Source organism: Pseudomonas sp. SWRI154 (assembly GCF_014268645.1).
Classification (GTDB): domain Bacteria; phylum Pseudomonadota; class Gammaproteobacteria; order Pseudomonadales; family Pseudomonadaceae; genus Aquipseudomonas; species Aquipseudomonas marvdashtae.
Genome location: NZ_JABWQW010000031.1, coordinates 1 through 56,024, shown reverse-complemented (window position 1 = coordinate 56,024; position 56,024 = coordinate 1). Strand labels below are relative to the sequence as shown.

At 59.1% G+C, this 56,024-nt stretch carries 56 protein-coding genes and 1 riboswitch (1 of these 57 running past the window's edge); of the genes, 28 read left to right on the top strand and 28 right to left on the bottom strand.

The features are described from left to right. The 10 genes in view from HU806_RS22405 to cobO are tightly spaced (at most 12 nt apart) and all read right to left on the bottom strand, a layout consistent with a single transcriptional unit that may run on beyond the window. A protein-coding gene (locus tag HU806_RS22405; RefSeq protein WP_186614507.1) for an adenosylcobinamide-GDP ribazoletransferase crosses the window boundary here: on the bottom strand, positions 1 to 330 show its start. 402 nt of this gene lie to the left of the window's left edge; only the first 330 of its 732 coding nucleotides appear in the window; it begins with the start codon at positions 328 to 330; the stop codon falls past the left edge of the window. Between the two features lie 2 nt (positions 331 to 332). Next, entirely contained in the window at positions 333 to 908 is a 576-nt protein-coding gene (gene cobC, locus HU806_RS22400; protein ID WP_186614481.1) for an alpha-ribazole phosphatase family protein, read from the bottom strand. Next, positions 905 to 1,960, bottom strand: coding sequence for a nicotinate-nucleotide--dimethylbenzimidazole phosphoribosyltransferase (gene cobT / locus HU806_RS22395; RefSeq protein WP_186614479.1), 1,056 nt, complete (start codon positions 1,958 to 1,960; stop codon positions 905 to 907). The genes cobC and cobT overlap by 4 nt, the downstream gene beginning before the upstream one ends. Beyond that, a complete protein-coding gene (cobU, locus tag HU806_RS22390; protein WP_186614477.1) occupies positions 1,957 to 2,478 on the bottom strand; it encodes a bifunctional adenosylcobinamide kinase/adenosylcobinamide-phosphate guanylyltransferase in 522 nt (173 codons plus the stop codon). Before cobU ends, cobT begins: the two co-directional genes overlap by 4 nt. Positions 2,479 to 2,490: 12 nt before the next feature. Further along, positions 2,491 to 3,972 carry a cobyric acid synthase gene (locus HU806_RS22385; RefSeq protein ID WP_186614475.1) on the bottom strand — a complete coding sequence of 494 codons (1,482 nt, stop codon included), beginning with the start codon at positions 3,970 to 3,972 and terminating at the stop codon, positions 2,491 to 2,493. Continuing rightward, on the bottom strand, positions 3,969 to 4,961 hold the full coding sequence (cobD, locus tag HU806_RS22380) for a threonine-phosphate decarboxylase CobD (protein WP_186614473.1): 993 nt from the start codon (positions 4,959 to 4,961) through the stop codon (positions 3,969 to 3,971). The genes HU806_RS22385 and cobD overlap by 4 nt, the downstream gene beginning before the upstream one ends. Continuing rightward, on the bottom strand, positions 4,954 to 5,862 hold the full coding sequence (gene cbiB / locus HU806_RS22375) for an adenosylcobinamide-phosphate synthase CbiB (protein WP_186614471.1): 909 nt from the start codon (positions 5,860 to 5,862) through the stop codon (positions 4,954 to 4,956). Before cbiB ends, cobD begins: the two co-directional genes overlap by 8 nt. After that, positions 5,859 to 6,509 (bottom strand): 5,6-dimethylbenzimidazole synthase, encoded by a 651-nt coding sequence (gene bluB / locus HU806_RS22370; protein WP_186614469.1) that lies wholly within the window; start codon positions 6,507 to 6,509, stop codon positions 5,859 to 5,861. Before bluB ends, cbiB begins: the two co-directional genes overlap by 4 nt. Continuing rightward, positions 6,506 to 7,828 (bottom strand): cobyrinic acid a,c-diamide synthase CobB, encoded by a 1,323-nt coding sequence (locus tag HU806_RS22365; protein WP_186614505.1) that lies wholly within the window; start codon positions 7,826 to 7,828, stop codon positions 6,506 to 6,508. The genes bluB and HU806_RS22365 overlap by 4 nt, the downstream gene beginning before the upstream one ends. A gap of 11 nt (positions 7,829 to 7,839) precedes the next feature. Continuing rightward, a complete protein-coding gene (gene cobO, locus HU806_RS22360; RefSeq protein ID WP_186614467.1) occupies positions 7,840 to 8,451 on the bottom strand; it encodes a cob(I)yrinic acid a,c-diamide adenosyltransferase in 612 nt (203 codons plus the stop codon). 80 nt (positions 8,452 to 8,531) lie between these two features. Then, positions 8,532 to 8,742: riboswitch (cobalamin riboswitch) on the bottom strand. A gap of 159 nt (positions 8,743 to 8,901) precedes the next feature. Here cobO and HU806_RS22355 point away from each other — a divergent pair. Both HU806_RS22355 and HU806_RS22350 read left to right on the top strand, forming a co-directional pair. Then, entirely contained in the window at positions 8,902 to 9,486 is a 585-nt protein-coding gene (locus tag HU806_RS22355) for a hypothetical protein (RefSeq protein WP_186614465.1), read from the top strand. Between the two features lie 65 nt (positions 9,487 to 9,551). Beyond that, entirely contained in the window at positions 9,552 to 10,862 is a 1,311-nt protein-coding gene (locus HU806_RS22350) for a PQQ-dependent sugar dehydrogenase (RefSeq protein ID WP_186614462.1), read from the top strand. Between the two features lie 153 nt (positions 10,863 to 11,015). On the opposite strand, the gene HU806_RS22345 is transcribed toward HU806_RS22350, so the two are convergent. The 5 genes from HU806_RS22345 to HU806_RS22325 form a co-directional block, all read right to left on the bottom strand. Next, positions 11,016 to 11,537 (bottom strand): C40 family peptidase, encoded by a 522-nt coding sequence (locus HU806_RS22345; protein ID WP_186614461.1) that lies wholly within the window; start codon positions 11,535 to 11,537, stop codon positions 11,016 to 11,018. Positions 11,538 to 11,702: 165 nt separating this feature from the next. Beyond that, a complete protein-coding gene (locus HU806_RS22340; protein ID WP_186614459.1) occupies positions 11,703 to 12,329 on the bottom strand; it encodes a C40 family peptidase in 627 nt (208 codons plus the stop codon). Between the two features lie 214 nt (positions 12,330 to 12,543). Beyond that, positions 12,544 to 13,248, bottom strand: a complete 705-nt coding sequence (hda, locus tag HU806_RS22335; protein ID WP_003178999.1) for a DnaA regulatory inactivator Hda — start codon at positions 13,246 to 13,248, stop codon at positions 12,544 to 12,546. A gap of 169 nt (positions 13,249 to 13,417) precedes the next feature. Continuing rightward, entirely contained in the window at positions 13,418 to 14,491 is a 1,074-nt protein-coding gene (locus HU806_RS22330) for an AI-2E family transporter (RefSeq protein ID WP_186614457.1), read from the bottom strand. A gap of 33 nt (positions 14,492 to 14,524) precedes the next feature. Next, positions 14,525 to 15,583: a DUF2066 domain-containing protein gene (locus tag HU806_RS22325; RefSeq protein WP_186614455.1), complete on the bottom strand. Its 1,059-nt coding sequence runs from the start codon at positions 15,581 to 15,583 to the stop codon at positions 14,525 to 14,527. A gap of 366 nt (positions 15,584 to 15,949) precedes the next feature. Here HU806_RS22325 and purM point away from each other — a divergent pair, with 366 nt between their 5' ends. The 4 genes from purM (at position 15,950) to HU806_RS22305 (ending at position 18,871) form a co-directional block, all read left to right on the top strand. Further along, positions 15,950 to 17,008 (top strand): phosphoribosylformylglycinamidine cyclo-ligase, encoded by a 1,059-nt coding sequence (purM, locus tag HU806_RS22320; protein ID WP_186614453.1) that lies wholly within the window; start codon positions 15,950 to 15,952, stop codon positions 17,006 to 17,008. Continuing rightward, the gene (purN, locus tag HU806_RS22315; RefSeq protein ID WP_186614451.1) at positions 17,008 to 17,670 is read left to right on the top strand and encodes a phosphoribosylglycinamide formyltransferase; all 663 of its coding nucleotides are present in this window, start codon (positions 17,008 to 17,010) and stop codon (positions 17,668 to 17,670) included. Before purM ends, purN begins: the two co-directional genes overlap by 1 nt. A gap of 8 nt (positions 17,671 to 17,678) precedes the next feature. After that, positions 17,679 to 18,392: a DUF3108 domain-containing protein gene (locus tag HU806_RS22310; RefSeq protein ID WP_186614449.1), complete on the top strand. Its 714-nt coding sequence runs from the start codon at positions 17,679 to 17,681 to the stop codon at positions 18,390 to 18,392. Between the two features lie 284 nt (positions 18,393 to 18,676). After that, complete coding sequence (locus HU806_RS22305; protein WP_186614447.1) at positions 18,677 to 18,871, top strand: hypothetical protein; 195 nt, start codon at positions 18,677 to 18,679, stop codon at positions 18,869 to 18,871. Between the two features lie 69 nt (positions 18,872 to 18,940). Here HU806_RS22305 and HU806_RS22300 read toward each other — a convergent pair whose 3' ends face one another. From HU806_RS22300 to cysM, 5 genes are all read right to left on the bottom strand, one after another. Beyond that, the gene (locus HU806_RS22300) at positions 18,941 to 19,480 is read right to left on the bottom strand and encodes a DUF2058 domain-containing protein (RefSeq protein WP_186614445.1); all 540 of its coding nucleotides are present in this window, start codon (positions 19,478 to 19,480) and stop codon (positions 18,941 to 18,943) included. A gap of 26 nt (positions 19,481 to 19,506) precedes the next feature. Then, positions 19,507 to 20,340 carry a nucleoside triphosphate pyrophosphohydrolase gene (gene mazG, locus HU806_RS22295; RefSeq protein WP_186614443.1) on the bottom strand — a complete coding sequence of 278 codons (834 nt, stop codon included), beginning with the start codon at positions 20,338 to 20,340 and terminating at the stop codon, positions 19,507 to 19,509. Positions 20,341 to 20,406: 66 nt separating this feature from the next. Then, entirely contained in the window at positions 20,407 to 22,653 is a 2,247-nt protein-coding gene (relA, locus tag HU806_RS22290; RefSeq protein ID WP_186614441.1) for a GTP diphosphokinase, read from the bottom strand. 101 nt (positions 22,654 to 22,754) lie between these two features. Further along, positions 22,755 to 24,125, bottom strand: a complete 1,371-nt coding sequence (gene rlmD, locus HU806_RS22285) for a 23S rRNA (uracil(1939)-C(5))-methyltransferase RlmD (RefSeq protein WP_186614439.1) — start codon at positions 24,123 to 24,125, stop codon at positions 22,755 to 22,757. Next, complete coding sequence (cysM, locus tag HU806_RS22280; RefSeq protein ID WP_186614437.1) at positions 24,125 to 25,027, bottom strand: cysteine synthase CysM; 903 nt, start codon at positions 25,025 to 25,027, stop codon at positions 24,125 to 24,127. Before cysM ends, rlmD begins: the two co-directional genes overlap by 1 nt. Positions 25,028 to 26,247: 1,220 nt before the next feature. Here cysM and leuS point away from each other — a divergent pair. The 15 genes from leuS (at position 26,248) to HU806_RS22205 (ending at position 42,549) form a co-directional block, all read left to right on the top strand. Next, the gene (leuS, locus tag HU806_RS22275; RefSeq protein WP_186614435.1) at positions 26,248 to 28,698 is read left to right on the top strand and encodes a leucine--tRNA ligase; all 2,451 of its coding nucleotides are present in this window, start codon (positions 26,248 to 26,250) and stop codon (positions 28,696 to 28,698) included. Positions 28,699 to 28,797: 99 nt separating this feature from the next. Next, positions 28,798 to 29,922, top strand: a complete 1,125-nt coding sequence (locus HU806_RS22270) for a hypothetical protein (RefSeq protein WP_186614433.1) — start codon at positions 28,798 to 28,800, stop codon at positions 29,920 to 29,922. A gap of 121 nt (positions 29,923 to 30,043) precedes the next feature. Then, positions 30,044 to 30,856 (top strand): class I SAM-dependent methyltransferase, encoded by an 813-nt coding sequence (locus HU806_RS22265; protein WP_186614431.1) that lies wholly within the window; start codon positions 30,044 to 30,046, stop codon positions 30,854 to 30,856. A gap of 141 nt (positions 30,857 to 30,997) precedes the next feature. After that, on the top strand, positions 30,998 to 31,510 hold the full coding sequence (locus tag HU806_RS22260; protein ID WP_202884438.1) for a dCTP deaminase: 513 nt from the start codon (positions 30,998 to 31,000) through the stop codon (positions 31,508 to 31,510). Then, entirely contained in the window at positions 31,507 to 32,025 is a 519-nt protein-coding gene (gene dcd, locus HU806_RS22255; RefSeq protein ID WP_186614429.1) for a dCTP deaminase, read from the top strand. The genes HU806_RS22260 and dcd overlap by 4 nt, the downstream gene beginning before the upstream one ends. Then, positions 32,025 to 32,795, top strand: coding sequence for a DUF1826 domain-containing protein (locus HU806_RS22250; RefSeq protein WP_186614427.1), 771 nt, complete (start codon positions 32,025 to 32,027; stop codon positions 32,793 to 32,795). The genes dcd and HU806_RS22250 overlap by 1 nt, the downstream gene beginning before the upstream one ends. Continuing rightward, entirely contained in the window at positions 32,795 to 33,709 is a 915-nt protein-coding gene (locus tag HU806_RS22245) for an aldo/keto reductase (RefSeq protein WP_186614425.1), read from the top strand. Before HU806_RS22250 ends, HU806_RS22245 begins: the two co-directional genes overlap by 1 nt. Beyond that, positions 33,706 to 34,068 carry a VOC family protein gene (locus tag HU806_RS22240; protein ID WP_186614423.1) on the top strand — a complete coding sequence of 121 codons (363 nt, stop codon included), beginning with the start codon at positions 33,706 to 33,708 and terminating at the stop codon, positions 34,066 to 34,068. The genes HU806_RS22245 and HU806_RS22240 overlap by 4 nt, the downstream gene beginning before the upstream one ends. Positions 34,069 to 34,111: 43 nt before the next feature. Further along, entirely contained in the window at positions 34,112 to 34,900 is a 789-nt protein-coding gene (locus HU806_RS22235) for an alpha/beta fold hydrolase (protein ID WP_186614421.1), read from the top strand. Positions 34,901 to 35,015: 115 nt separating this feature from the next. Then, a complete protein-coding gene (locus tag HU806_RS22230) occupies positions 35,016 to 36,269 on the top strand; it encodes an ATP-grasp domain-containing protein (RefSeq protein ID WP_186614419.1) in 1,254 nt (417 codons plus the stop codon). Beyond that, the gene (locus HU806_RS26920; protein ID WP_186614418.1) at positions 36,266 to 37,429 is read left to right on the top strand and encodes a hypothetical protein; all 1,164 of its coding nucleotides are present in this window, start codon (positions 36,266 to 36,268) and stop codon (positions 37,427 to 37,429) included. The genes HU806_RS22230 and HU806_RS26920 overlap by 4 nt, the downstream gene beginning before the upstream one ends. A gap of 380 nt (positions 37,430 to 37,809) precedes the next feature. Further along, positions 37,810 to 40,560, top strand: a complete 2,751-nt coding sequence (locus tag HU806_RS22220) for a response regulator (protein WP_186614416.1) — start codon at positions 37,810 to 37,812, stop codon at positions 40,558 to 40,560. A gap of 66 nt (positions 40,561 to 40,626) precedes the next feature. Beyond that, on the top strand, positions 40,627 to 41,616 hold the full coding sequence (locus HU806_RS22215; protein ID WP_186614414.1) for a 2-hydroxyacid dehydrogenase: 990 nt from the start codon (positions 40,627 to 40,629) through the stop codon (positions 41,614 to 41,616). A gap of 94 nt (positions 41,617 to 41,710) precedes the next feature. Further along, complete coding sequence (locus HU806_RS22210; protein ID WP_186614412.1) at positions 41,711 to 42,145, top strand: hypothetical protein; 435 nt, start codon at positions 41,711 to 41,713, stop codon at positions 42,143 to 42,145. Next, positions 42,145 to 42,549, top strand: a complete 405-nt coding sequence (locus HU806_RS22205; protein ID WP_186614409.1) for an META domain-containing protein — start codon at positions 42,145 to 42,147, stop codon at positions 42,547 to 42,549. Before HU806_RS22210 ends, HU806_RS22205 begins: the two co-directional genes overlap by 1 nt. A 201-nt stretch (positions 42,550 to 42,750) precedes the next feature. Here the strand turns inward: HU806_RS22205 and HU806_RS22200 are convergent, their stop codons facing one another. Further along, positions 42,751 to 43,218 (bottom strand): TlpA disulfide reductase family protein, encoded by a 468-nt coding sequence (locus HU806_RS22200; protein ID WP_186614408.1) that lies wholly within the window; start codon positions 43,216 to 43,218, stop codon positions 42,751 to 42,753. A gap of 80 nt (positions 43,219 to 43,298) precedes the next feature. Between HU806_RS22200 and arsC the strand changes: the two genes are divergently transcribed. From arsC to HU806_RS22185, 3 genes are read left to right on the top strand one after another with little or no spacing between them, the layout of a single operon-like run. Further along, on the top strand, positions 43,299 to 43,652 hold the full coding sequence (arsC, locus tag HU806_RS22195; RefSeq protein WP_186614406.1) for an arsenate reductase (glutaredoxin): 354 nt from the start codon (positions 43,299 to 43,301) through the stop codon (positions 43,650 to 43,652). Next, entirely contained in the window at positions 43,649 to 44,254 is a 606-nt protein-coding gene (gene wrbA / locus HU806_RS22190) for an NAD(P)H:quinone oxidoreductase (protein ID WP_186614404.1), read from the top strand. The genes arsC and wrbA overlap by 4 nt, the downstream gene beginning before the upstream one ends. Then, positions 44,247 to 44,672, top strand: a complete 426-nt coding sequence (locus HU806_RS22185) for a DUF2069 domain-containing protein (RefSeq protein WP_186614402.1) — start codon at positions 44,247 to 44,249, stop codon at positions 44,670 to 44,672. Before wrbA ends, HU806_RS22185 begins: the two co-directional genes overlap by 8 nt. Before the next feature lie 23 nt (positions 44,673 to 44,695). On the opposite strand, the gene HU806_RS22180 is transcribed toward HU806_RS22185, so the two are convergent. Together HU806_RS22180 and ttcA are read right to left on the bottom strand one after the other, a co-directional pair. Continuing rightward, entirely contained in the window at positions 44,696 to 45,370 is a 675-nt protein-coding gene (locus HU806_RS22180) for a DNA-3-methyladenine glycosylase I (RefSeq protein ID WP_186614400.1), read from the bottom strand. A 66-nt stretch (positions 45,371 to 45,436) separates the two neighbouring features. Continuing rightward, positions 45,437 to 46,261, bottom strand: a complete 825-nt coding sequence (gene ttcA, locus HU806_RS22175; RefSeq protein ID WP_186614398.1) for a tRNA 2-thiocytidine(32) synthetase TtcA — start codon at positions 46,259 to 46,261, stop codon at positions 45,437 to 45,439. A 395-nt stretch (positions 46,262 to 46,656) separates the two neighbouring features. Between ttcA and HU806_RS22170 the strand changes: the two genes are divergently transcribed. Next, complete coding sequence (locus tag HU806_RS22170) at positions 46,657 to 47,259, top strand: Yip1 family protein (protein ID WP_186614396.1); 603 nt, start codon at positions 46,657 to 46,659, stop codon at positions 47,257 to 47,259. A gap of 157 nt (positions 47,260 to 47,416) precedes the next feature. Beyond that, positions 47,417 to 47,911, top strand: coding sequence for a SprT family zinc-dependent metalloprotease (locus HU806_RS22165; RefSeq protein WP_186614394.1), 495 nt, complete (start codon positions 47,417 to 47,419; stop codon positions 47,909 to 47,911). Between the two features lie 45 nt (positions 47,912 to 47,956). Here the strand turns inward: HU806_RS22165 and HU806_RS22160 are convergent, their stop codons facing one another. Both HU806_RS22160 and HU806_RS22155 read right to left on the bottom strand, forming a co-directional pair. Beyond that, positions 47,957 to 49,138 carry a CaiB/BaiF CoA transferase family protein gene (locus HU806_RS22160; RefSeq protein WP_186614392.1) on the bottom strand — a complete coding sequence of 394 codons (1,182 nt, stop codon included), beginning with the start codon at positions 49,136 to 49,138 and terminating at the stop codon, positions 47,957 to 47,959. 306 nt (positions 49,139 to 49,444) lie between these two features. Then, complete coding sequence (locus HU806_RS22155) at positions 49,445 to 50,797, bottom strand: dicarboxylate/amino acid:cation symporter (protein WP_186614390.1); 1,353 nt, start codon at positions 50,795 to 50,797, stop codon at positions 49,445 to 49,447. 335 nt (positions 50,798 to 51,132) lie between these two features. On the opposite strand from HU806_RS22155, the gene HU806_RS22150 reads away from it, so the two are divergent. Continuing rightward, on the top strand, positions 51,133 to 52,131 hold the full coding sequence (locus tag HU806_RS22150) for an AraC family transcriptional regulator (RefSeq protein WP_186614388.1): 999 nt from the start codon (positions 51,133 to 51,135) through the stop codon (positions 52,129 to 52,131). 10 nt (positions 52,132 to 52,141) lie between these two features. On the opposite strand, the gene HU806_RS22145 is transcribed toward HU806_RS22150, so the two are convergent. The 3 genes from HU806_RS22145 to HU806_RS22135 all read right to left on the bottom strand — a co-directional run bounded on the left by HU806_RS22145 (position 52,142) and on the right by HU806_RS22135 (position 54,859). Beyond that, on the bottom strand, positions 52,142 to 53,488 hold the full coding sequence (locus HU806_RS22145; RefSeq protein ID WP_186614386.1) for an ATP-binding protein: 1,347 nt from the start codon (positions 53,486 to 53,488) through the stop codon (positions 52,142 to 52,144). Beyond that, positions 53,485 to 54,162: a response regulator gene (locus HU806_RS22140; RefSeq protein WP_025215075.1), complete on the bottom strand. Its 678-nt coding sequence runs from the start codon at positions 54,160 to 54,162 to the stop codon at positions 53,485 to 53,487. Before HU806_RS22140 ends, HU806_RS22145 begins: the two co-directional genes overlap by 4 nt. A gap of 97 nt (positions 54,163 to 54,259) precedes the next feature. Further along, the gene (locus HU806_RS22135) at positions 54,260 to 54,859 is read right to left on the bottom strand and encodes a hypothetical protein (RefSeq protein ID WP_186614384.1); all 600 of its coding nucleotides are present in this window, start codon (positions 54,857 to 54,859) and stop codon (positions 54,260 to 54,262) included. Between the two features lie 142 nt (positions 54,860 to 55,001). On the opposite strand from HU806_RS22135, the gene HU806_RS22130 reads away from it, so the two are divergent. Then, positions 55,002 to 55,793, top strand: a complete 792-nt coding sequence (locus HU806_RS22130) for a dienelactone hydrolase family protein (RefSeq protein ID WP_186614383.1) — start codon at positions 55,002 to 55,004, stop codon at positions 55,791 to 55,793. Positions 55,794 to 56,024: the final 231 nt, after the last annotated feature.

The following is a 56,024-nucleotide window of genomic DNA, read 5'->3' as shown; positions in this document are numbered from 1 at the left end:
AGCAATCGGCCCGCTGCGAGGATCCTTCATGATCAGCAACGTGCGCTCGCGATCGCCGAAACCACCAACCCAGGCATCGGCACTGTCAGCCAGGCCATCCAAATGCAGCCCGCCGCTGAGCAACACCCATGCCGCCAGCAACAGTGCGGCATGAAGCAGCAAGGGCGCGCCGAGCAACAGCGCATCGAGCAACCACAGCACACCACCGAACAACAGCCCCACCAAGGGGTAAAACAGCAGTGAACGGCCCAGTTCTTCAGGCTCGGGCATGCCGGGCAGGCGAACCGGCACGCTGCTCAGAAATTGCAAGGCAATCCAGAAGGGCAGCATCATCAATCCGCCTCTTCAAGCACGGAGCCGGCCGACACGGAAAGGGAAAACAGCGCGCCGTGGCCGACTTCGACATTAAGCAACTGCTCGCGCGGCAGGCCACGTGCCCGAGCCAGCAGCAGGCGCATCACGCCGCCGTGGCTGACCAGCAAGACACGCTGCCCAGCGTAGGCCAGGTGCAAGCGTTCGATCGCCATCAAGACACGCGTCGAAAATTCGAGCACCGGCTCGCCTTCGGGCGGCGTGAAGGCATAAGGATCTGCCCAGAAGCGGCCAAGGGCTTCGGCGTCGGTCTCCATCAAAGCCGCCGCGCTGCGGCCTTCCCAGGCGCCGAAATGCAGCTCTTGCAGATCTTTTTCCACCTGCACCGGCACGCCGAGCCGGCTGCCGAGCTGCTCAGCGAAACGAGCGCAGCGCTGCAACGGCGAACTCACCAAGCGATCCCACGGCCCGCCTCGTGCGACCGCCGCGTGCATCTGCTCCCAGCCCCTGGCCGTCAACGCATCGTCGAGGCTGCCGCGCAGCCCGCCGCCCAGTTCGGTTTCGCCGTGACGCAGCAGGTCCAGGTGCAAGGTCATGCCGGACGATCCGCCACGGCCGCTTCGGCAAACGTCGCCATTTGCCCGTGAAGGTCACAAGCCAGGCGCAACAGCGGCACCGCCAACGCCGCACCACTGCCCTCGCCGAGGCGCAAACCGAGATCCAGCAGCGGTTCGGCGCCGAGGGTTTCCAGCACATGGCGATGACCTGGTTCGCCACCGCGATGAGCGAACAGCAACCACGGCCGGCATGCGGGATTGAGCCGCACCGCCACCAGGGCCGCGACACTGCAGATGAACCCATCCACCAGCACGGCGATGCCCTGCTGGGCGCAGGCCAGATACGCACCGACCAATGCTGCAATCTCAAAACCGCCGAGGTTGAACAAGGTCTGCAACGGATCCTCGTTCTGGGCCTTGTGCAGCGCCAGCGCGCGTTCGATCACCAGAGTCTTGCGGCTGATACCCGCCGCATCCAACCCCGTGCCCGGCCCAACCAGATGGGCTACCGGACATTCGAGCAAGGCACAGGCCAAGGCGCTGGCCGCCGTGGTGTTGCCGATGCCCATCTCGCCGCCGATGAACAATTGCGTCCCGGTCGCCAAGGCGCGCATTGCGCTGTCGCGCCCGGCTTGCAAGGCCTGTTCGCCCTGGGCAAAGGTAATGGCCGGGCCCTGGACGAAATTGGCGGTGCCAGGCCCCACGTTCAAATGGCGCACGCCGGGCAGGTCCAACGAGGGCGTGACAGTGCCCAAGTCGACCACTTCCAGCGAGGCGCCCAATTGCCGAGCCAGGACACTGATGGCCGCGCCGCCGCTGACGAAATTGAGCAGCATCTGCCCGGTCACTTCCTGGGGAAAGGCCGATACGCCCTCAGCCACCACACCGTGGTCACCGGCAAAAATCGCGATCCACAGCTGGTCCAGGCTTGGCTTGACCTGCCCTTGCAGGCCCGCCAGTTGCACCGCCACCGACTCCAGCCGTCCCAGGGAGCCGGCCGGTTTGGTCAGTTGTTGCTGACGGGCCGCGGCCTGCTCCAGCGCTTGGGGATCAACAGGCTTGCACGGTTCCAGCCACCACCGGTGATTCATAACGCAGTACCTTTGAGAGTCAGGGGCAGGCCAGCAACGGTCAGCACGACGCGCTGACAACGTTCGGCCAGGGCTTGATGCAGCCAACCGGCTTCATCGACGTAACGGCGAGTCAATTCGCCCAGCGGCACGACACCCATTCCGGTTTCGTTGCTGACAAAAATGATTTCACCGGGCAGCGAGTCGAGGCAGCTCAACAGTGCTTCGCGCTCGGCGTTCAGTTGCTTGGGATTGTCGAGCATCAATAGATTGGTCAGCCAAAGGGTCAGGCAATCCACCAGCAGGCATCGATCGCTGGCGGCGTTATCGCGCAGCACCCGCGCCAGCGCCAACGGCTCTTCCAGCAACGCCCATTCCACCGGACGTCGAGCGCGGTGCTGGGCGACACGCTCGTTCATCTCGCCGTCCAGCGGTTGGCTGGTGGCGATGTAAGTCACCGGCAATCCTGTGTCCGTGGCGAGTTTTTCAGCCAGGCGACTCTTGCCGGAGCGGGCGCCGCCGAGGATCAGTTGCAGCATGTTTTTTACCCTTCAAATAGGCGAAGTTGCTGCCGGCTCGCCATGGATTCCACAAAGCTCACGCAACAGCCGAGTATCCAGATGCCGCTCCACCAGATCCGCCAACCGCTCGATGTCCCGCTCGCGCAATCCGTGGTAATCCACCGTTTGCACATCTTGCACACCGGCCCAACGCAACAAGGCGCTGCTGGCCGTCGGTGATTCGAACAGTCCGTGCAGATACGTACCAAAAACCTGTCCATCGACGCTCTGGGCGCCATCGCAGCGGCCGTCATCCAGATAGACAGCGGCGTATTCCAGCGCGGCGCCGGTGGTCACGCCGGCATGGATTTCGTACCCGCTGACCTCGGCATCTTCCAAGGCCAGTCGCCCGCGTACGTTGCGCAGTTGCTTCTCGCGTTCCAGCGTTGTTTCGAACGCCAGCAGCCCCAGCCCGGCGCTGGAACCCGGTGCGCCTTCCAGGCCGAGCGGATCGTGGACCTGCTGGCCAAGCATCTGTAGACCGCCACAAATGCCCAGCAATTTTCCGCCGTAGCGCAGGTGCCGATGGATCGCCGTTTCCCAGCCGTTGGCCCGCAGGTAGGCCAAGTCGCTGCGCACGCTTTTCGAACCGGGCAGGATGATCAGATCCGCCGGCGGGATGGCTTGGCCGGGGCCGATAAATTGCAAGTCGACCTGCGGATGCAGGCGCAGCGGATCGAAATCCGTGTGATTGCTGATGCGCGGCAAGACCGGCACCACCACCTTGAGCACCTGTTCGGCTTTGTCGATCTGGCGCTGGTCGAGACCGTCCTCCGCTTCCAGATGCAGGTCCATTACGTAGGGCAATACGCCGATCACCGGTTTGCCGGTGCGCGCTTGCAACCAATCCAGGCCAGGTTGCAGCAAGGCCAGATCACCGCGAAAGCGGTTGATGACAAAGCCCTTGACCCGCGCCTGTTCGCTGGGCGAAAGCAGTTCCAGGGTGCCGACCAGATGAGCGAATACCCCGCCGCGATTGATGTCGGCAATCAGCAACACCGGGCAGTCCACCGCCTCGGCGAAGCCCATGTTGGCGATGTCGCCGGCCCGCAGATTGATCTCGGCCGGCGACCCGGCGCCCTCCACCATGACGACCGGATACGCGGCGCTCAAGCGTTCATGGGAAGCCAGCACCGCTTGCATCGCGATGGCCTTGTAATCGTGATAGGCCACCGCGTTCATGGTGGTCACGGCGCGGCCATGGATGATGACCTGGGCACCGGTGTCGCTGTTGGGCTTGAGCAGGACCGGGTTCATGTCGGTATGCGGTTCGAGGCCGCAGGCCTGGGCCTGGACGGCCTGGGCCCGGCCGATTTCGCCACCATCGGCGGTCACCGCGCTGTTGAGGGCCATGTTTTGCGGCTTGAACGGCACCACACTCACCCCTTGACGCCTGACCCAGCGGCACAGCGCCGTGACCAAGGTACTTTTGCCGGCATCGGAGGTGGTGCCTTGCACCATCAAGGTGGTCATCGCATGTCCTTGGCGTAGGCCTCGAACGCCTGTTCGAGACGCGAGAATTCAGCGTCATCGGCAGGAAGCCCGAAGCGCAGGCTGCTGGTGTGGGTGAACAACCGCAGGAGAATGCCGCGATGGGCCATGAATTCGTGAAGCGCCTGGGCATGCTCGGTGATCAGCCACTGGAACAACCCGCAGCCGCCCTGCGGCTTGAAGCCGTGGCGCTCCAGCGTCAGTGCCAAGCGTTGACTGGTCTGTTCGCAGCGCAGGCGTTGTCGCGCGTGCGCCTCAGTGTCCAGCAGGCACGCCTGGCCCAGCACCCGGGTCGGTCCGCTGATGGCCCACGGCCCGACCTGTTCGGCGAGCAGCTTGAGCAAGCGCCGCTCGGCCAGGACAAACCCCAGGCGCACCCCGGCCAGGCCGAAAAACTTGCCGAACGAGCGCAACACGATCAACCCGACCTGATGCGCATGGGCGGCAAGGCTCAGCTGCGGAGTGACGTCCATGAACGCTTCATCCACCACCAGCCAGCCGCCGCGCTGGGCCAGACGGGCATGCCAGTCCAGCAGGCGTTCGGGGCCCAGGCTCAGGCCCGTGGGGTTGTTGGGGTTGACGACCACCAGCACGTCGAGGCTGTCGAGAAAGAAGTCCACCTCCGCCTCCAGCACTTCACGCACGATGTAGCCACTGCGGCGCCAGGCTTCGGCGTGCTCGGCGTAACAGGGCGACAAGACGCCGACCTTGCCGACCCGGCGCAGGCGCGGCAGCAGTTGGATCGCCATTTGCGAACCCGCCACCGGCAGCACATGCGCTGCCTCGTAGTAATCGCAAGCAGCCTGCTCCAAGCCATCGTCGGTTTCGGGCAGGCGCGCCCAGGCTCGCAGTGGAATAGTCGGAATGTCGAACGGCCAGGGCGCCAGGCCGCTGGACAGGTCGAGCCAGTCGGCCTCGGCAATGCCGTATTGCCGGGCCGCGTTGCGCAGTCGTCCACCGTGTTCAAGCATAAAACTCGGCTCCGAGGCAGAGAATCAGCAGCCATAACCATACGCCGCGCAGGACCAATTGCCAGCCGCGATCGATGGAATCGGCGCTCGCCGGCACGCCTACGCCCAACGGTGGGCGTTGATGCAGTTCGCCGTGATACACCGCCGCGCCGCCCAGCTCGACGCCCAACGCCCCGGCACCGGCGGCCATCACCGGCCCGGCATTGGGACTGTCCCAGGTCGGGCCCTGGGTCCGCCAGCATTTGAGCGCCAAACGAGTCTGGCCGAGCACGGCGTAGGTCAACGCCACCAGGCGCGCGGGAATATAGTTCAGCACGTCATCGATCTTCGCCGCTGCCCAGCCGAAACGCTCGAAGCGCTCGTTGCGATAACCCCACATGGCGTCGAGGGTATTGCTCAACCGGTACAACACCACACCGGGCGCACCGGCCACGGCGAACCAGAACAGCGCGGCGAATACCGCGTCGCTGCCGTTTTCCAGCACCGACTCAGTCGCGGCGCGGGCCACGGCGGTTTCATCCAGCCCAGCAGTTTCGCGACTGACCAGATAGCCGACACGCTGGCGCGCTTCATCCAGATCGCCCTTGCGCAGCGCCCGCGCCACCGGCTCGACGTGCTCGCCGAGGCTGCGCAGGCCGAGGGCGCAGTACAGCGCCAGAATATCCACCAACCAGCCAATCATGGGCGCCCAGGACAGGGCTGTTGCCAACAAGGTCAACGGCAACACCGCAATGATCCACGCCGTAACGCCGTGGCTACGCCAGCCGCGCCCGCCGGAATTGAAACGTTGTTCGATACGGTTGGCGAAACGGCCGAACGCGACCAGCGGATGCCCGCGCCGAGGCTCGCCCAGCAGCGCATCCAGCGCCACCGCGGCGGCACTGAGCAACGCCACGCTCATGGCCGCACGCCCCAACGGTTTTCATACAGCAATTCGTTGAGCGGACGCGGTTGCGCCCAGCCTTCCAGGGCGAGCATCGGCGCCGGGTAAAAACCCTCTACCGGGCCCAGGCAAAGTATGGCCAACGGCTTGGCCCCGGCGGGAAGGCCCAGCAGGTCGGCCAGCGCCTGGGGCTCGAACAGCGACACCCAGCCCATTCCCAGCCCTTCGACGCGGGCCGCCAACCACAGATTCTGGATGGCGCAGGACAGCGAGGCCAAGTCCATTTCCGGCAACGTCCGGCGGCCGAAGATGTGCCGCTCGCGATCGTCCATCAAGGCCGCCACCAGCACCTCGGCACTGTCGTTGATGCCTTCGACCTTGAGTTTCATGAACTCATCGCTGCGCTCGCCCAAGGCCTCGGCAGTGCGGATGCGTTCCTGCTCCACCAGCTCGCGGATCTGCACGCGCACGGCGCGGTCACTGATGCGGATAAACCGCCAAGGTTGCATCAGCCCGACGCTGGGCGCCTGATGCGCCGCTTCCAGCAGTCGGCGCAGTAACGCCGGTTCGACCGTGCCGCCGGTGAAGTGGCGCATGTCACGGCGTTCGGCGATAGCCCGATAGACGGCTTCGCGTTCGGCCTCGGAGAAGGCGTTGTCGGTCATGGCCTGCTCGCGCCAACAAGCTCAAGATCTGGCGCAAACAGCGCGGCAACGGCCCTCGGATTGGACGGGAAATAAAAATGCACGTAGGAAGCCGTCATCCGTCCTTGCCGGAAAACCGCTTCAGCCCCACGCCCACCGTTAGGGCTGTGGCCACGGGCAATCGGCGCCAGCTCAGTGCTGGTCAGGGAGTGATGATAGGTATGCCCGCGCAGGGTGCCTTCCGGCAGTTCAACCGATTGCAACGCCAAGGCCGCCAGGCGCGCCTGCATCTGCGCATCACCGCGCAACAGGCCGAGCAGCTCGGCGCGGGCGCCTTCGACGTCGGTCAATGAATCGAGCAGGTACAGCATGCCACCGCATTCGGCGAGCAGCGGTTTGCCGGCTTCATGGTGCGCACGGATCGCTGCCAGCATCGGCGCGTTGCTGGCCAGGGCGACGTGATGCAGTTCCGGGTAGCCGCCGGGCAGATAAAGACTGTCCGTCTCAGGCAGCGCGGTGTCATGAATCGGCGAAAAGAAGCGCAGCTCGGCGCCCATGGCCCGCAGCAGGTCCAGGCTTGCGCCGTAGGTGAAGGCAAACGCTTCATCCCGGGCCACGGCAATGCGCACGCCGTGGAGCAACGGTTCAATTGCGACCGGTTCGGGCGCTGCGAATTCGACCCTGGGCGGCAGCGCGACTTCACAACTGCTGGCCAACGCCTCGGCGGCGGCGTCGAGGCGAACATCCAGGTCGTTCAACTCGCTGGCCTGGACAAGGCCAAGGTGGCGGCTGGGCAATTCGATGCCGGTTTCCCGCGAGAGTGCGCCGTACCAGCGCAGGCCTTCGGTGAGGCTGCCTTCGAGCAACTGCGCATGACGCAAGGTGCCGACCCGGTTGGCCAACACGCCGGCAAACGGCAAGTCCGGTTGATAACGGGCCAGGCCCAAGGCCAGGGCGCCAAAGGTCTGGGCCATGGCGGTGCCATCGATCACCGCCAGCACCGGCACGCCGAAATGCCGCGCCAGATCGGCGCTGGACGGGGTGCCGTCGAATAATCCCATGACGCCTTCGATCAGGATCAGGTCCGCTTCGGCGGCGGCTTCCCACAGCAGTCGCCGGCTCTCCTGCTCGCCGACCATCCACATATCCAGCTGATAGACCGGCGCGCCACTCGCACGCTCGAGAATCATCGGATCGAGAAAATCCGGGCCGCATTTGAATACCCGCACCTTGCGTCCCTGGTTGCGATGCAAGCGGGCCAGGGCGGCGGTGACGGTGGTCTTGCCCTGGCCTGAAGCCGGGGCGGCGATCAACACCGCCGGGCAGTGGCGGCTGGTCATCGAAGCATTGCTCACAGTTCGACGCCCTTCTGCGCCTTGATGCCTGCTTGGAACGCGTGCTTGATCATGCCCATTTCAGTGACGGTGTCGGCCAGCTCGATCATCTCGGGCTTGGCGCCACGGCCGGTCACGACTACATGCTGCATTGGCGGGCGGGCCTGCAGATCGCCAAGGATTTGATCGAGGTCGAGGTAGCCGTGCTTGAGGGCAATGTTCAGTTCGTCGAGCACCACCAGGCCGATGGACGGATCGCTGAGCAACTGGCGCGAAACAGCCCAGGCAGCTTCAGCGGCGGCGATGTCGCGCTGGCGATCCTGGGTTTCCCAGGTAAAACCCTCGCCCATCACATGGAAGCGCACCTGCTCCGGGAAGCGGCGGAAAAACAGCTCTTCGCCAGTGCTGTTGCGCCCTTTGATGAACTGCACCACGCCGCACTGCATGGCATGTCCCATGGCCCGGGCCAACATACCGAACGCCGAGCTGCTCTTGCCCTTGCCGTTGCCGGTCAGCACCAACAGCAGACCGCACTCGTTCGGTGAATTGGCAATGCGCTCATCGATCACGGCTTTTTTGCGCAGCATGCGCGCCAGGTGGCGTTCGTCGCGATCAGGCATGTCGGTCATGGGGAGCTCTCCGTTGGGACTGGATAACGGCGGGCGGGCACAAAAAAAGACGGCAAGGAGCCTGGCATCGCCCACCGTGATGCCGTTGGATGAATCAGGCCGGTCTCCGGGCTCATGAGCGGCGTAGTGCCGGGCTGCGCGCCTTCCCATGTCTTGCGACACAGTGGCCCTGTACACAGCGTTGACTCATTTACCGTTGCGGGGGCAGCGCCGGGCTCGCATTCGCTCACCGGCTTCCCTGTTTCACCCTATCGGCCACGGCCATAGAGCACCTGAAACAAGCCGCGAAGGTTAGAGGGTTGGGGGTGGAGCGTCAATTAAAGCCGCCAGCTGTTTCGGTTCGTTAATTGGCCCCGATCAATAAGTTGACGCCAATCTTGTGTGAATCTGCGGCAAGTGATATCAAAGAGACACTACGACCCGATATCACAAGAACAAGAGGGCAAATACATGCAAGGCATGATCATCAGCAATCCGAAGCTGGAATTCCTGCGCCCAGTGCTGGAACGCTGGTTCGACTGCATCGACCGTTACAACGCCGTGCGCGGCGATAACGACACACCCTACTGGCACGATGAGAAAGCCAACCTCGGACTGTTGGCAGCAGCAGCCTGGATGGCTGAAATGGTCACGCTGCAAAACGCACCGACCCGCAAACAGAATGAAGAAGGCGAGCGTAACGCCAGCGCCGACCTGCTGATCGCCAGCAGCGAAGAACGCGTTTTCATCCAGGCTACGCAACGCTGGCCCAAGGTCAACAACCTGAACCTGACCCAACCGTTGCAGGAAGCCGCCAGCGACGCCAAACGTATCAGCTATGCCAGCGACTTGAAGGTGGGCTGCCTGTTCGTCGCCCCGCAAAAAGTCCAGCAAAGCGCCACGCCCGAAGAGCTACAGGACATGATTGATGACTTGCAGAAAGAAAACACCTGCGCCGTGGCTTGGTACTTCCCCTACGCCTACCGCAAGTTGCGCAACGAGGCCGGCCATTATCACCCTGGCATCGCCGTGCTGTTGAAACAGGCTCACGGCTGACGGTTGAACCATCCCACGGCTACGCTTCTCTATGAATAACCACATGCATTCATAGGGAAGCCCGCATGCTCAAGCCACCGCATCTTTTAATCATCGCCCTCGCTACTGGGCTTGCTGCTTGTGGCGAGTCTTCCACTTTGCAGGTGTCCGACGGTTTCGGCCCGTCGCCGAAACTGCCCGAACCGAACAAGACCCTGATTCCCACAGTGAACATCGCAGAAGCCGTCGGCTGGCCGGATGGCGCCAAGCCAACCCCGGCCCAGGGCCTGCAAGTGGCCGCGTTCGCCGAGGGACTGGACCATCCGCGCTGGTTGTTCGTCTTGCCTAATGGCGATGTGTTGGTGGCGCAAACCAACGCGCCACCCAAGCCCGACGACGCCAAGGGCATTCGGGGCTGGGTGATGAAAAAAGTCATGGGCCGTGCCGGCGCTGGCGTGCCCAGTCCCAACCGCATCACATTGCTGCGAGACGCCAATCACGACGGCATCGCCGAAACCCGGACGGTCTTCCTGGAAAATCTCAATTCGCCGTTCGGCATGACCTTGGTGGGGAATGACCTGTACGTCGCCGACACCGACCGGTTGATCCGCTTCCCTTACAAAGAGGGTGATACGCAGATCAAGGCGCAGCCCACCAAGGTCGTCGATTTGCCGGGCGGCACCCTCAATCACCACTGGACCAAAAACGTGATCGCCAGCCAGGACGGTAGCAAGCTGTATGTAACTACCGGCTCCAACAGCAACGTCGCGGAAAATGGCATGGAGGTTGAGCAAGGGCGCGCGGCGATCTGGGAAGTGGATCGAGCCACGGGCAAGCACCGCATCTTCGCTTCGGGCCTGCGCAACCCCAACGGCCTGGCGTGGGAACCACACAGCGGGGCGCTGTGGACGGCGGTCAACGAACGGGACGAGATCGGCAGCGACCTGGTACCGGACTACATCACTTCGGTGAAAGACGGCGGCTTTTATGGCTGGCCCTACAGTTATTACGGGCAAAACATCGACGTTCGGGTCGAGCCGCAGAACCCGGACCTGGTGGCCAAGGCTATCGCTCCGGACTATGCCGTCGGTCCTCACACCGCCTCTTTGGGCCTGACTTTCGCCGAGGGCAGCAAGTTGCCCGACCCCTTTACCCAAGGTGCATTCATCGGGCAGCACGGCTCCTGGAACCGCAAACCCCACAGTGGCTACAAAGTGATCTTCGTCCCGTTCAATGGCGGCAAGCCGGTGGGACAGCCGATAGACGTGCTGACTGGTTTCCTCAACGCAGACGAAAAAGCCCAGGGCCGGCCGGTGGGTGTGGTGATCGATAAGCAGGGAGGGCTGTTGGTGGCTGACGATGTGGGGAACAAGATTTGGCGGGTGTCGGCTAAATGACCACCAATAAAGACTTGTTATATCCCCTGTGGCGAGGGAGCTTGCTCCCGCTGGGCTGCGCAGCGGCCCCAAACTTTCGGCGGTTGCTTCGCAACCGAGCGGGAGCAAGCTCCCTCGCCACAAAAGCACTCCAGTGGAGCGAAAATTCAATCGTCAGGGATTACGCGCCAGGTGTTCCGGCTGCAGCACACGCTTGGCGCCCAGATAGGCTTTTTGCCAATACGCCTTGGAAAGACTGTCGAGCTTGACCGTCCCGCCGGTGGCCGGCGCATGGACGAAACGCCCCTCCCCAACGTAAATCCCGGCATGGCTGACCTGGGAGCCGCCATTGGTGGCGAAGAACACCAGATCACCGCTCTGCAACGCGTCCTTGCCAACCTCTGGCGCGCGCATGCTGATCATCTCGCGGGTGGAACGCGGCAAGGAAATGCCGGCGGCGTCACGGTACACGTAGCCGATCAAGCCACTGCAATCGAAACCTGAATCGGGCGTGTTGCCGCCCCAGCGATAGGGTGTGCCAACCAGGCCCAGCGCTCGAAAAAGCACGTCTTCGGCGGCAGGAGAAAAAGTTTGGGAAGGCGCAAAAACCACCGGCGCAGGCGGTGGGGTGCGGCTTGCGCAAGCGCTGAGCAGCGCGGCAACGAAAAGGACAGCGAGGCGGGCCGACGTCGACATAAGCAGAACAATCCTGATCTGGATGCGGCTTTTCTGCCGTGGAGATGGAAACAAAGCCGCCCGCGTAGAACGCAGGCGGATTGCCATCAATCAATGATCATGGATTCTAGCGGCTATGAAGCAAACTTCAAGTAAGACTTTAAGTTTGCCTCACAAACTGTGTGCTTACTTGCGAGCGGTGACCACAGTCGGTGCCATGGCGAGGGCGCGCTTGGCTTCGATGAAGGTCTTGCTCCAGTAGCTGTCGCCCAGGCTGTCGATTCGCACTCCACCGCTGCGGCGGCTGCTGGAGTGGATAAACTGATTGTCGCCCAGGTAGATACCGGCGTGGCTGACGCGACCGCGACGACCATTGGTGCTGAAGAACAACAGGTCACCGGGTTCAAGTTGATTGCGGGCTACCAGCGGGGCTTTTACGTTGATCATTTCGCGAGTGGAGCGCGGCAGGTTCATCCCCGCCTCTTCACGAAACAGATAACCGATGAAACCGCTGCAGTCGAAGCCTGCTTCGGAGGTGCCGCCAAAACGATAACGCGTGCCGATCAAGGACATGCCGCGTTCCAGGATGCTGTCTGCCAGCACCGGAAGCTGATAAGGCTTGCTGCCGGCAAAGTCTGCCAGCTCTTTATCGGAGGCCATTTCTTCCTGGAACGCAACGGAGGAAGACTGGGCGGTAACGGAATTCTTGACCTGTGGTTGAGGCGCTTGCTGGGTCACTGGAGAGTGGGCAGCGCAACCGAACAACAGGGTAACGAGTGCGAGAGGCACGAGGGGTGCGAAGCGACTTAGCATGGGCACGACCGTGGCTGAAGTAGTAAAGATGGCGAGACTATGCCTTCTATCAACCTCATTTGCAAATTCAATCGATGCAAATGTGACTTCTTGATTTCTCGTTTACATCTAAGCGCTCAAGCCCGTATTGAGCGGGTTCCAGGCCTCCAGCCCAGTAAAACCGCGGGTTTCGCCGGGTTAAGAAGAGGCTTTGAGCCATCATCCAACGACAATGTTACCAGCCTAAAGTTTCTTTCAAAAAAGGAATGGTCAGCTTGCGCTGGGCCTGGAGTGAGGCCTGATCGAGACGCTCGAGCAATTCGAACAACGCGCTCATGCTGCGGGTGCCACGGGTGAGGATGAAATGCCCGACTTCGTCGGTCAGGTGCAGGCCACGGCGCGAGGCCCGCAGTTGCAATGCACGCAGCTTGTCTTCATCGGAAAGCGGGCGCATCTGGAAAATCAGCGCCAGGGTGAGACGAGACTTGAGGTCCGCCAGTTTCACTGGCAGCTCTCGCGGCGATGTCGAGGCGGCAATCAGCAAGCGCCGACCACTGTCGCGAAGCCGATTGAACAAGTGAAACAACGCCTCCTCCCAATCGGCCTTGCCGGCCACGGCCTGGAGGTCATCCAGGCAGACCAGTTCGTACTGCTCGAGGTTGTCGAGGATTTCAACGCCGCGATCCAGCAACTCGGCCAACGGTAGATACACCGCCGGCTCGCCCAATTGCTCGAACCGCAAGCAAGCAGCCTGTAATAGATGCGTGCGCCCTACCCCATCCTTGCCCCACAGATAGATCAGGCTCTCGGTCCAGCCAGCGTCGGCTTCGCAAAGCCGCTCGACATAGCCGAGTGCAGCGGCATTGGCGCCTGGGTAGTAGTTGATAAAGGTGGCGTCATCACGCAGACGCACACCTAGGGGCAGCTGAATCGGTTTCATGCTGACTGAACAGTTCCTCGGGAACCGTTAGTGGCCTCTGTGTAAAGTGCGCAAAGTTTATACCCGTGACGCGGACCGCACAATGCGCCGGACCACGAGCAAAATCAAAGGTTTGCAGCGGTAGGGGCGCAGAGCGTCAGTTTCCCTGACACCCCGCCTGTTATTTGCGCTATAGGTCGGGGTCTTCGACGCCGCTGTAGATGTCCGAATCCTTGTACAGATCGTGCATATGCCGCACCAGCACCATGATCACCGCCGCCACCGGCAGCGCCAGCAGGATCCCGGTAAAGCCGAACAACTCCCCGCCCGCCAGGATCGCAAAGATCACCGCCACCGGATGCAGGCCGATACGATCGCCCACCAGCAGCGGCGTCAGCACCATGCCCTCCAGCGCCTGCCCAACCATGAACACCGCCACGATGCCGACCATGGGATACAGATCCCCACCGAACTGGAACAGCCCGGCGACCAACGCCGCGCCAATCCCAATGACAAATCCCATGTAGGGCACGATGGCCGCCAGCCCGGCGATCAGGCCGATCAACAACCCCAGCTCCAGCCCGACCAGCATCAGCCCTGCGGCATAAATGAAACCCAACGCGACCATCACCAGCAATTGGCCCCGGACGAATGCACCGAGTACTTCGTGGCATTCGCCGGTCAACGTCATGATGCGTTCTTCGCGATGACGCGGCAGCAGGCTGCGGATCTTGGCCATCATCAGATCCCAGTCACGCAGCAGATAGAAAGCCACCACCGGGATCAACACCAGGTTCGCCAGCCAGCCGATCAGCGCCAGGCTCGACGCCGTGGCCTGACTCAAGACTACGCCGACGATATCGGTGGTCTGGCCCATATGCTCGCTGATGGCCGCCTTGACCTTGTCGAACTTCCAGAAACCGTCGGACAACCCCAACTTCGACTGCACCCATGGCACCGCGCTGTGCTGCAACCAATCGAGCATCTGCGGCGCCAGTTCGTACAGGCGCACCAGTTGTTTGGCGAGCATCGGTATCAGCACCAGCAACAAGGCGCTCACGATCAGCGTGAACAACGCGAACACCGCTACCACGCCCCAGGTTCTGGACAGCCCGAGTTTTTCCAGGCGATCCACGACCGGATCGAACAGGTAGGCCAGCAACAGCGCAACCAGGAAGGGCGTGAGGATCGGGTGCAACAACCAGATGAACGCAATCAGCAGGGCGACCCCACCCAACCAGAACCAACGCCGCGTGTCGCCCATGAACCACTCCTGACTTTATATAAAGAAGAAAACCTACCAGCGGAACCGCAGATTGGCGACGGGCGCTGGCGCTGGCTGCGCAGGCGCAATCGCGCCCTCGGCGGCGGGCTGGACCGCAGGCGTCGGCGCGATGGCCTCCCCGGCGGGTATTTCCTGCAGCTTCGCCAGGGCCAACTGCGCCTTCAACTGCTCTGCGCTTGCACTGACCTTGTAGACGATCAGGTCGCCTTCGACGCGCTGCACTTGCCCACCGAACGGCTCAAGCAACCGCCCCAACGCCGCGTAACGCTCAAGGTTCATGCCTTGCACTTCCAGCAATTGTTCAGCGGCGACACCCGGCTTGGCCACAAAACGCGGCGCCAGGCGTTGGCTCACCGCCAGCATCACAGCATCAGCCAATGCAGCAGGATCGGCGCCTTGGACGCTGCCCTGCTCGCGCTGGTCGCCCAGCCACAGGCGCCAGCTCGCTTGCCATTGGCCGCCCTCTTCCTTGGCATGGACCGCCAGTAACGCGTCGGAACCATAACGCTCCGACACCTCGCGCAATGGTGCCGGGTCGTTGCCCTGCAGGGTCGGCGCCGTGGCGACAATCTGCTCGCTCAAGTCCGCCAGGGGCAGATGCAGCGGCAAACCCCGGTGCTGGGCAGCCCGGCGCAACGGCGTGGCGCTGGCCTGGCCATCACCAACCAGACTGGAACCCTCCGCCGAATCGTTCAGCCACCAGCCCAGGATCGACGGGCGATTCGCCCCCCAAAGCGACAGCCCCGCCGAACGCAACGCCCGATCGGTGCTGGCTGGATCGAAGTCCACCTGCAGGCTTTCCGGAGGGCCGGCCTCGTAGCCATATTGAAGAATGATCTGTTGCGGGTCCTTGCGGATCGCCGCCAGGCCGGGGCTCTGGGCGGCCTTGGCGTCGCCGGTAAGGCGCAGCACCAAGGTATCCAGGGCACGCAACGTCGCCTGGTTACGTTCATCCGGCGCCTGGCTGCTGACCGGTTCACGCACCTGATAAAGGCTATTGAGGGTTTCGGCATGGCTCGCCAGGCTGATCAGCGACAAGCAGCCCACAGACAAGAATTTGAACAAACGCATGGAAAATTCCCGGACAAAACGGCTGGCAGCGGCCGTGTGGAGAAGATTGAGCATGGCTGTGACACGACACCGGGCAAAACATTCAGCCGCCCGATGCAAGTTTCCCACGGTCATTGCCATAGTCGCTTACCGCTACACCTTATACAGACGTGCGGTGCAGTACCATCACAACAAATATCGGTTTTTTTTGGTGGATATGTCCCTGCCCGTCGGCACGAGGATGGCCGCTGCTGCACAAGCCTGATAAAATCGCGCGCCTTCGCAGACCGGCAATGGCTGGGCACCCGGAATAATTCGTATAACGGTTATTCCACGGCCCCGGCGATCGGTCGTTACCCAGAAATCCCCCCTTTAAAGGCCTGGATCATGAGCAAGCAACCCTCCCTGAGCTACAAGGACGCCGGTGTAGACATCGACGCCGGTGAAGCATTGGTCGAACGCATCAAGAGCGTCGCCAAGCGCACCGCGCGCCCGGAAGTCATGGGCGGCCTGGGCGGTTTCGGCGCCCTCTGCGAAATCCCGGCCGGCTACAAGCAACCGGTGCTGGTCTCCGGCACTGACGGCGTGGGCACCAAGCTGCGCCTGGCCCTGAACCTGAACAAGCACGACACCATCGGCATCGACCTGGTGGCTATGTGCGTGAATGACCTGGTGGTCTGCGGCGCAGAGCCGCTGTTCTTCCTCGACTACTACGCCACCGGCAAACTGAACGTCGACACCGCCGCCCAGGTCGTGACCGGCATCGGCGCCGGCTGCGAACTGTCCGGCTGCTCCCTGGTCGGCGGCGAAACCGCTGAAATGCCAGGCATGTACGAAGGCGAAGACTACGACCTGGCAGGCTTCTGCGTCGGCGTCGTGGAAAAAGCCGAGATCATCGACGGCTCGAAAGTCGCTGCCGGCGATGCCCTGCTCGCGCTGCCGTCTTCCGGCCCGCACTCGAACGGCTACTCGCTGATCCGCAAGATCATCGAAGTCTCGGGTGCCGACATCGAGAACACCCAGCTCGACGGCAAGCCGCTGGCCGACCTGCTGATGGCGCCGACGCGCATCTACGTCAAGCCACTGCTCAAGCTGATCAAGGACACCGGCGCCGTCAAGGCCATGGCCCACATCACTGGCGGCGGGCTGCTGGACAACATCCCGCGCGTGCTGCCAAAAGGTGCCCAGGCGGTGGTCGACGTGGCGAGCTGGACCCGCCCAGCGGTGTTCGACTGGCTGCAAGAGAAAGGCAACGTCGACGAATCCGAAATGCACCGGGTGCTGAACTGCGGCGTGGGCATGGTCATCTGCGTAGCCCAGGAGCACGTCGAGACCGCGCTGAACGTCCTGCGTGAGGCCGGCGAGCAGCCTTGGGTCATCGGCCAGATCGCCACCGCTGCCGAAGGCGCTGCGCAAGTCGAGCTGAAAAACCTTAAGGCGCATTGATGCACGAGCAGCCGCCTGCCACCTGTAACGTCGTGGTGTTGTTGTCTGGCACCGGCAGTAACCTGCAGGCCCTGATCGACAGTACGCGGACCGGCAACAGCCCGGTCCGTATCCGCGCGGTGATTTCCAACCGCGCCGATGCCTACGGCCTGCAACGTGCCAAGGACGCGGGTATCGATACCCGCGTCCTCGATCACAAGGCGTTCGACGGTCGCGAAGCCTTCGACGCCGCGCTGATCGAACAGATCGACGCTTTCGATCCGCAGCTGGTGGTACTCGCTGGCTTCATGCGCATCCTCAGCGCCGGCTTCGTGCGTCACTACCAGGGCCGCCTGTTCAATATCCATCCGTCGCTGCTACCCAAATACAAAGGGTTACACACTCATCAGCGCGCGCTGGAAGCCGGCGACACGGAGCACGGCTGCTCCGTGCACTTTGTCACCGAGGAACTCGATGGCGGACCACTGGTCGTACAGGCAGTAATACCGGTAGAGTTGCACGACACGCCGCAAAGCCTGGCGCAACGGGTCCACGCCCGCGAGCACCAGATCTACCCGATGGCCGTGCGTTGGTTTGCCGAAGGCCGGCTGACCCTCGACGATCGCGGGGCCTTACTGGACGGCCAGTTGCTCGCCGCCAGCGGCCATTTGATTCGATACTAGGAGATTTTATGCGTCGCGCCCTGCTCTTCGCTTGCGCTCTGCTCGCCTTGCCCCTGGCACAGGCCGCAGACCTTCAACCGTTCTCCGCCAGCTACACCGCCGATTGGAAACAGCTGCCCATGAGCGGCACCGCCGAGCGCAGCCTGACCAAAGAGGCCAACGGCACCTGGAAGCTGAGCTTCAAGGCGTCGATGATGATCGCCAGCCTGACCGAAGAAAGCACCCTGACCGTGGACAAGGACACCTTGTTGCCACAGTCCTACCATTTCGAACGCGGCGGCCTGGGCAAAGCCAAGAAGGCTGACCTGGACTTCGACTGGAACACCAAGATGGTCACCGGTACCGATCGCGGCGACCCGGTAAAGCTGACACTGAACCGGGGCATGGTCGATAAGTCGACTTATCAGCTGGCCCTGCAACATGACGTGGCGGCTGGCAAGAAAAGCATGAGCTACCAGGTGGTCGATGATGGCGAGATCGACACCTACGACTTCCGCGTACTCGGTTCGGAAAAGGTCGCCACCAAGGCCGGCCAGATCGAAGCCATCAAAGTCGAGCGCGTGCGTGACCCGACGCAAAGCAAGCGCATCACCGTGCTCTGGTTCGCCAAGGATTGGGATTACTTGCTGGTGCGCCTGCAACAGGTCGAGACCGACGGCAAGGAATACAACATCATGCTCCAGGACGGTACGGTCAACGGCAAGGCTGTGAAAGGCAGCTGACTAACCGATACAAAAGAAGCCCCGCAATGCGGGGCTTTTTGTTGCCCGCAATTGCTCATCCCAGGTCCGCTATCGTCCGCACGCGTCATCGCTCCAACATGAAACCTTCTTCATGAACGCACCCGACTGCGACCGAATGCCGCGCCCTGCCTGGCCTGCGCGATTGTCGCGATTTTTATGAAAGTTTCTTAACGCGCCGAAGCATTTACTTAGCTGGCTACCAAAATCTATAACAAAGTCCTGCACACGCCTTGCTGCAGATAACAGAGATTGGAGCTTGCAAGATGACTGTGAAAGTAACTGAACGCGACGACGCCCATATGTCCCATGAAGGCATTGCTGCCGGCATCCGGATCTGGGATGTGCATCAACAGGATTTACTGGTTGGAATGTTCCATTCCGAGACGGACGCTCAGAACTACCGGGCCGAGCTGGAGCGTGAAGAGCGGTTGCGCTCGCGTGAAACGGCAGAATCCTGAAGACAGAAACACCTGTGGGAGCGGGTTTTCCCGCCCCACATTGAGCCTGTGCTTAGCTTGCCGCCCTGCTTACCACATCAGATCGTCAGGAATCTGATACGCCGCGTACGGATCATCGGCGTCCATTTCTTCCGTCTGGGTATTGAGCTGGACGATGCGCTGGGGATCGCGCTCCTGGATCTTCAAGGCCGCTTCACGGGGAATCACTTCATAGCCACCGCCATGATGGACGATCGCCAGGGAACCGCTGCTCAGCTTATTGCGCATCAGGGCGTTGACCGAGATACGCTTGACCTTCTTGTCGTCGACAAAGTTGTAATAGTCGTCGGTGGTCAGCTTCGGCAGGCGCGATACTTCGATCAGTTGCTTGATTTGCGCGGCCCGGGCCTTCTGCTCCGCCTTTTCCTGCTGCTGCCGGTTGAGTTCCTGGTCGCGCTTGACCTTCTCGGCCATGGCTTCCTGGGCCGCGCGCTGCTGGGAATCATCCAGTTCGATCTGGCCTTTATGGGCCAGGCGCTGCTGCTTCTGTTTCTCTTTGCCGACCTGTTTGGCCTGCTTTTGGTTGACCAGCCCTGCTTTGAGCAACTGGTCGCGAAGGGAAAGGCTCATGGTGCTTACTCACTTAGGCAACGGCCTCAGCCACAGCTGGGCAAATTCTTTTCCTGACGTTTGGCTTCGCCCCACAAGGCGTCCAACTCTTCGAGGGTGCAATCTTCCATGGGACGGTGGGTGTCGCGCAATGCCTGTTCGATAAATCGGAAACGTCGCTCGAACTTTGCATTGGCGCCACGCAGGGCGGCTTCGGGGTCGACCTTGAGGTGCCGGGCCAGATTGACCACGCTGAACAGCAAGTCGCCGACCTCATCGCTGATGGCCGCCGGGTCGTTATCCGCCATCGCCTCAAGCACCTCATCCAGTTCCTCGCGGACCTTGTCGAGCACCGGCAACGGGCCCGGCCAGTCGAAACCGACCTGGCCGGCACGCTTCTGCAATTTCGCCGAACGGGACAACGCCGGCAGGGCCGCCGGCACATCGTCGAGCAGCGACAATTGTTCGGGCGCCGAGGCTTTCTCGGCCCGCTCCTCGGCCTTGATTTCCTCCCAGCGCTGCTTGACCTGTTCTTCGCTCAGGCGCGGGATATCCACGGGCGCATACAGGTCGCCGGTAGGAAACACATGGGGATGGCGGCGGATCAGCTTGCGAGTGATGCTGTCGACCACACCGGCGAATTCGAAGCGGTTTTCTTCCCGGGCCAACTGGCTGTAATACACCACTTGGAACAGCAGGTCGCCCAACTCGCCCTGCAGGTGATCGAAATCGCCACGCTCGATCGCATCGGCGACCTCGTAGGCTTCTTCAAGCGTATGCGGGACGATGGTGGCGTAGGTTTGCTTGATATCCCAGGGGCAACCGTACTGCGGGTCCCGCAGGCGGCTCATCAGGTGGAGCAGATCTTCGAGGCTATACATTAATCCGTCTCATCACACGAAACTCTGTGGGAGCGAGATTGCCCGCTCCCACAATAGGGTCACGGATCATCCCGGCGTACGGTTACGCCGGGTCTCGATGATGTTCGGCAGTTGGGAAATCCGTCCCAGCAGCCGTCCCAGCGCGTCCAGGCCCGGGATCTCGATGGTCAGGGACATCAGCGCCGTGTTGTCCTCCTTGTTCGAGCGGGTGTTGACCGCCAACACGTTGATGCGCTCGTTGAGCAACACCTGGGACACGTCACGCAGCAAACCGGAGCGGTCGTAGGCGCGAATGATGATGTCCACTGGATAAGTGAGCACCGGCACCGGGCCCCAGCTGACCTGGATGATGCGCTCGGGCTCGCGACCGGCCAGTTGCAGCACCGAGGCGCAGTCCTGGCGGTGAATGCTCACGCCACGGCCTTGGGTGATGTAGCCGACAATTGCATCGCCCGGCAACGGCTGGCAGCAGCCGGCCATCTGTGTCATCAGGTTGCCCACGCCCTGGATCTGGATGTCGCCGCGCTTGCCGGGCTTGTAGCCGGTGGCCTTGCGCGGGATCAGCTCCAGTTGCTCGTTGCCGCGCTCCGGCTCCACCAGTTGCTGGGCCAGGTTGACCAGTTGCGCCAGGCGCAAGTCGCCGGCACCGAGGGCCGCGAACATGTCCTCGGCGGTCTTCATGTTGGCTTTTTCAGCCAGCTTGTCGAAGTCCACCTGCGGCAGGCCGAGGCGACTCAGCTCGCGCTCGAGCAAAGTCTTGCCGGCCGCGACGTTCTGGTCGCGGGCCTGCAACTTGAACCAATGGACGATTTTCGCCCGTGCCCGCGATGTGGTGATGTAGCCCAGGTTCGGGTTCAACCAGTCGCGGCTCGGCGTGCCGTGCTTGCTGGTAATGATTTCGACCTGCTCGCCGGTCTGCAGGCTGTAGTTGAGCGGCACGATCCGCCCGTTGATCTTCGCGCCACGGCAGTTGTGGCCGATCTCGGTATGCACCCGATAGGCGAAGTCCAGCGGCGTCGCGCCCTTGGGCAGGTCGATGGCATGGCCATCGGGGGTGAAGATATAGACCCGGTCCGGTTCGATGTCGACCCGCAGCTGTTCGGCCAGGCCGCCGATGTCACCCAGCTCCTCGTGCCATTCGAGCACTTGGCGCAACCAGGAGATTTTCTCTTCGTAGTGGTTGGACCCAGACTTGACGTCGGTGCCCTTGTATTTCCAGTGGGCGCAGACGCCCAGCTCGGCTTCCTCGTGCATGGCGTGGGTGCGGATCTGCACTTCCAGCACCTTGCCTTCGGGGCCGATAACCGCGGTGTGCAGTGAGCGGTAGCCGTTTTCCTTCGGGTTGGCGATGTAGTCGTCGAACTCCTTCGGAATGTGCCGCCACAGGGTATGGACGATGCCGAGCGCGGTGTAGCAGTCGCGCATTTCCGGGACCAGTACGCGAACGGCGCGAACGTCGTAAATCTGGCTGAATTCCAGGCCCTTGCGCTGCATTTTTCGCCAGATCGAATAGATGTGCTTGGCCCGGCCACTGATGTCGGCTTCGACGCCGGTGGCCTGCAACTCTTCGCGCAACTGGGTCATGACGTCGGTGATGAACCGCTCTCGATCCAGGCGACGCTCGTGCAGCAGCTTGGCTATCTGCTTGTACTGGTCGGGCTCCAGGTAGCGGAAGGACAAATCCTCCAGCTCCCATTTGATGTGACCGATACCCAGGCGGTGGGCCAGCGGCGCGTAGATGTCGAAGACTTCCCGAGCCACGCGATTGCGCTTCTCGTCGTCGGCGGATTTCACGGCGCGGATTGCGCAGGTGCGCTCGGCCAGCTTGATCAGCGCGACGCGCACGTCGTCGACCATGGCCACCAGCATCTTGCGCAGGTTTTCCACCTGGCCCTGGGTGCCCAGCACCATCGACTGGCGCGGGCTGAGGCTGGCGCTGATAGCGGCCATGCGCAGCACGCCGTCGATCAACTTGGCGACCACGGTGCCAAAGCGCTGGCTGACCACCGGCAACTGGATCTGCCCTTCGCGCACGCCGCGGTACAGCACCGCCGCCACCAGCGAGTCCTGGTCGAGCTTGAGGTCGGCGAGGATTTCGGCGATTTCAAGGCCCGTCTGGAAACTCGACGTGCCTTCGGACCAGAGGTTCTTCGCCGCGTTGTGTTGCTGCTCCGCCTCGCGAGCGAACTCGCAGGCGGCCTTCAAGGCTTCGCGATCCAGTGCCGGATCGATACTGACCGCGTGATCGAGCCAAGCCTCGAGATTGATACTGCCGTCGGTGTTGATCGGCTGGTGTGCTCTCACCTGTACCATCTTTACTTACCTTCCCTACGACGCAGATTCAATGCGTCAACATCGCTGACCTTCGTTGCTCGTGTTTCCACCCAGGGCTGTGGCGGGTTGGCACGAACGGGTCAATCGGACAAGCCATCCTGGCTCGCTTCAAATAACGCCATGGCCTCGACATGCGCCGTTTGAGGAAACATATCGAGAATCCCGGCACGTTTTAACCGGTAGCCCTGCTTGATCAGTTCGACCGTGTCCCGGGCCAAAGTTGCCGGGTTGCACGACACATAAACCAACCGTTTGGCACCCAGGGACGCCAGCTTGCGCACCACCTCGAAAGCACCGTCACGGGGTGGGTCCAAGAGTACCGCAGAAAAGCCTTCGCCGATCCATTCGGCATCCGTCAATGGCTGGGATAAATCGGCCTGAAAAAAGGCAGTGTTATTCAAATTGTTGCTGACGGCGTTAGCGGCCGCGCGGTCCACCATGGTTTGTACGCCTTCCACGGCCACCACCTCGCGTACCTTCCTGGCCAGCGGCAAGGCAAAGTTGCCCAGGCCGCAGAACAGGTCCAGCACGCGCTCATTCGATTGAGGCGCCAGCCATTGCAGGGCCTGGGCGATCATCGCTTCGTTGACGACGGCGTTGACCTGGATGAAATCCCCTGGCCGGTAAGCCAGTTCCAGGTCCCAGCTATCCAGGCGATAACCCAAGGCTTGGCCGGGCTCGACCGGTTGCGGCTCACCTTCACCGTGAAGCCACAACTGGGCCTCATGAAACGCGCAGAAATCCTTGAGAATCGTCAGGTCGGCCTCAGACAACGGCGCCATGTGACGCAGCAATACCGCGAGGGACGAGCCGGCGAACAACTCCACATGACCCAACGCCTGGGGTTTGCCCAAGCGTCGCAGCATCTCCGGCAAGCGGCTCATGATCGGCTGCAAGGGCTGTACCAACACCGGGCATTGATCGATGGCGACGATGTCCTGGCTGCCGACCGCACGGAAACCGACTTCAAGTTTTTTCGCCTTCTGGTCCCAACGCACCGCCACCCGGGCGCGACGTCGATAACCGAACTCCGGCCCACTCAAAGGCTCGGCCCATTCGTCTGGCTCAACACCTGCGACTCGCGACAATTGCTCGGCGAGCATGCGCTGTTTCAGGGCAAGCTGTTCGGCATGGGGCAAATGCTGGACGCTGCAGCCACCGCAACGACCAGCATGGATGCACGGCGCCGGACGACGCAGTTCGCTGGGCGAAAACACCCGCTCGGTGCGCGCCTCGACCACTTTGCCGTGGGCACCGAGCACGCGCGCCTCGACCTCTTCACCGGCCAGCGCACCGATGACGAACCAGGTCCGGCCGTCGATAAACGCGATGCCGCGGCCATCATTGGCCAGGCGTTCAATGGTCAAGCGCTGCTTTTTACCGGTGGGCACCTGCGGAGCCCGGCTTCCGCCGCTGGGCTGGAAGCGCAAGCCTTTTTCATGCTTGGCCATCAGTTGGGCGCGTCGAAAATGCCGGTCGACAGATAACGGTCGCCACGGTCACAGATGATCGCGACGATCACCGCGTTCTCGACTTCCTTCGATAAGCGCAGCATCCCCGCCACGGCACCGCCCGACGACACGCCGCAGAAAATGCCTTCTTCGCGTGCCAGGCGACGGGTCACGTCCTCGGCTTCGCTCTGGGCCATGTCGATGATCCGGTCGACGCGGTCGGCCTGGTAGATCTTCGGCAGATACTCTTCAGGCCAGCGGCGGATGCCGGGAATGGCCGAGCCTTCCATCGGTTGCAGACCGACGATCTGCACATTGGAGTTTTGTTCTTTCAAGTAGCGCGAGGTGCCCATGATGGTGCCGGTGGTGCCCATCGAGCTGACGAAATGAGTGATCGTGCCGTCGGTCTGGCGCCAGATCTCAGGACCGGTGGTGGTGTAGTGGGCCTCGGGATTGTCGCCGTTGGCGAACTGATCGAGCACCTTGCCCCGGCCTTCGGCCTGCATGCGCTCGGCCAGGTCCCGGGCGCCTTCCATGCCCTCCTCCTGGGTGACCAGGATCAGCTCGGCGCCATAGGCAGTCATCGCCGCCTTGCGCTCGGCACTGGAGTTGTCGGGCATGATCAGGATCATCTTGTAACCCTTGATCGCCGCCGCCATCGCCAGAGCAATACCGGTGTTGCCGGACGTCGCCTCGATCAGCGTATCGCCGGGCCGGATCTGCCCGCGCAATTCGCCACGGGTGATCATCGACAACGCCGGCCGGTCCTTGACCGAACCCGCCGGGTTATTCCCTTCGAGCTTGAGCAAAAGCGTATTGGTGGTCTCGCCGGGCAAGCGCTGCAAGCGGACCAGCGGAGTGTTGCCGACGCAATCGGCGATGGTTGGGTACTGCAGAGTCATGGCGTATTCGCAATCCGGACTGCGGGGGCGCCTATCATACCGGCAAACCCGGCGAGGCCATATCACGCAAAGTAAGGGGGTTATGGCTTATGGGAATAAGCGAGGCGAAGTGGTGACGAAGGAGCCTGCTTCCTCGGCATGGGCTCACGACTGCCGACCGACGGGCGTTTGCCTGGCTAACGATTCAATCGCTCCCTTAAACAAGACTGCATTGCGCATGATGCTCAAGCCTTGGCAGTAGTCGATCCTGCATTCCACACGATCCTTTTCCTACATACCTGAGAGTTCAGGTCGTGCATGCATGCTTGTAGTAAGCGCCGTCTGTAAGCATTCTCCTGCCTGTTTGTGGGTTTGTTCCTTTTATCTTGATGACCAAGCGTTCAAGGCTATCTGACTTTCCACCGTGGCGTTTACAGTTATGCCACTAACGGACAAGCAGGATGCAAAGCAATAACAATGGTCAACGCTTCGTGGAAACCAAGAGATCCGCAGCCCAGCGCCCGGCGAGCTTGCGGACAACGCTTGCGCAACCTATTGGAAGAGTACGACATCGCTCCCTCAGCCTTTGCCGAATTGCTGCGTATCAGCCCTCAATGCCTGACGAATTGGAGCGTGCGGGGTGTACCACGGTTGCGGATGGAGCAATTGGCACATCTGCTGAGTGTCAGTGAAGCATGGCTGGCGACTGGGGAAGGCGAGCGGGCACGAGACATACATCGGAGCTAGAACAGAAGGGATTGGGCCTCAAACACATCCCTGATGAAAGCATCACCCCAGTCCGGCTTGGGAGACATACGCCTGTCAATGAGGCGAATGACTGCCGCAAGGTGCTCACTAAAAAAAACACGCAACCACGCGAATGATCTGATGCCGTTTTTTACATCAGCGGGGACTGAAGTCAGACAGAAATGTACGGTTACTTCAAACCAACCCCTTGTCGACCGTACTTCTTTAGGAGTCTATCGTATTACGTTACATATTGAGGCATGCGCGAACTTAGAGGGCAGGCTATAAATATAGCTGTCATCCCAGCAACCCAAGGCCGAACCCACCGGATAAAGCCCGCCCGAGTCAAATTTATAGTGAGTACATGAAGCTTCTAAAGCCCCTCCTACAACATAGAAAATGCTCATCTGCACGAAATGGCGGGCGCACTGGCAACTGTTATTATATGTATGGAATTAATTCATAAAGCTTTTGGAATGGCGCGAGAGTCGATCATGGATAACGATCAGTTTAGAAGCAAGTGGCAGCTGCGGTGGATGGAAGACAATACATTTGCTGCTGAAAACGTCAGCAGCAAACCTCCATATTATGTTTTAGACATGTTTCCGTACCCTTCAGGTAATGGCTTGCATGTCGGGCACGCTGTTGGCTATATAGGAACCGATATCGTCGCCCGTAGAAAAAGAATGGAGGGTTTTAATGTACTACACCCTATGGGCTGGGATGCGTTCGGTTTACCGGCGGAACAATACGCAATAAAAACTGGTACCCACCCAGCTGAAATCACCAAGATAAATTGCGAGAACTTCAAGCGCCAACTTAAGCTGATGGGCTTGAGTTACGATTGGAGTCGAGAAATCGACACCTCGAATGCAAAATACTATAAATGGACGCAACTTTTCTTTCTCAAACTCTACGAGCGCGGCTTAGTGTATGAGAAGGAGGAAAATGTCTGGTGGTGCGAAACCCTTAAAACCGTTCTCGCTAATGAAGAAGTCATCGATGGCCGCTCTGAACGGGGTGATCACCCTTGCATTAAGAAGCCGCTAAAGCAGTGGATCGTCAAAATTACCGAATATGCTGAGCGGTTGTTAGCTGACCTAGATCGACTCGATTGGCCTGAATCAGTCAAAAAAATGCAGCGAGAATGGATCGGGCGCACAGAGGGTATCGAAATTGATTTGCTGGTGCGTGAGGACGGCGCCCAGCTCTTAACGTTGTTTACCTCAGAGGCCGAAACACTGTATGGCAGCAATGCCGTGTTTCTCTGCACTGAACATCCCTATGTGAAAGAACTCTGTCGAGGACGTGACAGCGATCTCTCTGCCAGGATCGCCGCGTTGCAGGATCCGAAGATGATGGTGGACGGCCTGTTTTTAGATCGCCATGTTCATCATCCACTGACGGAAGCATCGCTGCCTATTTTTGTTGTCAACTACCTGGCGTTCGACGGAAGAGAACAGGCGATATTCTCTGTTCCAGGGACCGATCCCAAAGCTGCATCGTTGTGCCAGCTCTTCGGCTTGTCGAACCTGTCGGTGCTTGATGAGACGGATGCACAGGTTCTCAGGAACTCCGCGAGTTTTAGCGGCCTTCCTAGAGATGAGGCGCGTGAGCGGATTGAAGCTAACCTCATCGGTGATCATTGTGCCATTCGTAAAGTTCGTTACCGGATGCGCGACTGGTTGTTCTCCCGACAGCGCTATTGGGGCGAACCTTTCCCACTGTATCGAGACGGTAACGGTAAGCTTATTGCTGCCAGCCCTAACGAGCTGCCAATCGAATTGCCGGTAGTCGAGAACTTCTGCCCCGGTAATGATGGTGCAAGCCCTCTGCAACGTGCACAAGAGTGGGTGAACTGCAGTGATGCGGCGGGCGACCCACTCTATCGGGTCACGGACACAATGCCCGGATGGGCCGGCTCGTGCTGGTATTTCTTACGGTTCATGGACCCCCATAATGACGCAGAACCATTCTCCGCACAAAGTATGGAGTATTGGCAGCAGGTCGATCTTTATATGGGTGGGTCAGCCCATGCGACCATGCATCTGCTCTATGCCAGATTCTGGCACAAGGTGCTGTTTGATGTAGGGTTGGTGAATTTTGATGAGCCCTTCAAGAGGCTCTATAACCAGGGATTGGTGACGGCTGACGCTTTCAAGGATGGAACCGGTCGCATCGTGGCTGTGGATGACGCCGAGTATCGCGCAGGTAAGTATTGGTTAAAAAATACCGATCACGAGTTGCAAGTGTTCAATACCAAAATGTCTAAATCCCTTCTGAACGTCGTCGTCCCCGATAACATCATCCGCGAGTACGGCGTCGACACTTTCCGGATTTATATGATGTTCATGGGGCCGCTCGGTCAGAACAAGAAGTGGGACATCAAAGGGATCAAGGGCTGTGAGCGTTTCCTCAGCAGGGTGCTGAGTATTTTTTTCCATGGCCTTGAGTCCGGCGCTCCGCGCAATGAATCCTCGGCCTCGGAGCAGCATCCGCTGGAGGGGCTGTGGGGGAAAACCCTGTCCAAGGTCGATGCATCCTTCGAGACCTTGAATTTCAATACCGCGATTGCTGCTTTCATGGAATTCATAAATCAGGCCGAGAAACACAAGGAATATTTTTTTGAACAAATAGGCGTTGATTTCGTAAAGGCCCTGTTCCCTTTTACTCCTCACGTCTGCTCCGAAATTTGGGAACGCTTGGGTTACCACACCATTGACTCTGAACCATGGCCTCAAGCTCGAGTGCGCCCGATCCAGGCGACGCGGATCTATATCAATGGCAAGTATGTGGATGACCTGACGGAAGGAACCGGTGAGGAGTTGGCTGACATCGATTTGGCTCGAAGCAAGGTTAACAAGGCCCTCGAAGGGTGTGCAGTAACCAAGGTGATATTTGTGCCAAACAAGGTCGTTAACTTTCTCTGCGCTCGTGGGGCCTGAGTCCAGTTCGTGTGACATTCAAGCTGAAAGAACGCTCGCGGTTTGGGGACTAATCCAAGCATCAAAGACGATAACCCTATTAAATAAAATAAGAGGCCTATGAGCAGTAAAACTAACCACTGGGCCGGCCTCGTCGGTAGGTTGATTATGTGTGGCATGATTTCACTTCATGGTGGAATCAGCTTGCTTTACTTGAGCATGACCAGCGTAACCGCGACTTCCCAAGAAATCCTGATGTTTTATGTGTTGGGATGCCTGAGTGTGGTGTTGATCCCTTTGATGGGGGCAAGTTGTGAGCGAGTAGTGCTAGCGGCCTTGGCAGTAAAAATACTGCTAGTTCTCTGTGTATTATCAATTGGCAGCGTATGGAGCATTCCAGAAGCGCTGTGCTCTGGGCTAATTGCCTCATCGAGTTTTTATTTTGCGATGCGAGAGGTTTCAAAAAAACAAAATGGGAAATTACTTGCCTCTGTGTTAATACTAATTATAAATATTGAAGCCGCAGTCTGGTATACTGTTTTCGACTGGCTTTCCGAGCTGCAGTCTAAGATGTGGCTGTCGTTAGCCTACGGCCTAGCGACAATTCTGCCCTTGCTCTACATCAGCACATTTGTTAGCACTGCAGTGACCCAGCACGTCAACATCAAACAGCTGCTGCATCTCAGCAAGTCTCTTTCGGCTTATAATTTGCTCTGTTATATGCTTGCGGTGTTCTCGGTTAATATTTTCAACTTATCACTCCATCGCTGGGCAGAACTTGATACGCAGCATTGGTGGGGCAGCGTTTCTGGAATAACCGGATTCTATATCCTCGGCATTCTGTCCTGTGTCGCATTATTGTCCAAGCTGATAATACGTGATGAGAAGCTACTAATAGTGGCACTGCTCGGTCTTGGTAGTACTGCATACTGGCTTGCAGGTGGCGCTACTCAAGACCCCGTGCTACTGATTGCAGCCGCTTTCGGGTTGGGCAACACAAGTACGCTGGTCATGTCATCAATAGTTACGGAATTAGCGCAAACGCATGACACCATCAGTCGTCTATTGGTGGTGGCTATTCTTGCAGCGATGCAGGTATGTTTAATTTCGTTGATTCACATCGCTAAGGTATTCGCTGACAGCGAGATCAATGAGTGGCAAATAATTACCGTAGCAGCTATGGCATTGATCATGGTAAAAATTCGCCAGCTTTGCACTAAAAGATTTACATTCAAGCCGCAATAGCACCGCGACACTTAAAGCAAGCACGTCACGCACTAACTTGAGAAACGTTTACGGAAGGATATTGGGCTGTAAAATCTGCATCAACATGCGCGAAAGCGCCCTTATGGAAAGGAAACTATATATGAACTTCGACTCTCGTCGCGTTAATGAAATGAGCTACACGGAATTTGTGGCCTTCATCAATCAAACTAATGTGCCGCCAGGCTCCTACAGCACCCTGACCAAATGGCGCAACAACTCTAATCTTAATGCCGAGTCTCGCCTGCTTGAAGTAGCCTGTACGACAGGCTTTTCCATTAACTCGCTCGTAAAAGAATCTGGTTGCGAGGGGGTGGGGATAGATCTGTGTAAGGATTCCATCAACCAAGCGCGAATTAATGCCAAGCAGATGGGACTCTACCACAACGTCCAATTCACCGCCATAGATGGAACGATGTACGAATCCCCCGAGAAATTTTCTCATATTGTGGTCGGTGCCGGACTGGGCTTTTTTCCCCAGCCTGAAAAGATGGTCGAGAATATCTGTCGTCTGTTCAAGCGTTCGGGGTATCTACTGGCGTCGCCGTTTTATACCGTTGAAGATATTCCCGAAAAAAAGCTAACTCAGGCTGCCACGGTATTCGGCATTACACCTACAACGCAGCCTTACAAAGAAGTAATGCAACTTTATAAAGGCTTTGAAGTGCATTTCGAAGAGCGCTTGCGCCCCTTGCAGGAAACCGAAAAAGAGCTACACCACTATTGCGAATCAACAGTAGAGCGTGCTAGCCGTTCGTATCATTTGGAAGATGAGTCCATAAAGGCAGCGATGTACGACAGACTGTATAGCATCAAAAAAATGTCAAACGATCTTCGCCAATACCAAGGTTACAATGTTCTCGTTCTACATTATGACTCTCAACATTATCCAAATCGGTATGTAGAGTTATTTTAAGAGAGTCGCGACCATAAAATTAGCAGACATCGCTTTAACAGCAAGCACTCTGACCTCGCCTGATCGAACCAGCCTAGTTCTCCATCTAAAACCTGCTGATCGTAATGACGAGGCCGCTCTAAAAATAACAAGACAACGGCAATGGATAAATACATGATCTTGACTGGACAGGAAATTATAAATTCTGTTGATAACGGCAACATCACCATTTCCAACTTTGATTACTCACGCATAAACCCCAATAGCTATAACTATTTACTGGGCAACGAAATCAAAGCTTTCAGCGGAAAAGACACTGATGGCTCACCGAAATTCGATACCATCACACTGAACGACGAAGGGTATGTGTTGCACCCAGGCTCCATGTACTTGGGCGTTACCGATGAGATCATCGGTAGTTCATTATTTGCGATGTCACTGATCGGTAGAAGTTCCATAGGACGCTTGGGCTTATTCTTGCAAATATCGGCCAATCTCGGGCACACCACCTCCCGCCACCAATGGACTCTAGAGCTACACGCCGCGAGACCAATACGAATCTACCCAAAGATGCCGATAGGTCAAGTTTCATTCTGGAAAAATGATGGGAGCGTTCAGTGCTTTGGCAAAACCTATGCCCTTTATAATAGTCCCACGGAGAGGCTACCAGCATGATTCTCACAGGAAATAAAATACGTGACGAGGTGGGTGCCGGAAAAATTATTGTTGAGCCCTTCAGTGAATCTCAACTATCGACTAATTCCTATGATCTTCGCTTGGGTTATAAATATCTTAAATACAAGGACGGAGTTATCGACCCTAAGAAACGTCACGCTTATCACATTCATGATATTCCCAAGGATGGTTTGCAACTGGAAGCCGGAGACTTTTTGCTCTCGGAGTCGCTGGAAGTAATCGGCAGCAATCACTTTGTCCCTATCATTCATGCAAAATCCGGTACAGCCAGAGCAGGCTTGTTCGTACACATCACCGCCGACTTGATAGATATCGGTTCAATCGGAAAAGTCACATTCCAGTTGTATGCCACTTTACCGTTAAAAATTTACCAGGAAATGCTATTGGCCCAAGTTTCATTTTGGCGTCCGGAAGGGGCTATCACCTTGTATAAGGGAAAATATCAAAACTCAACTGGGCCGCAACCTTCAAAAACCTATCTGGACTACGTCTGATGACGAAAGAAACAGATTCAAATCCACACTTCAGCATCGCCGACTCGGACATGTCCCCTATTACAGACCTGTCGAGTTTCAACTGCGCTGAGCATTCTGCGATTCTTATCGATCTACTTCAGGATGCCGTCAGTAAGGCGCAAGCTAGTGATATTGCGACGTCGCTGCCCGACGATTACAAAGCGATCTACTTGCGCAAGGAAATTACCTTTATCAAAACCGCTTTACAGGAGTCTTTGCGACCGCACTTGGTGCCTGAGCTCTTGCGCTCGCTGATGAATGAGCTCTGTAGCGCTATGGACCTTTTCTATCGACTCACACGGGATGAGAAACCTTTGGCGTCTATGCGGGTGGTGACACAGGAATACATAACTAAAGAGTATCCATCAGTCAGCCAGTATTACCACCGGGATGCAGCCGCCATGACCCTGACCAAGTGTTTCTATGGCGAAGGGGCAATTTATATACGAGAGAAAAACACCAAGCGTGATTACTTTCAGGCGAACTCCATTGCATTAAATGACGCCGACGCAGCTTACGATAAAACTGATTTTCATGTGGTTCCTCCCACCAAGTGGATATTGCTAAAAGGCGAGATGTACGAGGGTATTGATTCTAGAAACCAGTCGGTTATCGACATCGTTCTAGGCAAAAATTCGAAGTTCACGGATTTTGCCAAGGGCAAAGGGCTTATTCATAAAGGAGGGCGATTTATCGATACTGATCGGCGCCTAGTATTCACTCTCAGCACTTATAAGACGGAATTCTGATGAAAAATATAATCCTTGGAACATGGCAGGTGGGCGGTGATAGCTGGTCAACAGTTAATAGCTGGAAAGCTTATGAAACTTTATTCTCTGCCATCGATCAAGGTGTCGAACGGATAGATACAGCGCCTACGTATGGAAATGGTCGATCGGAGCAAATTGTCGGTGAGTTGATTCGGAACTTTAATAATCGGGAGCTAAAAATCATCAGTAAAGTGCCCCCCGACATGATGACTCGTGCCAAGGTAATCGAGAGTGTCGAGGGAAGTTTGACACGGCTGGGAATCAACCAACTGGATACGCTACTGATTCATTGGCCAGCCGGGACCATGGGGACCGACTTAGTGACACTGGAGGAAACCCTGCAGGCCTTAGAGTTGGCGAAGAGCTCCGGACTCACAAAAAAAATTGGGGTTTGCAATTATAACCTGGCCGATCTTGAGTACATCGACAACCTGTTGAAAATGGACTGCCTTCAATATGCCTATTCGTTGTTCTTCCGAGGCGTGGAGTTCGGAATCAGTCAGTTCGCCCAGGCCCGTGGAATTGAACTGATGGGGTACTCCACCTTAGCCCAAGGCATCTTGACTGACCGTCCAAACTACAGGGAATTCTCAAGCGATGACCATAGAAATTATGTCGTCTTGTTCGCGGAAAAACATCGACCACGTATCCAACATATGTTGCAGGAGCTCAGAGCTGTTCTGCCTCAGGGTGTAGGCCTTGGCAACCTCGCGGTAAGCTGGGTGCAATCAAAAGGAGTGACTCCTATTCTTGGGTTGCACACCCCTGAGCATTTGGATGCCTTCCGTAAGGGAAGTCTGTCAGATGAAATTCTGCTGAGGGCAGCGGATGTAATTTCTAGTGAGTTCAAGGCTGAACTCGGGCCGCGTCTTTCATTGTGGGGTGATGCATGAACGAATTGCATTTGGCCATCAGGACTGCAAATCCAGAGGGCATGATCAGTTTCTACCAAGAAGTGTTCGCTTTCCATGTACTGGAAGAATTTTCTGCCAACGATGATTCGTTTCACCTTTACTTTCTATCAGATTCTCAGCGCCCCAAACTTGAATTGATTTTTAATCGAGATCCCACCCCCCAAGAAATGGGCAGCACACTATCTCACTACGGTTTTTTCGTTGATGACTATAATCGAGTGCTATCGGCGTGTCAGGCGGCTCAACTACCGATACTGGACGAAAAGCTCGTCAATGGACTCGGGCAGTTCTACGTTCAGGATCCGGATGGACATTACGTGGAAGTGAATCAGGTCTAACTCTGCTGCGTACAGATTAGAACGACGGACCAGGTATGTGAGAATGAAGGATGCAGCTTTAGTAAATGTCCGCTGTGCTGTACGGCCCGGAGAGCATTTCCGATTCAGCGACCGGGGTAGTTCAACCTGCGTATTTTGTATTCATGGCCGCCCTGGCAACAGTCTATTGATGGAACCCTTCGATACTTGGTGTGAGCAACAGTCTTACGACTGCTATCGCTATGACCAGTTTTCGTGCCGGGACAGAGATGGCTTTCATGGCGACTCCGAACAACTGCTAGCCATACTAGTGAAAGAGCTCTATCAACATCTGAGTAAGTTCGAAGGGCGAGATTTGCTCATCGTCGCTCATTCCTTCGGCGCTGTTTTGCTCTGTGAGACCTTGCTGAGATACGAGTTTGCACAGCAACGAATTAAAATCGTGCTGTCAGGCTTCTGTCCAGAGCGCGAGGAGTTCCTTCTGACCAATCAGAGGCGCCTGGATAGTTATGCTCGTGAGGGAAACGAACACCACGTTGAGCAGAGGTTCTTCGATTTACATATCTGCGGCAGACGGTTTCTGAGCGCTGAACAACTGCAAGCTTTCCAAATGCCTCCGATGGGAAATATCAGCTTGCGTAACTCTTATCTTGACCTACTTAGTGCAATGAGGTGTCCGGTGTTAATTACTTACGGAAGTGAAGATATTTGCACTGACTATCAGGTCGCCAAAATCTGCGAATGCTTAGTGGATTGCCACGTCGTCCAGTTTCCCGGAGCCGCACATTACCCGTTCATTGAGCGAGCACAGGCCTACTTCCATGAACTCGACCGTTTCATGAGCACCGGATGAAATAGCGAATTCGCGATTCTTTCAATTGTTTTCATATTATTACGGCCTAGATCGAGTCCCTCGCACGTGAACGGATGAGCCTTGGCCACGGATTTTTGCCATGGAGTTTGTCGTTATGCGTAATGTATTGGTTATTGGTGACTCTTACGTTGATACGGAGTTTTTCGACGCAACTACTCGATGGTTCCATGTAGGTCAGGAGCCGCCGGATGTTGACCTGATCGCTTGCAGAAGATTGTGCTTGGCGGCTCAGTTCGATGTTGAGCAGTACGACAAAAAGCTACTGGAAATTTTTCTTTTCTGTAACGCAATTATTGCTGAGTTTGGCGAGATCGACTATGTGATTGCCAACACCGAGTACAGCATTTTGTGTGGCGCGGCAGTACGCGATCATTACGGTATAACGGGTCGCAGGCTCGGTGATGTGGCTGCGTTCAGAAATAAGTTCCTTATGAAGTCGGCGCTTGCCCGCAGTGAAGAGGTGGTGACCAGTCGTTTTGTTGGTGGCGAGCTGTTAGCCAGACAGGGAATGAATGCAGTATCCAAGGTCTTTACAGCAAGCGACTATCCACTCGTGCTCAAAGCCACCTGTCAGGCTGGAAGTCGATATGTGTATGTGGTTGAAGATGCAATGGAGCTCTCACAGAAAATGCAGGAACTCCAGACCCTCGGAATCGAGTATCTAGTGGAGCAGTTCGTCGACGCGCCAGTCATTCACATCGACGGGGTGTGTCGAGACGGCGTGTTGCTGTTTGTCTGCGCTTCGCGCTACGTGGATGATTGCTACGCTTGGCAGCACCAAAAACTTGCCATGTCTTCGGTGTTAATCGATGATCCAGCGCTTCAGAAAACCATAGTGCGATTCACGCAACTCACACTCTCTTCATTGAGCGCCCGTGATTTAGTCTTTCATCTTGAAGCTTTTTTACTCAGCGATGGGCGTCTGGTATTTCTTGAAATCGCGTCGCGGCCAGGTGGGGCCGCGATAGCACCCTGTATCAATAATATCTATGGTGTGGACCTATTTAGAGAGAACTTCAATGTGGAGGTCAATGCCCCGTCTATCTTGAACTCATCAGGGTTTCTTGGCGCTCATGTAAGCAAGTCAGGAGGCTGGATTGTGCTGCCTTTGCGTGAAATGTCGCCGTGCGAAGTCTTGTCGGTTCAGGGCGATCCACCGCTGGGTGAACATGTGGTCTGGAGAAAAGTGGTCGCAACCGGCACGCGCTACAACCAGAATTATTTTGAGGATCCAGCGGTGGGGATGTTCGTCGTACGCCACCCTAGTGCGGCGCAGGTAGAGTTAATTATTCAGCATATCAAGCAAGGATTCTCCATCAAAGTGCTTCGACTGGACCAATCCCTATGACGCAGCCGCTTCAGCCAAACAGCAACAATCGTGAGCTCGATATTCTGACTAGTCATTTCACTGCTATGGCATCAAAGTTTGGTTTTATCCTTGTACCACCGGCGCCATTGCTCAGCGACGATGAAACGCTACTCTTCGCCAACTCAACGATTGCGGGCTACAAGCAGCACCTGATTGAAGGACGTCTTCCGTTTCCAGGCTTTTCAATAGTTCAGGGGTGCATCAGAAACCAGAACCTCAAAAGCATCAGGAACTGGGGGGAAGAGCTTGAATACATGAGCTGTTTCACGCAATTAGGGGTATTAGGTTGCCCAGAATCATTGCCACAGATTCTTAAGTTCATCACCCATTACCTCTCGAGTATCAGCAATCGCGAGCACCTTCTTTGTCGGGTAAGCCGCACGCTCGCGTTATACGAGCCGGTCACCCGAAACGTTGATGCTTGGCAGATCGAGGCAGATGGGCGTTCGCCGGACTACTACCATTGGCAATATGGCCTAGAGGGAGTGAAAGGAGAAGGCGTTACCTTTGCCATTCATGATCAGGGTCGGGGGGGCTATAGGGATGTCGGCAACTTTATTGAGATCAGTAATGGCGACGGTGTGCTGGGTTACGAGTTCGGCTTCGGTGGCGAGACTCTACACTCTCGACTCCGAGGTCTGGACTCGCCCTTCGAGTCTTGCCTGCTGCACGGTTATCTGGATATACGTGAAGAACCCTTTCTAAAAATTAAAGTACTCGATTCGCTCATGCTCGCAGCAACACTATGCGCTATCGGTGTAAATGAGAAAACGCTCAAGCGCGCCTCCATTCTGAGGCGAGCCATGAACGACCTGTTCTATCTGACTTATCTCTGTCAGTTGGAGCCGCAGTTAACTCTAGCGATCGGAAGGGAGTATCTACAGGCCAAGGGCATGTCCGAAAGGCATTTTATACAAACCTTCACTATCTTTGACAGACGGGTCAACTTAAAAATCAATCAGGCTCGACAGTACATCAACTATACAAAGATGCATGATAAATCTTGGGACCGCGCGCGCCGACACTGTATCGAACGAATTGGCATTCCGGCCGTTTATTTCGAGAAAATATTCGAGCCGCCAGGCGCACGTTCAATTGATCCGCCCACCAGGCATTGTCCAGTTCGCACGGTTGATTGAGCTGCACCACCAGCAAGCGATACAGCCCCACGCACAACAGCTAAATGAACAGCTTGTGAGTCACGTAACTGGTGATCACTCAGCGACGCAGGTTACTGCTATCACGCCGATCCACCTCGCTTCGCGCTGTCGCATGTCTTGCAGCCAGCGATCGACGCAGGGGAGGTCAGCGGAAGTTGTATGCACATCCGCAAAGAGTTCTCAGTTACCCGATTATTCAAGTTCGGTTCCACAGCGACTACCGCCGCATATTGCTGCGGCAAAGTCCCCTGCGCATGAATTTTACAAAGATCCCCCGCCCGCAAATCGCTACACTGCGCAGGTGTTGCGTGCCGGATGCGCGCAAAGCTCAATCAGACCGCTGGATGCAGGAGACAAGCGTGCTCAAGAAACTGGGAATCAAAGGCCGTGTGTTGTTGCTGACGCTGTTGCCGACCAGCCTGATGGCATTGGTCCTGGGTGGTTATTTCACCTGGATGCAGCAATCGGACCTGCACGCCCAGTTGCTGCAGCGGGGTGAGATGATCGCCGAACAGCTGGCCCCGCTGGTCGCGCCGGCCATGAGCCGCCGGGACACCGAACTGCTGGAGCGCGTCGCCACCCAGTCCCTTGAACAGACGGACGTACGCGCCGTGACCTTCCTGGCGCCCGACCGCACGCCTGTGGCCCACGCCGGCCCGACCATGCTCAACCGCGCGCCGGAGGGCAACAGCAGCCAGTTGCTGCAACGCACCGGCAACGATGCCACCCGTTATTTGCTGCCGGTGTTCGGCAAGCACCGCAACCTGGCCGGTGAATTGATTCCTGAAGAAGCCGACCGCCTGCTGGGCTGGGTCGAGTTGGAATTGTCCCACAGCGGCATGTTGCTGCGCGGTTATCGCAGCCTGTTCGCCAGCCTGCTGCTGATCGCCGCAGGCCTGGGCTGCACCGCCCTGTTGGCCTTGCGCATGGGTCGCACGATCAATCGCCCGCTGAGCCAGATCAAGCAGGCCGTGGCGCAACTCAAGGACGGTCACCTGGAAACCCGCCTGCCGCCGCTGGGCAGCCAGGAGCTGGACGAATTGGCGTCGGGTATCAATCGCATGGCCGGCACTTTGCAGAATGCCCAGGAAGAGTTGCAGCACAGCATCGACCAAGCCACTGAAGACGTGCGCCAGAACCTCGAAACCATCGAGATCCAGAACATCGAGCTGGACCTGGCCCGCAAGGAAGCACTGGAAGCGAGCCGGATCAAATCCGAATTCCTGGCGAACATGAGCCATGAAATCCGCACGCCGCTCAACGGCATCCTCGGCTTCACGCATTTATTGCAAAAAAGCGAACTGACCCCGCGCCAGCTCGACTACCTGGGCACCATTGAAAAATCCGCCGACAGCCTGCTGGGCATCATCAACGAAATCCTCGATTTTTCGAAGATCGAGGCCGGCAAGCTGGTGCTCGACAGCATTCCGTTCAATCTGCGGGACCTGTTGCAGGACACCCTGACCATCCTCGCCCCCGCCGCCCACGCCAAGCAATTGGAACTGGTGAGCCTGGTCTACCGGGACACGCCGCTGTCGCTGGTGGGCGACCCACTGCGTCTGAAGCAGATCCTCACCAACCTGGTGAGCAACGCCATCAAGTTCACCCGCGAAGGCACCATCGTTGCCCGGGCCATGCTCGAGGACGAACACGAAGACAGCGTTCAACTGCGCATCAGCATCCAGGACACCGGCATCGGCCTCTCCAGCCAGGACGTGCGAGCGCTGTTCCAGGCCTTCAGCCAGGCCGACAATTCCTTGTCCCGGCAACCCGGCGGTACCGGCCTGGGCCTGGTGATTTCCAAGCGGCTGGTGGAACAGATGGGCGGGGAAATCGGTGTCGACAGCACACCGGGCGAAGGTTCGGAATTCTGGATCAGCCTGCGCCTGCCCAAGGCTCGTGACGACGTCGAAGACTTGCCCGGTCCACCGTTGCTGGGCCGACGCGTGGCCGTTATGGAAAATCACGAGCTGGCCCGCCAGGCCTTGCAACATCAGCTCGAGGACTGCGGGCTGCAAGTCACGCCATTCAACACGCTGGAGAACCTGACCAACGGCGTCACGGTCGCCCACCAGACCGATCAGGCGATCGACCTGGCGGTGCTCGGCATCACCAGCAATGACATGCCACCGGAACGTCTAAACCAGCACATCTGGGACCTGGAACACTTGGGCTGCAAAGTGCTCGTGCTGTGCCCGACCACCGAACAGACGCTGTACCACCTCTCGGTACCCAATCCTCATAGCCAGCTGCAAGCCAAGCCGGCCTGCACCCGCAAGCTGCGCCGGGCGTTGTCCGACCTGGTCAACCCACGCCCGCCACGCAACGAACCCAACGAGCCGGTGGCCAGCCGCGCGCCGAAAGTGTTGTGCGTAGACGACAACCCGGCCAACCTGCTGCTGGTGCAGACGCTGCTCGAAGACATGGGCGCCCGGGTGCTGGCGGTGGAAAGCGGATACGCGGCGGTCCAGGCTGTGCAAAAGGAAACCTTCGACCTTGTCTTGATGGACGTGCAGATGCCCGGCATGGACGGTCGCCAGAGCACCGAGACGATCCGCCAGTGGGAAAGCGAACGCCATTGCACGCCGCTGCCCATCGTCGCCCTCACCGCCCATGCCATGGCTAACGAGAAGCGCGCGTTGCTGCAAAGTGGCATGGATGACTACCTGACCAAACCCATCAGCGAGCGCCAACTGGCCCAAGTGGTACTCAAATGGACTGGCCTGGCGTTGCGTAACCAGGCGCCGGATCGAGCCGTCGATGCCCATGGCGGCAGTGAGCTGCTGGTCCTCGATCATGAGGAAGGCCTGCGCCTGGCCGCTGGCAAGGCCGATCTGGCGGCAGACATGCTGGCGATGCTGTTGGCCTCCCTGGAGGCCGACCGCGAGGCGATTCGCCAGGCCAGCGAGGCCAACGATCACAACGCCCTGATTGAACGGGTCCATCGCCTGCACGGGGCCACACGCTACTGCGGCGTACCGCAACTGCGCGCAGCCTGCCAGCGCAGCGAAACCCTGCTCAAGCAGCAGGACCCGAAAGCCGCAGCCGCCTTGCAAGAACTGGAACACGCCATCAATCGCCTGGCCAACGAGGCACGCATCAGCGCCTGACCCAGCGCAATGGTCATCGGCGCGAGGGCTGCTAGGCTGGGCTCATCCCAATGCCAGGAGGCCGTCATGCGCGCCATTCTTTTCAGCAGCCAGACCTACGACCGCGACAGTTTCAGCAAGGCCCCTTTACCGGCCGGCCTTGAATTGCAGTTCCAGCCGGCGCGGCTGAACCTGGACACCGTGGCCCTGGCCGAACGGCATGAGGTGGTCTGCGCGTTCATCAACGACGACCTGAGCGCCCCGGTGCTGGAACGGTTGACCGAGGGCGGCACGCGACTGATCGCCCTGCGCTCGGCCGGCTACAACCATGTCGACCTGCCCGCGGCCAAACGCTTGGGGTTGAGCATCGTGCGGGTGCCGGCCTATTCGCCCCACGCTGTCGCCGAACATGCCGTGGCGTTGATCCTGGCGCTCAACCGGTGCCTGCACCGCGCCTACAACCGCACCCGGGACGGCAATTTCAGCCTCCACGGGCTGACGGGGTTCGACCTGGTGGGCAAGACCGTCGGCGTGATCGGCACCGGCCAGATCGGCGCGACCTTCGCCCGGACCATGGCCGGCTTCGGCTGCCAATTGCTGGCATACGACCCTTACCCCAATCCACAGGTCGAGGCCCTGGGTGCCCGTTATTTGCCCTTGGCCGACTTGTTGGCACAAGCGCAGATCATCAGCCTGCACTGCCCACTCAACGAACAGAGCCGGCACCTTATCAACGCAGACTCCCTGAGCTCGATGCAGCGCGGCGCGATGCTGATCAACACCGGGCGCGGCGGTCTGGTGGACACGCCGGCGCTGATCGACGCGTTGAAAAGCGGCCATCTGGGCTACTTGGGCCTCGACGTTTATGAAGAAGAGGCCCAACTGTTTTTCGAAGACCGCTCCGACCTGCCCTTGCAGGACGATGTATTGGCGCGGCTGCTGACCTTTCCCAACGTGGTTGTCACTGCGCACCAGGCATTTTTGACCCGGGAAGCCTTGGCGGCGATCGCCGCTACCACACTGGACAATATCGCGGCCTGGGCCGAGGGTGTGCCACGCAATCTCGTGGAAGGCTGACGCCTGCGCCATCTTCCGGCAGTGGAAGTTCGTCGCCAGCGGACCATGGGCAACCCTGCCCCGTGCTAGCATGTCGCGCCTATTTGGAGGACCCATGGCCGAACACGATTTCCGCTACACCCTGATGAACCCACAGCACACCTTGACCGAGGTCCGCGCCCTGGCGCCGGGCCGTTACCAAGTCACCGGCAACGGCGGTTCGATCCAGGCCAACGACGTTCTGCTCGTGACGCTCAAGGGCAGCAAGGACCTGTCCATGCGACTGACCGTGGACACCGTTCGGCATCTGCTCAAGCCGATGGGGCAATGGACCGCCATGACCACCGGCCCGGTGTTCGGCGAACTGGCGATCCACACCTGGCAGGTCAATTGCGACCGCTGCGCCAAAGCGCTGAGCTTTGAATTCGCCGTCGATGCCAAGCTTGGCACCAAGGCCCAGAAACCGGCCGCCACCGCGCGCATCGCCGAGTTGGGCTGGACGACTGTCGGTGAAAAGCATGTGTGCCCTCAATGCCAGGAAGCTGCTTGATGAGACGCCTGGTCCTGTCCGCGCTGATTGGCGCCGGCCTGATGGGTTGCGCCGCCGAGCCGGTGCAACTGCAACAGAACCGCAGCTACATCCTCGAATGGATCGGTGAACGGCCGTTGATGGACTACAGCCACCTGACCATCACGCTCGGCGATGACGGTCGCGCCTATGGCAACGCGGGCTGCAACCATTGGTTCGCGCCGTACACGCTGGAAGGCGACCGGCTGAGTTTCGGCAAGATCGGCAGCACCCGCAAACTCTGCGCCCCGGCGCTGATGGAGCAGGAAACGCGCTTTTTGCAGGCACTGGAGAAGGTCGAGCGCTGGGACATCTCGCCGATCGAACAGATGCGCTTCTGGCCAGCCCAGGGCAAGCCGCTGCGTTGGTGGTTGGAGGAAGGCTGAGGCCTGAGCCTCCAGACAACCCCAGTTTGGACCAGGGACATGGTTGACCCTGTGGCGAGGGAGCTTGCTCCCGCTGGGCTGCGCAGCGGCCCCCTCCATTCTGTCTGACACATCAAAGTGACAGGTACATCTGGGGCCGCTTCGCGGCCCAGCGGGAGCAAGCTCCCTCGCCACAAAAGCCCCCTCGGCGTGATCCAGGCGTCATCTCAACGCCTGCAATGCCTCGAGCTTGGCCATCACTCCCGCCGCCGTCTGCTCCCCCAGCAGTTGTTCGCGGACCTTGCCCTGGGTATCGATGATGTAAGTGACGGGCAGCCCTTCACTGCGCGGGATATCGAAGAACTCAGCCGGGTCCTGGGCCAGGACGGTGAAACGAATGCCCATCTTCTCGCTGGCGCTCTTGAGTTCCTCGCCCTGCACTTGGTCGAAATTGACCCCGAACACGCCGACGTTTCGCTCCTTGAGCTGGTCGGCCAAGGCATTGAACTCGGGGATTTCCGTGCGACATGGCGCACACCATTCGGCCCAGTAATTGAGCACCACCCAGTGTTTGTCCAACCGCTGCGAGGCAATCGGCTGGCCGTTCTGGTCCACTCCGTAATCGTTGCCGCAGCCGGCGAGCATCAAAATACCGATAAAAGTCAGTGCCGCCGCCAATCGCCTTGCCATGTGTCGATCCTTGTCTGAGGTGCTAGGGACTTCGCAGCACAGTAGAATAGCCGCCACCTTACGCAAGATGCGACCCGCTCATGACTGATCTGACGCTTTATCACAACCCGCGTTGCTCAAAATCCCGCGGCGCGCTGGAACTGTTGGAGGCCCGTGGCCTGTCACCGACGGTGGTCCGCTACCTCGAAACCCCGCTGAATGCCGCGCAACTTGAGCGCCTGCTGGGCAAGCTCGGCATCGAGGCCCGGCAATTGCTGCGCACTGGCGAAGATGAATACAAGACCTTGAACCTGGCAGACCAAAGCCTGAGCCAGGCGCAGTTGATCGCCGCAATCGCCGACCACCCGAAACTCATGGAGCGACCGATCCTTGAGGCCGGCGACAAGGCCGTGATCGGCCGCCCACCGGAAAAGATCCTGGAGATCCTGCCGTGAGTACGCCGTACATCCTGGTGTTGTATTACAGCCGCAGCGGCTCCACCAACGAAATGGCCCGGCAGATCGCCCGAGGCGTCGAGCAGGCCGGCCTGGAAGCCAGGCTGCGTACCGTGCCGGCGATTTCCACCGAGTGCGAGGCCGTGTCGCCGGACATCCCGGAACAAGGCCCGCTCTACGCCAGCCTCGATGACCTGAAGAACTGCGCCGGCCTGGCCCTCGGCAGCCCGACCCGGTTCGGCAACATGGCCGCACCGCTCAAATACTTCCTCGACGGCACCAGCAATCTCTGGCTGACGGGGGCGCTGGTGGGCAAGCCGGCCGGCGTGTTCACCTCCACTGCGAGCCTGCATGGCGGCCAGGAAACCACCTTGCTGTCGATGATGCTGCCCTTGCTGCATCACGGTATGTTGATCACCGGCCTGCCCTACAGCGAATCGGCCTTGATCGACACCCAAGGTGGCGGTACGCCCTACGGCCCGAGCCACCATGCTGGCGCCGACGGCAAGAGCGGCTTGAACGAACATGAAGTCGCCCTGTGCCGTGCCTTGGGCCTGCGCTTGGCGAAAACCGCTCTGTTGCTGGAGAACGGCCGTGGCTAGAAAGCCGAAGATCTTGCCGCCGATCCAGTGGCTGGAGCCGCGTGTACGCATCGCTCGCAACCTGAGCCTGTTGTGCTTTTTCGGCCTGGTGGGGCTGCTCAGCGCGTATTACCTGCTGATCGCCGACCTGCACGGCGCGCGTCCCTGGGTAATCCTGTCGATCGAGCTGGTGCCGCTGTTGATTCTGGCGCCGGGCATGCTCAGCGGCAGCGCGCGCGGGCATTCGTGGATGTGCTTCGTGGTGAACCTGTATTTCATCAAGGGCGCGCTGGCGGCCTACGACCCGAACCGACAGCTGTTCGGCATGCTGGAAATGGCCGCGAGTGTGGCGCTGTTCTGCTCGGCCTTGCTGTATGTGCGATGGCGGTTCCAGTTGAACCGGCGGTTGGCTGGCGAGGGTGAGCCTTCGGCTGCCTGAAACAACACCCTCGCAATGCAGGGTCAATGGTTGACGGTGTAAGCCAGCATCATGGAGATCTGGCTCATCGGCCGTCCGCCACTTTCTTCATGCCACTGGTTGAACGCGTTCTGCACCGTCGCCAGGTCCCGCAGGCTGGTCGGGACTTTATCGACGATTTCCTGGGCGTTGAGCGCCGCCACCACGTCATAGCTGGGCACGAAGGTGTCCTTGCCCATCATCCGCAGGAAACGCGGCGCCGAGAGACCGCCGAGCTGATGGCCGTGTTTTTTCAGGTAGGTCCACAGGCCGACAATGTCGGTCACTGGCCAGTCGGCGATCAACGCGCCGAAACTGCCTTTTTCAAGGGCCACATCCAATACGAGCTGCGCATTGCGCGGCACGCTCTTGAGCTTGCCCAGGTGGCGAATGATCCGCGCGTCCTGCATCAGCCGCTCCAGGTGCTCGGCGCTCATCAGCACGACTTTTTCCGGGTCGAACTTGAAAAACACCTCTTCGAATGCCGGCCATTTAGCGTCCACCAGGCTGTGCTTGAGCCCGGCGCGAAACACCCGCAGCGCCATGGTCGAGAGGTAGCGGTCGTCGCTGATCTTGCGCAGTTGCGCCGGGGTCTTGGGAATCGGCAGGTGGGCTTCCAGTTCAGCCGCTGACCCAAAGCGGTTCAGACAATACTCGTGCAGCCACTTGTAATCGCGCATGCCCTCTCCTGGTTCAAAAATGAAAACGGCGCTCGCGAGCGCCGTGAATAAAAGCCGTTGGGACCGTCAGAGATTCACCACATTGACGAACCGCGGCGTGGCGCTTTCGTCGATACGCAGGTTGGTGAAGTCGAACAGGTTGCGGTCCGCCAGTTGCGACGGAATGACGTTCTGCAAGCCGCGGAAGATGCTCTCGGTACGGCCCGGGGTCTTGCGTTCCCATTCCTGAAGCATTTCCTTGACCACTTGGCGCTGCAGGTTTTCCTGGGAGCCGCACAGGTTGCAGGGAATGATCGGGAATTGCTTGAAATCCGAATAGGCCTGGATGTCTTTCTCGTTGCAATAAGCCAGCGGGCGAATGACCACGTTGCGTCCGTCATCGGCGCGCAGCTTGGGCGGCATGGCCTTTAGCGAGCCGTTGTAGAACATGTTGAGGAAGAAGGTCTCGACGATGTCGTCGCGGTGATGCCCCAGGGCCATCTTGGTCGCGCCGATCTGGTCGGCAAAGGTGTAGAGCGTGCCACGGCGCAGGCGCGAACACAGCGAACAAGTGGTCTTGCCCTCGGGAATCAGTTCCTTGACCACCGAATAGGTGTCTTTCTCGACGATGTGGTATTCAACACCGAGCGACTCGAGGTAGGCCGGCAGCACATGCTCGGGAAAACCGGGCTGCTTCTGATCCATGTTCACGGCAACGATGTCGAACTTGATCGGCGCAACCTTCTGCAAATGCATCAGCACGTCGAGCAAGGTGTAGCTGTCCTTGCCGCCGGACAGGCAGACCATGACCTTGTCGCCGTCCTCGATCATGTTGAAATCGGCGACCGCCTCACCGGCCAGGCGGCGCAGACGCTTTTGCAGTTTGTTCTGATTGACCGTAAGAGTGCCCATGACGCGAAATCCGTGAGGTGTGACGAAAGGCGGGCATTTTACGCAAAAAAAACCGAATGTGGCACGGCCCTTCGTGGCGAGGGAGCTTGCTCCCGCTGGGTTGCGAAGCGACCCTCTGGGGCCGTCCTGCTGGCGTCTGCTTCGCAGCCGAGCGGGAGCAAGCTCCCTCGCCACAGGGAATCTGTCCGCCAGCGAGAGTGTACCCACAGATCAAGCCGCGATTAACCCGCTTCGTTACAGCGCGATTTGCTCTAAGCCGCCCATCCCCCTCGCGGCGACTCCTTTCTATACTGCGACATAAGGTCGCACACACTTACAGACCTTCACTTACCCGGCCATTTGGCCCGTAGGCGCTCCGTTGGGGGGCGATGGCAATAACAAAGGAGTGACTGACTATGATCCATCATGTCGTGGGGCTCTTTACCCACCCTGGTCAAGAATGGAAGGAAATCCGTGGCGATCAGGAGGAAAGCATCAGCCACATGTACCTCACCCACACGCTGATCCTGGCGGCGATCCCCGCCGTATCGGCGTTCATCGGCACCACGCAGGTGGGATGGGTCATCGGCAATCGTCCACCGGTCATGCTCACCCAGGAAAGCGCGCTGTGGATGACCGTCATGTCATACCTGGCCATGTTGGGCGGCGTGGCGGTGATGGGCGCCTTCATTCACTGGATGGCCCGCACCTATGACGCCAACCCGAGCCTGGCCCGTTGCGTCGCGTTCGCCACTTACACAGCGACGCCCCTGTTCATCGGCGGCCTGGCGGCACTCTATCCGCATATGTGGCTGGGGATGATCGTCGGCACCGCAGCGATCTGCTACACGGTTTACTTGTTATATGTGGGTTTGCCGACATTCATGAACATTCCCCAGGATGAAGGTTTCCTGTTTTCCAGCTCGGTGCTCGCCGTCGGCCTGGTCGTGCTGGTAGCCATCATGGCGTTCACGGTGATTGTCTGGGGGCTTGGCGTTGGCCCGGTCTATACCAACTGAAAATTTGAAGCTCTCCCAAAAAAAACAATCTGCCAACACAGGCCGCCGCAAGGCGGCCTTCCTGCGTCTGGAACCGCCGAAACGACCATTGGGCGCCTGGGCGATTCGCAACGACGGGCGCTTGCGGCATACTCGGCTTTCTGGAGACCCGTAAAGCATGCTCGAGCAACTCAATACCCGCGTCGAAGAGTGTTACCAACAAGCCGAATCCTTTTTCAAACGTCCTTTCAAACGCCCGGTCGTCAGTCTCAAATTGCGCGGCCAGAAGGCCGGTGTCGCGCACCTGCATGAAAACCTGCTGCGCTTCAATCCACAGTTGTATCGGGAAAACGCCGAGGACTTCCTCAAGCAGACGGTCGCCCATGAAGTCGCGCACCTGATCGCCCACCAATTGTTCGGCGACCGCATCCAGGCCCACGGCGAGGAATGGCAATTGATCATGCGCGGGGTCTACGAACTGCCGCCCAACCGCTGCCACACCTATGAGATCAAGCGCCGCACCGCCACCCGCTACATCTACAAATGCCCTTGCGACGGCAGCGACTTCCCGTTCACGGCCCAGCGCCACAGCCTGGTGCGCCAGGGACGACGATATTTATGCCGCAGTTGCCGCAATACCTTGGTGTTCAGTGGAGAAACGCGGGTCGAATAGCTGGAGTTGATTAGGCGTCGGCTTGCGGTAGGGCCCTGGATGACACTACCCAACGACCCTGTCGCCGCGCAATTGGGCAATCCGCTCGTCACTGAACCCCAATTCTTCCAGCACCTGGTCGGTGTGCTCGCCCAGTTTCGCACCAATGTGCCGGGGCTCGGGCAGCCCTTGGGAAAACTTCAACGGACAAGCCATCTGCGCCTGACTCGAACCATCGCTGCGAGGCACCGTGGTCACCAGCTCCCTGGCTTGCAATTGTGGATGCTCAAGCGCCTCTTCCAGGCTCAGCACCGGCTCGACGCACGCATCGACCCGGGCGAATAACGCGCAAATTTCAGCGAAGTCATGCTTCTCGAACTCGGCTTGAAGTTGCTGCTTGAGCTTCTGCTGCTGTCCAGGTTCAGGCGCCAGCCCCAAGGCCGCCAGCTCCGGCCGTCCCAAGGCGTCGCACAGCGCCTGCATGAAGGGCGGCTCAAGGCTGCCCACCGACATCCAGCGACCATCGCGGGTGCGGTAATAGTCATAGAAACTGCCGCCGTTGAGCATCTGGCGCTCCCAGCCCGGCTCCACACCGCAGGCCAGATAACCTGCACCGGCCATGGCGTGCAGGCTGAAGACACAGTCGGTCATGCTCACGTCCAGGTGCTGGCCCAGCCCAGTGTGCTGACGAGCGATCACCGCCGCCAACAACCCGATCACGCCATGCAACGAACCACCGGCGATGTCCGCCGCTTGAATGCCCAGCGGCAACGGGCCGCTGTCGACACGACCGGTCTGGCTCGCCAAACCGGCCAGCGCCAGATAGTTGATGTCATGGCCGGCGCGATCCTTGTAAGGCCCGGTCTGGCCGTAGCCGGTGATCGACACGTAGATCAGCCGGGGGTTGATCACCATCAGAGCTTCGTACCCCAGGCCCAGCCGCTCCATCACCCCGGGGCGGAACTGCTCCAGCAGGATATCGTGGTCGCCCAGCAACCGTTTGATGATCTCCAGCGCCGCCGGCTGCTTGAGGTCCAGCGCCAGGCTGCGCTTGTTGCGATTGAGGTAGGCATGGCTGGCCGAGACGCCTTGGTCGTGCGGCGGCAAAGCTCGCAGCAGATCCGGACGACCGGGGGATTCGATGCGCAGCACCTCGGCGCCCATGTCCGCCAGCAGCAGCGAGGCGAACGGGCCCGGCAGCAGGGTCGAGAAATCCAGAACCTTGAGCGATGCCAGTGGGCCTTGCATGGAAGATCTCCGCTTGAATGATGCATTCAAGACTAGGCAGGGTCTGGCGCTGGGGCAATTACCGTCGGTGTCGTTCGGGCTGACAAATCTGCTCAGTGCGAGGGCTGTTGTGGCGAGGGAGCTTGCTCCCGCTGGACTGCGCAGCAGTCCCCTACGTATGACCTGAAGCCATGCGGTGGCAGATATATCCTGGGGCTGCTGCGCAACCCAGCGGGAGCAAGCTCCCTCGCCACAAAAGCAGCTCACCTGGAAAATGCGCCGCAATAAAAAACCCGCCGAAGCGGGTTTTTCATTGCAGCCTGAAGATTACCTTACAGTGCCTGGAGCAGAGGATTCAGCCGCTGCAATCTGCGCCGCCGCGATCTGCTCGTCATCTTCACGAACATCGGAAATACCGCGACCACCGGAAGCCAGCTCGGTCTGCAACTGGTCTTCATCCAGCTCCTTGACCCACTTGGCAACCACGATCGTCGCAACGGCGTTGCCTACCAGGTTGGTCAGGGCGCGGGCTTCGGACATGAAGCGGTCGATACCCAGGATCAGCGCCAGGCCGGCGACCGGCAGGTGACCTACGGCCGACAGGGTGGCGGCCAGCACGATGAAGCCGCTACCGGTGACGCCGGCAGCACCTTTGGACGACAGCAGCAGCACCAGCAGCAGGGTGATCTGGTGGGTGATGTCCATCGGGGTGTCGGTGGCCTGGGCGATGAACACCGCAGCCATGGTCAGGTAGATCGAAGTACCGTCGAGGTTGAACGAGTAGCCAGTCGGGATGACCAGGCCGACTACAGACTTCTTGGCACCCAGGCGCTCCATCTTGATCAGCATGCGTGGCAGGGCCGATTCCGACGAGGAGGTGCCCAGCACGATCAGCAGTTCTTCACGGATGTAGCGGATCAGCTTGATCACGCTGAAGCCGTGGGCGCGGCAGATGGCGCCCAGCACCACCAGCACGAACACTACGCAAGTGATGTAGAAGCAGATCATCAGCTGGCCCAGCTGCACCAGCGAACCGACACCGTAGGCGCCGATGGTGAAGGCCATGGCACCGAACGCACCGATTGGCGCCAGCTTCATGATCATGTTGATGATGATGAACATCACGTGGGCGAAGCGATCGATGAAGTCCAGCACCGGCTTGCCGTAGGCACCCAGGCGATGCAGGGCGAAACCGAAGAGCACCGAGAACATCAGCACTTGCAGGATGTCGCCGTTGGCGAACGCACCGACGATGGTGTTCGGGATCACGTTGAGGATGAAGGCAATGATGCTTTGATCTTTACCGGCATTGATGAAACCGGCGATCTTGCTGGTGTCCAGGGTCGATACGTCGATGTGCATGCCGGCGCCCGGTTGCACGACGTTGACCACGACCAGGCCGATCAGCAGGGCGATGGTGGAGACGATCTCGAAATACAGCAGCGCGTAGCCGCCGGTCTTGCCCACCGATTTCATGTTCTGCATGCCGCCGATGCCGCTGACGACGGTACAGAAGATGATAGGGGCGATGACCATCTTGATGAGTTTGATGAACCCGTCACCGAAGGGCTTGAGGGCAACGCCGGTCTGCGGGTAGAAGTGGCCGAGCAAAATGCCGATGGCAATGGCTACGATCACCTGGAAATACAGGGATTTGTACAGGGGCTGACGAGTCGTCATGGCAAAATCTTCCTCAAGAGTCCCGTGTGACAACATCCGCCTGTTGTCCACGGCACCTCAATTGCGAACCCTCCTGCACCGGAGGGATTTGTTTTTGTCGGCTGCACGCTGCAGACCTGCGTAGTGCATCGCAAGGCGCGTGCCATTTTTGCGAAACGCCCTACAAGCGCCATTGCAGACGGTGTTTGTGTGTTTCTGAAGGATTGCATACAAGCCTAAACGTGGCGGATATCCGCCAACCCACCGCTTACCACTCCTGGATTTGGCGGATATCCGCCTTGTCGAGCCTCAAGTCCCTGCTAACATCGCCTCGCTTAACGGACGGATCAGTGCCCATGCGCCAACGCACCATCGCCAGTCACTTCGCCCGTGCAGCCCTCGGAGGCGCACGCCGGCAAGGGTTCGACTGCCTTCCCCTGCTACAACAGCTGGGCATCAGCCCGGAGCTGCTGAACGAACCGCGGGCGCGCATCGCGCCAGAGCAATTCGCCCGCCTGTTGCAGGCGCTGTGGTTGGCGCTGGGAGATGAATATCTGGGATTTGGCCGGGTGACGAGTAAACCCGGGACGTTTGCCATGATGTGTCACACGTTGATCCACTGTCGGACGCTGGGCAAAGCCCTGCAACGCGGTTTGTTGTTCTACAGCCTGTTTGCCGACGCCCCGCGGCTGACACTGGAAGCCGAAGGAGACCGGGTACGGTTGAGCCTGGATGAGTCGACGCTGCGTGACCCCGAGCATTTCCTGGCCGAAAGCCTGCTGGTCGTCTGGCATCGCCTCGGCAGTTGGCTGATAGGCCAGCGAATCGGCCTGGAACAGGCGACGTTCAGCTATGCCAAGCCGCCCCACGGCGCCGAATACGACCTGCTGTTCCCCTGCCCGCTGGTGTTCGAGGCGCAACGCAGCAGCCTGTTGTTTCATGGCCGCTACCTGGAGATGCCACTGCTGCAGGACGAGCGAACCCTCAAGCGTTTTCTCGAACGCTCCCCCGCTGACCTGCTGTCACGCCCGGACGATGGCCACAGCCTGACCAGCCAACTGCGCCGCCTGCTCAGTCGTGACACGGTGCGCTGGCCGGACCTGGACAGCGTCGCCGCGCATTTGCACATCAGCGCCCAGACGCTGCGCCGGCATCTTCGCGAGGAAGGCACCAGCTTCCAGGAGCTCAAGGATCAGCTGCGGCGGGATATCGCCATCTACCATTTGGGAAGGGCCAATCTGTCGTTGCAGCAGATTGCCGAACAACTCGGGTTCTCCGAGCCATCGGCGTTTCACCGGGCGTTCAAGAAGTGGACGGGGGTGACGCCGGGGGCTTATCGGGAGCAGGAGAACTGATTTTTTGGTTTCAAACCATCGGAAAATGAATCCGAAACGCCGCCCCACCCAGCTCTGAATCACCCAAGGCCAATTTCGCGTCATAGCTTTCAATAATGTCCTTGACCACCGCCAGGCCAATCCCCTGTCCCGGATGCTGGCGATCCAACCTTTCGCCACGCTCAAGGATCCGCACACGCTGGTCCGGTGGCACGCCCGGACCATCGTCTTCAATACTCAGCTCCGTACCGCCGAGGGTCTGGTGCACGCTGACCCGCACTACCCCCAGGCACAGCCGATAGGCGTTTTCCAACAGGTTGCCGAGCATTTCCAGCAGCGCGCCCTGTTCGATGGGCACCTGGCAGTGCTCCGGCAGGTCGAATTCGACCTGTACGCGCTTGTCGCGGTACACCTTGTCGAGCGTGTCGCACAGGCTTTGCAGGACGGGGCGCAAGCGCACCTGATGGCGCACCAGGCCGCTTTTGCGCAGGCTGGCACGCTGCAACTGATAGCCGATCTGTTGGCTCATGCGTTCGATCTGGGTTTGCAGCACCCAGGCCTGGCCACGGTCCTCGGGGCGCCGGGCCATGTCCTCGCTGACACCTTGCAACACCGCCAGCGGAGTTTTCAGGCTGTGGGCCAGATCATCAAGGGAATCGCGATAACGGCTGCGCTGCTCGCGCTCGCTGTGCAGCAGGCGATTGAGGGAGCCGGTCAAGCGCAACAGCTCCCGAGGGTGCGCAGTGCTGAGGCTTTCGCGGGTTCCGGCCTCGATTTCATCGAGTTCCTGGCTCAGGCGCCGCAGGGCTCGCAAGCCCCAGGTCAGGCCGATCCACAAAAGTGCCAACAACACCGCCAGCGCGGCGCCGAACCCCAGGTAGAGGTTTTCCCGCAGGCCTTGCAGGGTCAGCTCATAATCATGCACCGGCTGCAGGGTGACGATACTGAACGCGGCGCTCTGGCCGCCCAGCAACTTGACCTCGACGTCGTAGACGAAGAACTCCTGGCCGTTGTCCTCGCGGATACGCGCGAACTGGTTGCCCTGCCCGTCATAGCGCGGCGTGTAATTGATGTGTTCTTCCTGGGTCGCCTTCGAACGCCAGACCAACCGGCCCTCGCGATCATAGATGTAGCCCAGCAGGCGAGCATCGGCGAGGTTGAATCGCTCGTCGGGCAACTGCGCGGGCATCTTCAATCGATTGTTTTCCACCCGGGCGGCGGAAATCAGCGTGGTCACGTCCGAGGCCAGGCGTTGTTCGATCGACTCCTGCAAGGCCAGGCTGAACGCGCCTTGCATCGCCGGCAGCAGCGCCAGCATGAACAGCACCGCCAGCGTCATCGCGGCCAGCATCAGCCGCAGCCGCAGCGAACGAATCACTGGCAGCGCTCGTTGAACAGATAACCCAGGCCACGCACGGTATCGATCGGTTTAAAGCCGGCCGGCGCTTCGAGTTTGCGACGCAGGCGTCCTACCAATACTTCGATGACATTCGGGTCGCGCTCATCGTCGTCCGGGTAGAGCTGTTCCATCAGGCGGTCCTTGGCGACGACTTGCTGGTGATGACGCATCAGGTATTCAAGGATGCGATATTCGTAGGCCGTCAAAGCCAACGGCTCGTCGCCCAGGGACGCCTGCTTGCGGTTGAGGTCCAGCAACAGCGGACCAGCGACGATGGTCGACTGGGTAAAGCCGCTGGAGCGACGCAGCAGGGCATTGAGCCGCGCCTCCAACTCCTCGAACTGAAACGGCTTGACCACATAGTCGTCGGCCCCGGCGGCCAGGCCTTCGACTTTGTCCTGCCAGTTGCCGCGAGCGGTGAGGATCAGGATAGGAAAGGTCTTGTCCTGTGAACGCAGCCGACGAATCAGTTCCAGGCCGCTGATCCCTGGCAGGCCCAGGTCGATCACCGCCAGGTCATGATTGAACTCGCGTACCTGGTACAAGGCTTCTTCGGCATTGGCCACGGCCTGCACCACGTGGCCGCTGTCGGTGAGACGGGTTTGCAAGTGATGACGCAACAACGCTTCGTCTTCGACAACCAATAGTTTCATGAACCGCTCCCAGGCCAATCAAAAACAGCCAATTTCAAACAAAAAGCGCCGGATGGGCTCGGGCCGATCCGGCTGGACATGCTCATTCCCAGGCGGCCTAGAACGTGTAGTTGGCGGACAGGTAAGTCTGGGCGCTGCTGGTCAAGTCCAGCGAACCGACTTTGTCACCGCCGTGCGGGCTCATCTCGGTGCTCGCATTGCTGCGCAGGTAACGGTACCCGAGTTCCACCGAGGTGTTTTGCGAAATTTGTTGCAACACGCCCCCTTGCAGGCCAACGGCATAGCCGATGTCGGTGTCGCGGCTAAAGCCTGGGGAATCCTGGGTCAGCTTGGTCAGGCCCGCCGTGCCACCACCGAACAGTTTAGTGCTGCTGGTGACCGGATAGAACAGGTCGTAGCTGCCCAGCAGGTTTTCCTGGCGCAACTTGATGCCGTTGTGGCTGCCCGAAACGTTATCGTAGGTGGCGTAGTAGCGACCCTGGTCGTTTTGCCGGCCCAGGCGCAGGCCATAGGTGCTGTCCTTGGCGACGATACCGTCGGCGTTCGGGTTGTTCAGCGCGCTGTTCAAGGCGTTGGACTTCTTGACCTTGTCGCTGGTCTGGCCGAGCGTCAGGCTGGCAAAGTTATCGTCGGCGTGAGCCAGGGCGCTGGCACTCAGCACGGTGAAGGCCAGCAGCAGTTTTTTCATATGAGTCATGATCAGGTCCCTTTTGAAGCCGTGGTTGTGTGAAGTCGCAGCCACGTTATCCAATGGTCCCTGAACCCCTCTTGAACGTTCTCTGAACCTGGGCTGAATGAATCGGCTAGTCTGTCCTAACAACTTTTCAAGAAGATCCATCATGCGCAGGTTGCTTGCTGTTGTACTTCTGGCCTTGAGCGGCGCAAGCCACGCCGCCATCCAGACCCAGGAGATCCCCTACACCAGTGCCGACGGCACGAAGCTGATCGGTTATTACGCCTATGACGACGCGGTCAAAGGCCCGCGCCCCGGCGTGGTGGTGGTGCATGAATGGTGGGGGCTGAACGATTACGCCAAGCGCCGCGCCCGTGACCTCGCCGGGCTTGGCTACAGCGCCCTGGCCATCGACATGTACGGCGACGGCAAGAACATCGAGCACCCCAAGGACGCGATGGCCTTCATGCAGGCGGCGCTCAAGGACGGCAAGGCAGCCAGTGCGCGTTTCCAGGCCGGACTCGACCTGTTGAAGAAACAACCCCAGACCGACCCGGACAAAATCGCCGCCATCGGTTACTGCTTCGGCGGCAAGGTGGTGCTGGACGCAGCGCGCCAGGGCCTGCCGCTGGCCGGCGTGGTGAGTTTCCACGGCGCCCTGGTCACCAATACCCCGGCGACTCCTGGCAGCGTCAAGGCCAAGATCCTGGTGGAACACGGCGCGCTGGACAGCATGGTCACCGGCGACAACGTGACTGCGTTCAAGAGCGAGATGGACAAGGCCGGCGCCGACTATAAATTCGTCAGCCTCGACGGCGCCAAGCACGGCTTCAGCAACCCGGACGCCGACCGCCTGAGCCACGGCGAACATGGCGGGCCGGACATCGGCTACAACAAGGCGGCCGATGAGAAGTCGTGGGCGGATATGCAGAAGTTCTTCAAGAAGATCTTTGGCTGAGATCGACTCTTTCAACTGAACCTTTACCTGTGGCGAGGGAGCTTGCTCCCGCTGGGCCGGTCCGACGCCTCGGGCGCAGCGGCCCTAAGATTGTCGGCGACTGCTGCGCAGTCGAGCGGGAGCAAGCTCCCTCGCCACAATGAAGTGCGCCCCAAAAGCTGGACACTGGCTGGCTAGGCTATCGCGGACTGAGCTCGGTACGCTACAGGGCTTAGCCCGCCCAGTTTCATC

What these genes read in the sequence shown, in the direction of transcription:
- cobC (WP_186614481.1), bottom strand. Translation starts at nt 908, where the DNA reads ATGACCTTGCACCTGGACCTGCTGCGTCACGGCGAAACCGAACTGGGC.
- cobT (WP_186614479.1), bottom strand. Translation starts at nt 1,960, where the DNA reads ATGAATCACCGGTGGTGGCTGGAACCGTGCAAGCCTGTTGATCCCCAA.
- cobU (WP_186614477.1), bottom strand. Translation starts at nt 2,478, where the DNA reads ATGCTGCAACTGATCCTCGGCGGCGCCCGCTCCGGCAAGAGTCGCCTG.
- HU806_RS22385 (WP_186614475.1), bottom strand. Translation starts at nt 3,972, where the DNA reads ATGACCACCTTGATGGTGCAAGGCACCACCTCCGATGCCGGCAAAAGT.
- cobD (WP_186614473.1), bottom strand. Translation starts at nt 4,961, where the DNA reads ATGCTTGAACACGGTGGACGACTGCGCAACGCGGCCCGGCAATACGGC.
- cbiB (WP_186614471.1), bottom strand. Translation starts at nt 5,862, where the DNA reads ATGAGCGTGGCGTTGCTCAGTGCCGCCGCGGTGGCGCTGGATGCGCTG.
- bluB (WP_186614469.1), bottom strand. Translation starts at nt 6,509, where the DNA reads ATGACCGACAACGCCTTCTCCGAGGCCGAACGCGAAGCCGTCTATCGG.
- HU806_RS22365 (WP_186614505.1), bottom strand. Translation starts at nt 7,828, where the DNA reads ATGACCAGCCGCCACTGCCCGGCGGTGTTGATCGCCGCCCCGGCTTCA.
- cobO (WP_186614467.1), bottom strand. Translation starts at nt 8,451, where the DNA reads ATGACCGACATGCCTGATCGCGACGAACGCCACCTGGCGCGCATGCTG.
- HU806_RS22355 (WP_186614465.1), top strand. Translation starts at nt 8,902, where the DNA reads ATGCAAGGCATGATCATCAGCAATCCGAAGCTGGAATTCCTGCGCCCA.
- HU806_RS22350 (WP_186614462.1), top strand. Translation starts at nt 9,552, where the DNA reads ATGCTCAAGCCACCGCATCTTTTAATCATCGCCCTCGCTACTGGGCTT.
- HU806_RS22345 (WP_186614461.1), bottom strand. Translation starts at nt 11,537, where the DNA reads ATGTCGACGTCGGCCCGCCTCGCTGTCCTTTTCGTTGCCGCGCTGCTC.
- HU806_RS22340 (WP_186614459.1), bottom strand. Translation starts at nt 12,329, where the DNA reads ATGCTAAGTCGCTTCGCACCCCTCGTGCCTCTCGCACTCGTTACCCTG.
- hda (WP_003178999.1), bottom strand. Translation starts at nt 13,248, where the DNA reads ATGAAACCGATTCAGCTGCCCCTAGGTGTGCGTCTGCGTGATGACGCC.
- HU806_RS22330 (WP_186614457.1), bottom strand. Translation starts at nt 14,491, where the DNA reads ATGGGCGACACGCGGCGTTGGTTCTGGTTGGGTGGGGTCGCCCTGCTG.
- HU806_RS22325 (WP_186614455.1), bottom strand. Translation starts at nt 15,583, where the DNA reads ATGCGTTTGTTCAAATTCTTGTCTGTGGGCTGCTTGTCGCTGATCAGC.
- purM (WP_186614453.1), top strand. Translation starts at nt 15,950, where the DNA reads ATGAGCAAGCAACCCTCCCTGAGCTACAAGGACGCCGGTGTAGACATC.
- purN (WP_186614451.1), top strand. Translation starts at nt 17,008, where the DNA reads ATGCACGAGCAGCCGCCTGCCACCTGTAACGTCGTGGTGTTGTTGTCT.
- HU806_RS22310 (WP_186614449.1), top strand. Translation starts at nt 17,679, where the DNA reads ATGCGTCGCGCCCTGCTCTTCGCTTGCGCTCTGCTCGCCTTGCCCCTG.
- HU806_RS22305 (WP_186614447.1), top strand. Translation starts at nt 18,677, where the DNA reads ATGACTGTGAAAGTAACTGAACGCGACGACGCCCATATGTCCCATGAA.
- HU806_RS22300 (WP_186614445.1), bottom strand. Translation starts at nt 19,480, where the DNA reads ATGAGCCTTTCCCTTCGCGACCAGTTGCTCAAAGCAGGGCTGGTCAAC.
- mazG (WP_186614443.1), bottom strand. Translation starts at nt 20,340, where the DNA reads ATGTATAGCCTCGAAGATCTGCTCCACCTGATGAGCCGCCTGCGGGAC.
- relA (WP_186614441.1), bottom strand. Translation starts at nt 22,653, where the DNA reads ATGGTACAGGTGAGAGCACACCAGCCGATCAACACCGACGGCAGTATC.
- rlmD (WP_186614439.1), bottom strand. Translation starts at nt 24,125, where the DNA reads ATGGCCAAGCATGAAAAAGGCTTGCGCTTCCAGCCCAGCGGCGGAAGC.
- cysM (WP_186614437.1), bottom strand. Translation starts at nt 25,027, where the DNA reads ATGACTCTGCAGTACCCAACCATCGCCGATTGCGTCGGCAACACTCCG.
- leuS (WP_186614435.1), top strand. Translation starts at nt 26,248, where the DNA reads ATGGATAACGATCAGTTTAGAAGCAAGTGGCAGCTGCGGTGGATGGAA.
- HU806_RS22270 (WP_186614433.1), top strand. Translation starts at nt 28,798, where the DNA reads ATGAGCAGTAAAACTAACCACTGGGCCGGCCTCGTCGGTAGGTTGATT.
- HU806_RS22265 (WP_186614431.1), top strand. Translation starts at nt 30,044, where the DNA reads ATGAACTTCGACTCTCGTCGCGTTAATGAAATGAGCTACACGGAATTT.
- HU806_RS22260 (WP_202884438.1), top strand. Translation starts at nt 30,998, where the DNA reads ATGGATAAATACATGATCTTGACTGGACAGGAAATTATAAATTCTGTT.
- dcd (WP_186614429.1), top strand. Translation starts at nt 31,507, where the DNA reads ATGATTCTCACAGGAAATAAAATACGTGACGAGGTGGGTGCCGGAAAA.
- HU806_RS22250 (WP_186614427.1), top strand. Translation starts at nt 32,025, where the DNA reads ATGACGAAAGAAACAGATTCAAATCCACACTTCAGCATCGCCGACTCG.
- HU806_RS22245 (WP_186614425.1), top strand. Translation starts at nt 32,795, where the DNA reads ATGAAAAATATAATCCTTGGAACATGGCAGGTGGGCGGTGATAGCTGG.
- HU806_RS22240 (WP_186614423.1), top strand. Translation starts at nt 33,706, where the DNA reads ATGAACGAATTGCATTTGGCCATCAGGACTGCAAATCCAGAGGGCATG.
- HU806_RS22235 (WP_186614421.1), top strand. Translation starts at nt 34,112, where the DNA reads ATGAAGGATGCAGCTTTAGTAAATGTCCGCTGTGCTGTACGGCCCGGA.
- HU806_RS22230 (WP_186614419.1), top strand. Translation starts at nt 35,016, where the DNA reads ATGCGTAATGTATTGGTTATTGGTGACTCTTACGTTGATACGGAGTTT.
- HU806_RS26920 (WP_186614418.1), top strand. Translation starts at nt 36,266, where the DNA reads ATGACGCAGCCGCTTCAGCCAAACAGCAACAATCGTGAGCTCGATATT.
- HU806_RS22215 (WP_186614414.1), top strand. Translation starts at nt 40,627, where the DNA reads ATGCGCGCCATTCTTTTCAGCAGCCAGACCTACGACCGCGACAGTTTC.
- HU806_RS22210 (WP_186614412.1), top strand. Translation starts at nt 41,711, where the DNA reads ATGGCCGAACACGATTTCCGCTACACCCTGATGAACCCACAGCACACC.
- HU806_RS22205 (WP_186614409.1), top strand. Translation starts at nt 42,145, where the DNA reads ATGAGACGCCTGGTCCTGTCCGCGCTGATTGGCGCCGGCCTGATGGGT.
- HU806_RS22200 (WP_186614408.1), bottom strand. Translation starts at nt 43,218, where the DNA reads ATGGCAAGGCGATTGGCGGCGGCACTGACTTTTATCGGTATTTTGATG.
- arsC (WP_186614406.1), top strand. Translation starts at nt 43,299, where the DNA reads ATGACTGATCTGACGCTTTATCACAACCCGCGTTGCTCAAAATCCCGC.
- HU806_RS22180 (WP_186614400.1), bottom strand. Translation starts at nt 45,370, where the DNA reads ATGCGCGATTACAAGTGGCTGCACGAGTATTGTCTGAACCGCTTTGGG.
- ttcA (WP_186614398.1), bottom strand. Translation starts at nt 46,261, where the DNA reads ATGGGCACTCTTACGGTCAATCAGAACAAACTGCAAAAGCGTCTGCGC.
- HU806_RS22170 (WP_186614396.1), top strand. Translation starts at nt 46,657, where the DNA reads ATGATCCATCATGTCGTGGGGCTCTTTACCCACCCTGGTCAAGAATGG.
- HU806_RS22165 (WP_186614394.1), top strand. Translation starts at nt 47,417, where the DNA reads ATGCTCGAGCAACTCAATACCCGCGTCGAAGAGTGTTACCAACAAGCC.
- HU806_RS22160 (WP_186614392.1), bottom strand. Translation starts at nt 49,138, where the DNA reads ATGCAAGGCCCACTGGCATCGCTCAAGGTTCTGGATTTCTCGACCCTG.
- HU806_RS22155 (WP_186614390.1), bottom strand. Translation starts at nt 50,797, where the DNA reads ATGACGACTCGTCAGCCCCTGTACAAATCCCTGTATTTCCAGGTGATC.
- HU806_RS22150 (WP_186614388.1), top strand. Translation starts at nt 51,133, where the DNA reads ATGCGCCAACGCACCATCGCCAGTCACTTCGCCCGTGCAGCCCTCGGA.
- HU806_RS22140 (WP_025215075.1), bottom strand. Translation starts at nt 54,162, where the DNA reads ATGAAACTATTGGTTGTCGAAGACGAAGCGTTGTTGCGTCATCACTTG.
- HU806_RS22135 (WP_186614384.1), bottom strand. Translation starts at nt 54,859, where the DNA reads ATGACTCATATGAAAAAACTGCTGCTGGCCTTCACCGTGCTGAGTGCC.
- HU806_RS22130 (WP_186614383.1), top strand. Translation starts at nt 55,002, where the DNA reads ATGCGCAGGTTGCTTGCTGTTGTACTTCTGGCCTTGAGCGGCGCAAGC.